General features: G+C 60.1%; 55 protein-coding genes (1 of these 55 running past the window's edge). 37 read left to right on the top strand and 18 right to left on the bottom strand.

The window, feature by feature from the left end; translation table 11 throughout:
* Window positions 1-387: the 3' end of a tryptophan synthase subunit beta gene (trpB, locus tag B2J77_RS00275; RefSeq protein WP_023532832.1), read on the top strand. The gene continues 831 nt to the left of window position 1, outside the view; 387 of the gene's 1218 nt are visible here — the last part of the coding sequence; its start codon lies beyond the left edge, outside the window; the stop codon is at window positions 385-387.
* A complete protein-coding gene (gene trpA, locus B2J77_RS00270) occupies window positions 384-1193 on the top strand; it encodes a tryptophan synthase subunit alpha (protein ID WP_078477763.1) in 810 nt (269 codons plus the stop codon). The genes trpB and trpA overlap by 4 nt, the downstream gene beginning before the upstream one ends.
* 251 nt (window positions 1194-1444) lie before the next feature.
* Here trpA and B2J77_RS00265 read toward each other — a convergent pair whose 3' ends face one another.
* Complete coding sequence (locus B2J77_RS00265; protein WP_058603643.1) at window positions 1445-1783, bottom strand: DOPA 4,5-dioxygenase family protein; 339 nt, start codon at window positions 1781-1783, stop codon at window positions 1445-1447.
* A gap of 55 nt (window positions 1784-1838) precedes the next feature.
* Entirely contained in the window at window positions 1839-2738 is a 900-nt protein-coding gene (locus B2J77_RS00260; RefSeq protein WP_058603642.1) for a choline sulfate utilization transcriptional regulator, read from the bottom strand.
* A gap of 108 nt (window positions 2739-2846) precedes the next feature.
* On the opposite strand from B2J77_RS00260, the gene betC reads away from it, so the two are divergent.
* From betC to B2J77_RS00245, 3 genes are all read left to right on the top strand, one after another.
* Window positions 2847-4364, top strand: coding sequence for a choline-sulfatase (gene betC, locus B2J77_RS00255; protein WP_058638750.1), 1518 nt, complete (start codon window positions 2847-2849; stop codon window positions 4362-4364).
* Between the two features lie 14 nt (window positions 4365-4378).
* A complete protein-coding gene (choX, locus tag B2J77_RS00250; protein WP_078477762.1) occupies window positions 4379-5308 on the top strand; it encodes a choline ABC transporter substrate-binding protein in 930 nt (309 codons plus the stop codon).
* A gap of 90 nt (window positions 5309-5398) precedes the next feature.
* On the top strand, window positions 5399-6964 hold the full coding sequence (locus B2J77_RS00245; protein WP_078477761.1) for a SulP family inorganic anion transporter: 1566 nt from the start codon (window positions 5399-5401) through the stop codon (window positions 6962-6964).
* 39 nt (window positions 6965-7003) lie between these two features.
* Here B2J77_RS00245 and aroE read toward each other — a convergent pair whose 3' ends face one another.
* Complete coding sequence (gene aroE / locus B2J77_RS00240) at window positions 7004-7828, bottom strand: shikimate dehydrogenase (RefSeq protein ID WP_058638753.1); 825 nt, start codon at window positions 7826-7828, stop codon at window positions 7004-7006.
* A 25-nt stretch (window positions 7829-7853) separates the two neighbouring features.
* Window positions 7854-8765 carry an oxygen-dependent coproporphyrinogen oxidase gene (gene hemF / locus B2J77_RS00235; RefSeq protein WP_058638754.1) on the bottom strand — a complete coding sequence of 304 codons (912 nt, stop codon included), beginning with the start codon at window positions 8763-8765 and terminating at the stop codon, window positions 7854-7856.
* Between the two features lie 134 nt (window positions 8766-8899).
* Here hemF and B2J77_RS00230 point away from each other — a divergent pair, with 134 nt between their 5' ends.
* Window positions 8900-9877, top strand: coding sequence for an NADPH:quinone reductase (locus B2J77_RS00230; protein WP_058638755.1), 978 nt, complete (start codon window positions 8900-8902; stop codon window positions 9875-9877).
* Window positions 9878-10007: 130 nt separating this feature from the next.
* Here the strand turns inward: B2J77_RS00230 and B2J77_RS00225 are convergent, their stop codons facing one another.
* The 3 genes from B2J77_RS00225 to dprA form a co-directional block, all read right to left on the bottom strand.
* Window positions 10008-10313, bottom strand: coding sequence for a hypothetical protein (locus tag B2J77_RS00225; RefSeq protein WP_058638756.1), 306 nt, complete (start codon window positions 10311-10313; stop codon window positions 10008-10010).
* Between the two features lie 375 nt (window positions 10314-10688).
* Complete coding sequence (locus B2J77_RS00220; protein WP_027913284.1) at window positions 10689-11246, bottom strand: L-threonylcarbamoyladenylate synthase; 558 nt, start codon at window positions 11244-11246, stop codon at window positions 10689-10691.
* 41 nt (window positions 11247-11287) lie between these two features.
* Window positions 11288-12385, bottom strand: a complete 1098-nt coding sequence (dprA, locus tag B2J77_RS00215; RefSeq protein ID WP_078477760.1) for a DNA-processing protein DprA — start codon at window positions 12383-12385, stop codon at window positions 11288-11290.
* Window positions 12386-12592: 207 nt separating this feature from the next.
* On the opposite strand from dprA, the gene def reads away from it, so the two are divergent.
* From def to B2J77_RS00190, 5 genes are read left to right on the top strand one after another with little or no spacing between them, the layout of a single operon-like run.
* Window positions 12593-13099: a peptide deformylase gene (gene def / locus B2J77_RS00210; RefSeq protein WP_023532616.1), complete on the top strand. Its 507-nt coding sequence runs from the start codon at window positions 12593-12595 to the stop codon at window positions 13097-13099.
* 59 nt (window positions 13100-13158) lie between these two features.
* Window positions 13159-14091: a methionyl-tRNA formyltransferase gene (gene fmt, locus B2J77_RS00205; protein ID WP_058638758.1), complete on the top strand. Its 933-nt coding sequence runs from the start codon at window positions 13159-13161 to the stop codon at window positions 14089-14091.
* Window positions 14088-15398, top strand: coding sequence for a 16S rRNA (cytosine(967)-C(5))-methyltransferase RsmB (gene rsmB, locus B2J77_RS00200; RefSeq protein WP_078477759.1), 1311 nt, complete (start codon window positions 14088-14090; stop codon window positions 15396-15398). The genes fmt and rsmB overlap by 4 nt, the downstream gene beginning before the upstream one ends.
* 19 nt (window positions 15399-15417) lie before the next feature.
* Window positions 15418-16791: a Trk system potassium transporter TrkA gene (gene trkA / locus B2J77_RS00195; protein WP_058602697.1), complete on the top strand. Its 1374-nt coding sequence runs from the start codon at window positions 15418-15420 to the stop codon at window positions 16789-16791.
* A 10-nt stretch (window positions 16792-16801) separates the two neighbouring features.
* Window positions 16802-17110, top strand: coding sequence for a tetratricopeptide repeat protein (locus B2J77_RS00190; protein ID WP_078477758.1), 309 nt, complete (start codon window positions 16802-16804; stop codon window positions 17108-17110).
* A 55-nt stretch (window positions 17111-17165) separates the two neighbouring features.
* On the opposite strand, the gene B2J77_RS00185 is transcribed toward B2J77_RS00190, so the two are convergent.
* On the bottom strand, window positions 17166-18053 hold the full coding sequence (locus B2J77_RS00185) for a lysophospholipid acyltransferase (RefSeq protein ID WP_058638761.1): 888 nt from the start codon (window positions 18051-18053) through the stop codon (window positions 17166-17168).
* 41 nt (window positions 18054-18094) lie between these two features.
* A complete protein-coding gene (locus B2J77_RS00180) occupies window positions 18095-18646 on the bottom strand; it encodes a DNA-3-methyladenine glycosylase I (RefSeq protein WP_078477757.1) in 552 nt (183 codons plus the stop codon).
* An 83-nt stretch (window positions 18647-18729) separates the two neighbouring features.
* Between B2J77_RS00180 and glyQ the strand changes: the two genes are divergently transcribed.
* The 4 genes from glyQ to B2J77_RS00160 are packed head-to-tail and all read left to right on the top strand — an operon-like array spanning window position 18730 to window position 23089.
* Window positions 18730-19677, top strand: a complete 948-nt coding sequence (glyQ, locus tag B2J77_RS00175) for a glycine--tRNA ligase subunit alpha (protein ID WP_023532379.1) — start codon at window positions 18730-18732, stop codon at window positions 19675-19677.
* Window positions 19674-21728, top strand: a complete 2055-nt coding sequence (glyS, locus tag B2J77_RS00170) for a glycine--tRNA ligase subunit beta (RefSeq protein WP_058602700.1) — start codon at window positions 19674-19676, stop codon at window positions 21726-21728. The genes glyQ and glyS overlap by 4 nt, the downstream gene beginning before the upstream one ends.
* A 3-nt stretch (window positions 21729-21731) precedes the next feature.
* Window positions 21732-22259 (top strand): D-glycero-beta-D-manno-heptose 1,7-bisphosphate 7-phosphatase, encoded by a 528-nt coding sequence (gene gmhB / locus B2J77_RS00165; protein ID WP_058638764.1) that lies wholly within the window; start codon window positions 21732-21734, stop codon window positions 22257-22259.
* A gap of 47 nt (window positions 22260-22306) precedes the next feature.
* The gene (locus B2J77_RS00160) at window positions 22307-23089 is read left to right on the top strand and encodes a lysophospholipid acyltransferase family protein (protein ID WP_058638765.1); all 783 of its coding nucleotides are present in this window, start codon (window positions 22307-22309) and stop codon (window positions 23087-23089) included.
* Between the two features lie 180 nt (window positions 23090-23269).
* Here B2J77_RS00160 and B2J77_RS00155 read toward each other — a convergent pair whose 3' ends face one another.
* Window positions 23270-24889 (bottom strand): MFS transporter, encoded by a 1620-nt coding sequence (locus B2J77_RS00155; RefSeq protein ID WP_078477756.1) that lies wholly within the window; start codon window positions 24887-24889, stop codon window positions 23270-23272.
* Between the two features lie 93 nt (window positions 24890-24982).
* Window positions 24983-26629, bottom strand: coding sequence for a GMC family oxidoreductase (locus B2J77_RS00150; protein ID WP_078477755.1), 1647 nt, complete (start codon window positions 26627-26629; stop codon window positions 24983-24985).
* 169 nt (window positions 26630-26798) lie between these two features.
* On the opposite strand from B2J77_RS00150, the gene B2J77_RS00145 reads away from it, so the two are divergent.
* Window positions 26799-27686 carry a LysR family transcriptional regulator gene (locus B2J77_RS00145; RefSeq protein WP_027913298.1) on the top strand — a complete coding sequence of 296 codons (888 nt, stop codon included), beginning with the start codon at window positions 26799-26801 and terminating at the stop codon, window positions 27684-27686.
* Here B2J77_RS00145 and B2J77_RS00140 read toward each other — a convergent pair.
* The 3 genes from B2J77_RS00140 to B2J77_RS00130 are packed head-to-tail and all read right to left on the bottom strand — an operon-like array spanning window position 27675 to window position 30683.
* Window positions 27675-28535 carry a sulfite exporter TauE/SafE family protein gene (locus B2J77_RS00140; RefSeq protein ID WP_230379292.1) on the bottom strand — a complete coding sequence of 287 codons (861 nt, stop codon included), beginning with the start codon at window positions 28533-28535 and terminating at the stop codon, window positions 27675-27677. The two genes, B2J77_RS00145 and B2J77_RS00140, sit on opposite strands and share 12 nt — an antisense overlap.
* Window positions 28490-29761, bottom strand: a complete 1272-nt coding sequence (locus B2J77_RS00135; protein WP_078477754.1) for an NAD(P)/FAD-dependent oxidoreductase — start codon at window positions 29759-29761, stop codon at window positions 28490-28492. Before B2J77_RS00135 ends, B2J77_RS00140 begins: the two co-directional genes overlap by 46 nt.
* Window positions 29762-29798: 37 nt before the next feature.
* The gene (locus tag B2J77_RS00130; RefSeq protein WP_078477753.1) at window positions 29799-30683 is read right to left on the bottom strand and encodes an MBL fold metallo-hydrolase; all 885 of its coding nucleotides are present in this window, start codon (window positions 30681-30683) and stop codon (window positions 29799-29801) included.
* A 232-nt stretch (window positions 30684-30915) separates the two neighbouring features.
* Here B2J77_RS00130 and B2J77_RS00125 point away from each other — a divergent pair, with 232 nt between their 5' ends.
* Complete coding sequence (locus tag B2J77_RS00125; protein WP_078477752.1) at window positions 30916-32214, top strand: sigma-54 interaction domain-containing protein; 1299 nt, start codon at window positions 30916-30918, stop codon at window positions 32212-32214.
* 175 nt (window positions 32215-32389) lie between these two features.
* Window positions 32390-33127, top strand: coding sequence for an SDR family oxidoreductase (locus B2J77_RS00120; protein ID WP_078477751.1), 738 nt, complete (start codon window positions 32390-32392; stop codon window positions 33125-33127).
* 136 nt (window positions 33128-33263) lie between these two features.
* Here the strand turns inward: B2J77_RS00120 and gyrB are convergent, their stop codons facing one another.
* Genes gyrB through dnaA form a run of 4 tightly spaced genes read right to left on the bottom strand, consistent with a single transcriptional unit; the run spans window position 33264 to window position 39477 of the window.
* Window positions 33264-35684: a DNA topoisomerase (ATP-hydrolyzing) subunit B gene (gyrB, locus tag B2J77_RS00115; RefSeq protein WP_058638771.1), complete on the bottom strand. Its 2421-nt coding sequence runs from the start codon at window positions 35682-35684 to the stop codon at window positions 33264-33266.
* A gap of 4 nt (window positions 35685-35688) precedes the next feature.
* Window positions 35689-36792 carry a DNA replication/repair protein RecF gene (gene recF / locus B2J77_RS00110; RefSeq protein ID WP_078477750.1) on the bottom strand — a complete coding sequence of 368 codons (1104 nt, stop codon included), beginning with the start codon at window positions 36790-36792 and terminating at the stop codon, window positions 35689-35691.
* 14 nt (window positions 36793-36806) lie between these two features.
* Window positions 36807-37910: a DNA polymerase III subunit beta gene (gene dnaN, locus B2J77_RS00105; protein WP_023532585.1), complete on the bottom strand. Its 1104-nt coding sequence runs from the start codon at window positions 37908-37910 to the stop codon at window positions 36807-36809.
* 40 nt (window positions 37911-37950) lie between these two features.
* Window positions 37951-39477 (bottom strand): chromosomal replication initiator protein DnaA, encoded by a 1527-nt coding sequence (dnaA, locus tag B2J77_RS00100; protein ID WP_058602711.1) that lies wholly within the window; start codon window positions 39475-39477, stop codon window positions 37951-37953.
* Window positions 39478-40075: 598 nt separating this feature from the next.
* On the opposite strand from dnaA, the gene rpmH reads away from it, so the two are divergent.
* The 19 genes from rpmH to glmU all read left to right on the top strand — a co-directional run bounded on the left by rpmH (window position 40076) and on the right by glmU (window position 57481).
* Window positions 40076-40210 carry a 50S ribosomal protein L34 gene (gene rpmH / locus B2J77_RS00095; protein WP_003253163.1) on the top strand — a complete coding sequence of 45 codons (135 nt, stop codon included), beginning with the start codon at window positions 40076-40078 and terminating at the stop codon, window positions 40208-40210.
* 13 nt (window positions 40211-40223) lie between these two features.
* Window positions 40224-40628, top strand: coding sequence for a ribonuclease P protein component (rnpA, locus tag B2J77_RS00090; protein ID WP_058603069.1), 405 nt, complete (start codon window positions 40224-40226; stop codon window positions 40626-40628).
* Window positions 40621-40866, top strand: a complete 246-nt coding sequence (yidD, locus tag B2J77_RS00085; RefSeq protein ID WP_078477749.1) for a membrane protein insertion efficiency factor YidD — start codon at window positions 40621-40623, stop codon at window positions 40864-40866. The genes rnpA and yidD overlap by 8 nt, the downstream gene beginning before the upstream one ends.
* A gap of 2 nt (window positions 40867-40868) precedes the next feature.
* Complete coding sequence (yidC, locus tag B2J77_RS00080; protein ID WP_058638772.1) at window positions 40869-42557, top strand: membrane protein insertase YidC; 1689 nt, start codon at window positions 40869-40871, stop codon at window positions 42555-42557.
* Window positions 42558-42643: 86 nt separating this feature from the next.
* Window positions 42644-44014 carry a tRNA uridine-5-carboxymethylaminomethyl(34) synthesis GTPase MnmE gene (gene mnmE / locus B2J77_RS00075; RefSeq protein ID WP_058638773.1) on the top strand — a complete coding sequence of 457 codons (1371 nt, stop codon included), beginning with the start codon at window positions 42644-42646 and terminating at the stop codon, window positions 44012-44014.
* A 482-nt stretch (window positions 44015-44496) separates the two neighbouring features.
* Window positions 44497-46389: a tRNA uridine-5-carboxymethylaminomethyl(34) synthesis enzyme MnmG gene (gene mnmG / locus B2J77_RS00070; protein ID WP_058603070.1), complete on the top strand. Its 1893-nt coding sequence runs from the start codon at window positions 44497-44499 to the stop codon at window positions 46387-46389.
* Entirely contained in the window at window positions 46386-47036 is a 651-nt protein-coding gene (gene rsmG, locus B2J77_RS00065; protein ID WP_058602714.1) for a 16S rRNA (guanine(527)-N(7))-methyltransferase RsmG, read from the top strand. The genes mnmG and rsmG overlap by 4 nt, the downstream gene beginning before the upstream one ends.
* Window positions 47037-47054: 18 nt before the next feature.
* Window positions 47055-47846 carry a ParA family protein gene (locus tag B2J77_RS00060; RefSeq protein ID WP_023532809.1) on the top strand — a complete coding sequence of 264 codons (792 nt, stop codon included), beginning with the start codon at window positions 47055-47057 and terminating at the stop codon, window positions 47844-47846.
* Window positions 47847-47855: 9 nt separating this feature from the next.
* Window positions 47856-48728, top strand: coding sequence for a ParB/RepB/Spo0J family partition protein (locus tag B2J77_RS00055; RefSeq protein WP_078477748.1), 873 nt, complete (start codon window positions 47856-47858; stop codon window positions 48726-48728).
* Between the two features lie 148 nt (window positions 48729-48876).
* Window positions 48877-49284 carry a F0F1 ATP synthase subunit I gene (locus B2J77_RS00050; protein ID WP_023532288.1) on the top strand — a complete coding sequence of 136 codons (408 nt, stop codon included), beginning with the start codon at window positions 48877-48879 and terminating at the stop codon, window positions 49282-49284.
* A gap of 16 nt (window positions 49285-49300) precedes the next feature.
* Complete coding sequence (gene atpB / locus B2J77_RS00045; protein ID WP_023532311.1) at window positions 49301-50170, top strand: F0F1 ATP synthase subunit A; 870 nt, start codon at window positions 49301-49303, stop codon at window positions 50168-50170.
* Window positions 50171-50315: 145 nt separating this feature from the next.
* Entirely contained in the window at window positions 50316-50573 is a 258-nt protein-coding gene (gene atpE / locus B2J77_RS00040; RefSeq protein ID WP_003097235.1) for a F0F1 ATP synthase subunit C, read from the top strand.
* A 57-nt stretch (window positions 50574-50630) separates the two neighbouring features.
* Window positions 50631-51101, top strand: coding sequence for a F0F1 ATP synthase subunit B (locus B2J77_RS00035; protein WP_011536505.1), 471 nt, complete (start codon window positions 50631-50633; stop codon window positions 51099-51101).
* Window positions 51102-51113: 12 nt separating this feature from the next.
* Window positions 51114-51650 (top strand): F0F1 ATP synthase subunit delta, encoded by a 537-nt coding sequence (locus tag B2J77_RS00030; protein WP_023532623.1) that lies wholly within the window; start codon window positions 51114-51116, stop codon window positions 51648-51650.
* A 21-nt stretch (window positions 51651-51671) separates the two neighbouring features.
* Complete coding sequence (atpA, locus tag B2J77_RS00025; protein WP_023532736.1) at window positions 51672-53216, top strand: F0F1 ATP synthase subunit alpha; 1545 nt, start codon at window positions 51672-51674, stop codon at window positions 53214-53216.
* Between the two features lie 48 nt (window positions 53217-53264).
* Window positions 53265-54125: a F0F1 ATP synthase subunit gamma gene (atpG, locus tag B2J77_RS00020; protein ID WP_058602716.1), complete on the top strand. Its 861-nt coding sequence runs from the start codon at window positions 53265-53267 to the stop codon at window positions 54123-54125.
* A gap of 27 nt (window positions 54126-54152) precedes the next feature.
* Window positions 54153-55529 carry a F0F1 ATP synthase subunit beta gene (gene atpD / locus B2J77_RS00015; protein WP_023532615.1) on the top strand — a complete coding sequence of 459 codons (1377 nt, stop codon included), beginning with the start codon at window positions 54153-54155 and terminating at the stop codon, window positions 55527-55529.
* 44 nt (window positions 55530-55573) lie between these two features.
* Window positions 55574-55993, top strand: coding sequence for a F0F1 ATP synthase subunit epsilon (locus B2J77_RS00010; protein ID WP_023532701.1), 420 nt, complete (start codon window positions 55574-55576; stop codon window positions 55991-55993).
* A gap of 120 nt (window positions 55994-56113) precedes the next feature.
* Entirely contained in the window at window positions 56114-57481 is a 1368-nt protein-coding gene (glmU, locus tag B2J77_RS00005) for a bifunctional UDP-N-acetylglucosamine diphosphorylase/glucosamine-1-phosphate N-acetyltransferase GlmU (protein ID WP_058638775.1), read from the top strand.
* Window positions 57482-57671 lie beyond the last annotated feature (190 nt).

Genomic DNA, 57671 nt, shown 5'->3' with positions numbered 1-57671 from the left:
AGCCTGAACGGCGGAGTGCCTGGGGTACTGCACGGCAACCGTACCTACTTGCTGCAGGACGCCGACGGCCAGATCACCGATGCCCATTCGATCTCAGCAGGCCTGGACTATCCGGGCATCGGCCCCGAGCACGCTTATCTACACGAAGTGAAGCGGGTCGAATACGTCAGCATCACCGATGACGAGGCCCTGGATGCCTTCCACGCATCCTGCCGGCTCGAAGGCATCATTCCCGCGCTGGAAAGCGCCCATGCGCTGGCCGAAGCCATCAAGCGCGCCCCGTCCTTGCCCAAGGACCACCTGATGGTGATCTGCCTGTCGGGGCGTGGGGACAAGGATATGCACACCGTCATGAACCACATGGCCGCCCAGGAGAAACAGGCATGAGCCGTCTTGAACAACGTTTCGCCGAGCTGAAAACCGAAGGCCGCGCAGCACTGGTCACCTTCGTCACTGCAGGTGATCCAGGCTATGACGCCTCGCTCCAGATTCTCAAGGGCCTGCCGGCGGCAGGTGCCGACGTGATCGAACTGGGCATGCCGTTCACCGACCCCATGGCCGACGGCGTGGCCATCCAGCTGGCCACCCTGCGTGCACTCGAGGCTGGCCAGACCTTGGCCAAGACGCTGCAGATGGTTCGCGAATTCCGAGTGGATGACCAGACCACGCCGATCGTGCTGATGGGTTACTACAACCCGATTCACCGCTTTGGCGTGGAAGCGTTCGTGGCCCAGGCCAACAAAGCCGGTGTCGATGGCCTGATCATCGTCGACCTGCCGCCTGAGCATGACGACGAACTGGCCAGCCCGGCCCAGGCTGCGGGTATCGACTTCATCCGCCTGACCACCCCGACTACCGACGACGCGCGCCTGCCCCGCGTGCTGGAGCGCAGCTCCGGGTTCGTCTACTACGTGTCGGTGGCCGGTGTGACCGGTGCAGGCTCGGCGACGACAGAACATGTGACCGAAGCCATTGCGCGCTTGCGTCGCCATACGGATTTGCCGATCAGCGTCGGGTTTGGCATTCGCACCCCCGAGCAGGCGGCCAACATCGCCCGTCTCGCCGACGGTGTGGTGGTAGGCTCAGCCCTGGTCGACAAAATTGCCCACGCGCAGAACCCCGGTCAGGCGGTAGACGATGTGTTGAGCCTGTGCTCGGCCTTGGCAGAAGGGGTACGTGGCGCTCGGCGCTAAGGGATGGTTGTCGCTCGGTTGCCCGAGGCTATCTTGAGCGGCAGCTCATGTTGCAACGCTGATATCCTAGGGCCGCTGCGCGGCCCATCGCGGCGCACTTGAGAGATGCGTATACCTGTAGGAGCGGCCTTGTGCCGCGATGGGCCGCATAGCGACCCCAGCAATATGAGCTGCGAAGCTGAAATCCTGGGGCTGCTTCGCAGTCATCGCGGCCGCTCCGGCAAGAACGCGCCTAAGATTGGATCGCTCAATTAACGCCCTTCGCCAAAACCCGACAAGTCCAGAGGCCGCAGCGCCCCCATCCAGATCGCATGATCGCGGTGGTCTGCCAGCTCATCCCCGGTAAGCGGGTGCAAAAAGACCACCAGCCCCCTGCGGTGCAACGCCAGCCAGGGCAGCACCACGCCAATAAGCTCAGGCTCGAACGCCAACTGACAGCTCCAGTCCGGATGCGGCCCAACAGGCCTGGTGTGCATACGCCCCATGGTGACCGGAAACAGCGCGGCTGCCTCCTCGCACAAGGCTCGCGCCTGCTCCAAGGTGGAGGCGTCGTAGTACACGTGGGCGTGATAACCCTTGATTCTCTGCACAGCTACTCCTGATGTGCGTCGATTCTGACAACATGCCACAAGCGGGCCCAGCATCTCAGAGGCAACGCTCGTGCTCAAGCCAATCCACGAAGCGTGCGATCAACGCCCCGCGACGCTTGCGCGGCGGCAATACGGCGTAATACCCACGTGCCGACCGCAAGGTGCCCTCCAACGGCCGGCACAGCAACCCTTGGTCGACCAGCCCATCCACCAGATGCCGCCAGCCGATCGCCATGCCCTGGCCCGCGATGGCGGCCTGGATCAACAACGTGTAGTTGTCGAACCGCAGCTGCCCCGCAGGCGGCGCGCTGGTCACCCCGAGCCCGCGAAAGACACCTGCCCAGTCGAACCACCGGCTCGCCTGCTCACCCTTGAGATGCAGCAGCGGCAAACGCTGCAAAGCCGCGGCAGACAAGGGTTTGCCATGGACAAGGCGAGGGCTGCATACCGGGAAAACCTCCTCATCGAACAGCCAACGGCTCTCGCCTTGATGAAAACGCCCATCGCCGAATAGCACCGCCACGTCAATGTCCGGGCGCAACATGCCTTGGCTTCGCTCACCCGTCACCAGGCTCACATCGACCTGTGGATACGCTTCATGAAAGCGCTGCAGACGGGGCATCAACCAGAACGCAGCGAATGCAAAATCCGTCGCCACCTGAAGTACTTCACGCTGATGGCGCCCGCTTGCGCGGGCCACGCCATCGTCCATGGTTTGCAACCCCTGGCTGGCGTACTCGAACAACACTTGGCCCGCCTCGGTCAGCTCGATGCCCCGGTAGATGCGATCGAACAGCCGCGCGCCCAGTTGCGCCTCCAGGCGTTTTACCTGCTGACTGATTGCCGGTTGCGTGGTGCCCAGCTCCAAGGCAGCTGCCGTAAAGCTGCGCAAGCGTGCGGCTGCCTCGAACACGCGTAGGGTATCCAACGACAATCCAGCAAGGTGTTCAAACATAAGCCTGGCTAATCCCACGCATTGCCCTACGGGGGCTTTACCCATGTTATGCACAGCCGCATCGTGGTAGGCAAGCATTGCGCATAACCTTCAACGATGGGAGCTTGCATGAAACGCCCTAATATCCTGTTCATTATGGCTGATCAGATGGCAGCACCCTTGCTGCCCATCTACGCCGACTCACCCATACAGATGCCTCATCTCACTCGTCTGGCTGCACAGGCCGTGGTGTTCGATTCGGCTTACTGCAATAGCCCGCTGTGCGCCCCCTCGCGTTTCACCCTCGTCAGTGGTCAGCTCCCTAGCCGTATTGGGGCCTATGACAACGCGGCTGACTTCCCCGCCGATATCCCCACCTACGCCCACTATCTGCGCCGCTTAGGCTATCGCACGGCGCTGTCCGGCAAGATGCATTTCTGCGGGCCCGATCAACTGCACGGCTATGAGGAACGCCTGACCAGCGATATCTACCCGGCCGACTACGGCTGGGCCGTGAATTGGGATGAGCCTGACGTGCGACCAAGCTGGTACCACAACATGTCCTCAGTGCTGCAGGCCGGGCCATGCGTACGTACGAACCAGCTGGATTTTGACGAGGAAGTGGTGTTCAAGGCGCGTCAGTATTTGTATGACCACGTCCGTGAAAACGACGGCCGCCCGTTCTGTCTGACAGTGTCCATGACCCACCCTCACGATCCCTACACCATCCCCAAACGCTACTGGGATCGCTACGACGGTGTGGATATCCCGTTACCCAAGCACACGGATAGCCAAGCCTCGCTCGATCCCCACTCCCAGCGATTGCTCAAGGTCTACGACCTTTGGGACAAACCGCTCCCTGTGGACAAAATCCGCGATGCCCGGCGGGCCTACTTCGGCGCTTGCAGCTACATCGACGACAATATCGGTCAATTGCTGCACACCCTTGAGGAATGCAACCTCGCCGACGACACCTTGATCGTGTTCTCGGGCGACCATGGCGACATGCTGGGTGAGCGCGGCCTCTGGTACAAAATGCATTGGTTCGAGATGTCAGCCCGTGTACCGCTCCTGATCCATTCCCCGCAACGCTTCGCGGCCGGCCGCGTCAGTGCGTCCGTCTCGACCTGCGACCTGCTGCCTACCCTGGTCGAGCTGGCAGGTGGGGCTGTGGATAAATCCCTTCACCTGGACGGCCGCTCACTGCTTGGCCATCTGCGAGGGCAGGGTGGTCACGACGAAGTGATTGGTGAATACATGGCCGAGGGTACCGTCGGCCCGCTCATGATGATCCGCCGCGGTTCCTACAAGTTCGTGTACAGCGAGGACGACCCCTGTCTACTCTATGACCTGAGCCGCGACCCGTACGAGCGGGAGAATCTGGCTACCAGCCCGGATCATCAGGCATTGCTGCAGGGGTTCGTCACCGAGGCGCGCCAGCGCTGGGACATACCCGGCCTGCGCAAGCAGGTGCTGGCCAGCCAGCGACGTCGCCGTCTGGTGGCCCAGTCACTGGCCATTGGCAAGTTGAGCAGCTGGGATCACCAACCTTGGGTGGACGCCAGTCAGCAGTACATGCGCAACCACATCGATCTTGACGACCTCGAGCGCAAGGCACGTTATCCACAGCCCGCCCCACTGGATTGAAAAGAGAGCCCGCCATGCATACGTTCGCTGCTACCTTGTTCGCGCTAGCCGTCAGCCTGAGTACGCTTAACGCCCAGGCCGCCGATAACAACGCGCAATGCTCAACCGTCAAGCTGGCCGACCCCGGGTGGAGTGACATCGCCACCACCAACGCAGTGGCCCGGCTGTTGCTTGAACCCCTGGGGTACCAGGTGAAGGTGGAGAGCCTGGCGGTGCCGATCATCTATGGCGGGCTCAAGGATGGCCAAGTCGATGCCTTTCTTGGGAGCTGGATGCCTGCGCACCAAGGCTTCCATGACAAGTTCGTCGCCAACGGGGATGTGCAGCAGCTCTCGCGTAACCTGCAAGGAACCGAATTCACCCTGGCGGTGCCGGACTATGTGTGGAAAGGCGGGGTACGTGATTTCGCGGACTTGAACAAGCACGCCGATCAGTTTGGCAGGAAGCTGTACGGCATTGGCTCAGGCGCGCCGGCCAATCTCTCGCTGCAAGAGATCATCAAGGGTGATGCCTTCGGCCTGAGCAAATGGAAACTGGTGGAGTCCAGCGAGCAGGCCATGCTGGCCCAGGTGGATCGAGCGGTCAAGAAACAGCAGTACATAGCCTTCCTCGGCTGGACGCCGCACCCCATGAACGTGAAGCTGAACATGCATTACTTGACCGGTGGCGAGAAGTGGTTCGGTAGCAAAGGCGACGTGTTCACGCTGACACGTAAGGGTTATCCACAAGCCTGCCCGAACGCGGCAAAGTTGCTGAGCAACCTGAGCTTCACGCTGGACATGGAAAACACCATCATGGCCGAGGTTGTGGATAAGAAGATCAGCTTCGACGAGGCGGCCAGGGCCTGGGTAAAAGCGCACCCCGAGGCACTGGATGGCTGGCTGAACGGCGTGACCACCAAAGCGGGTGCAGACGCCGTCGCGGCCGTGAAACAAACATTGTAAACAGCGAGTGGAGAGCGGATCTGTCTGCGGTTGATTCGTGAAACAGATCACCTCTCCAGAACAGACACATCCTGGGGATTTGACCACCCTATGCATCGCCTCATACGCCTGCTGCCCTTTCTAGCCTGGCTGCCGCGCCAGACGCCCCGCAGCTTGCGTCAGGACCTGCTGGTAGGTTTGAGCGGCGCCATCCTTGCGCTCCCGCAATCCATCGCCTATGCCCTGATCGCCGGCCTGCCAGCGGAATATGGGCTGTATGCAGCCATCGTCCCGGTGCTGATCGCCTGCCTGTGGGGGTCCTCCTGGCACCTGATCTGCGGACCGACGGCGGCCATTTCCATCGTGCTTTACGCCAGTGTCAGCCCGTTGGCAGTAGCAGGAAGCGATGACTACATCACCCTTGTGCTGCTGCTGACCTTTCTGGGCGGTGTCTTCCAGTTGCTGCTGGGGCTTCTGCGTTTCGGGGCCTTGGTCAATTTCGTCTCGCATTCGGTAGTGATCGGCTTCACCCTTGGGGCTGCCGTGGTCATCGCGCTGGGGCAGCTGCCCAACCTGCTCGGGCTGGATTTGCCCAGCCAGGCCACCGCCTTGAAGACGGCTCAGGACTTGGCCAGCCATGCCGGCGAAATGGATGTGCCGTCCTTGATACTGGGGGCGCTTACCGTTGCAGTGGGCATGGCGCTGAAACTATGGCGCCCCCGCTGGCCCAGCCTGTTGATAAGTCTGTTGGCCGTCAGCCTGCTGGCGTGGCTGCTGCCCGGCGTGTTCGAGCACGTGCCGCGTGTACCGGCGTTCGAGGGGCGCCTGCCACCTCTGAGTGCCGTGCCGCTGCTGGACATGGACCTGATACTGCGCCTGCTCCCCAGCGCCGTGGCCGTTGGCATGCTGGGGCTGGTGACCAGCTTGTCCATCGCCCGTTCGTTGTCTGCGCGCTCCGAGCAACTGATTGACGCCGACCAGGAGATACGTGCCCAAGGGCTCTCCAACATCGTCGGTGCGTTCTTTTCCGGCTACCTCTCGTCGGGCTCGTTCACCCGATCGGGCCTGAGCTATGACGCAGGCGCACGCTCGCCCATGGCCGGGGTGTTCTCGGCGCTGTGGGTAGCGGTGTTTGCCGTCGCCGGTGCCGGCCTGATCGCGCACCTGCCGATTCCGGCGATGGCCGGCAGCATTCTGTTGATTTGCTGGGGGCTGGTTGATCGCAAGGCCATCGGCGCATTGCTGCGTGTGAGCCGTGCCGAGTTCGTGGTCATGGCGCTGACGGCAGCGGCCACCTTGCTCCTGGAATTGCAGACGGCCATCTATGCCGGTGTGCTGGTTTCCCTGTTCTTCTACCTCAAGCGCACCTCGCGTCCGCGCATCCACCAGAGCCGCGAAGGCGATGCGGACATCTTGCGTGTAGGCGGCTCGATCTTCTTCGGTGCCGCGCATTACCTGCAAGTACGCCTGCAGCGCTGCCAGGGCCCGCAGGTGGTCATGGATGCGCGGCAGGTCAACTTCATCGACTATTCAGGGGTGGACATGCTGCACCGCGAGGCGAGGCGGCTGCAGCGAACGGGCGGCAGCCTGACCTTGCGCGGCGCCAGGCCACAGGTGATCGAAGAGTTGCACAAGCTCGAAGGCCCGGCGCGTTGCCCAATCCGGTTCGAGGACTGAGCAGCCACATGAAGCGCCGCTCAGGCGCCCAGCTTGCTGTCAGCCCCGCGCCAGCTGGCGGCGCAGTTCAGCGAGAACCGGAGCAGTGTCCGGCCGCACACCGCGCCACACATAAAAAGCTTCGGCGGCTTGTTCGGCCAGCATCCCCAGACCGTCCAGCACCTTGGCAGCGCCATGTTGGGTGGCCCACTGGCAGAACGGCGTTGGCGCCTTGCCATACATCATGTCGTAGCACACCGTGCGACCGGGTTCGATGAGGCTGCTGGCAATCGGTGGCAGCTCACCGGCCAGGCTGGCCGAGGTTGCATTGATGATCACGTCCACCGGCTCTTGCAACCAGGCGAACCCGCTGGCCACCACCGGCCCCAGCTCATCGAACGCCTCGGCCAGGCGTTCGGCCTTTTCCACCGTGCGGTTGGCGATCACCAGTGACTGCGGGTTTTGCGCTAGCAGCGGCTCCAGCACCCCGCGCACGGCGCCGCCGGCACCGAGGACAAGGATGCGTTTACCTGCCAGTTCCACACCGGCATTGACGGTCAGGTCACGGACCAGCCCCGCACCGTCGGTGTTGTCCCCCTGCAAAGTACCGTCGTGCAGCTTGCTGAGCGTGTTCACCGCGCCTGCACGACGCGCGCGCGGGGTAAGGCTGTCGCACAGGCGATAGGCTTCTTCCTTGAATGGCACGGTGACGTTGGCACCGCTGCCTTGCTTGAAGAAGCCGCGCGCGCAGTCACTGAAGTCGTCCAGCGGCGCCAGCAGCGTGGCGTACTCCAGGTCCTGGCCGGTCTGTTCGGCGAACAGGCGATGAATCAGCGGCGACTTGCTGTGGCCGATCGGGTTGCCAAAAACGACGTACTGGTCCATGACGGCTCCTTGAATGGTTACAGGCTTACTGGCCGAGCCAGTCACGGTCTTGCAGGAAGTACTCGGTCAGCCGCGCCTCTTCGCTGCCTGGCGCGGGTTTCCAGTCGTAGCCCCAGCGTACCTGCGGTGGCAGCGACATGAGGATGGACTCGGTGCGCCCGCCAGACTGCAGCCCGAATAACGTGCCACGGTCGTATACCAGGTTGAACTCGACGTAACGGCCCCGGCGAAACTCCTGGAATTCCCGTTGCTGTGGGGTATAGGGCGTACCCTTGCGGCGCTGCACGATGGGCAGGTACGCGTCGATATAGGCATCGCCGATGGCGCGGATGAAGGCGAAGCAGGTATCGAAGTCCCACTCGTTCAGGTCATCGAAGAACAGCCCGCCGATGCCACGGGGCTCACCCCGGTGCTTGAGGTGAAAATACCGGTCGCACCAGGCCTTGTAGCGTGGGTAAACATCGGCGCCAAAAGGCGAGCACGCCTGTTCCGCGATTCGATGCCAGTGCACGCAATCTTCCTCCACACCGTAATACGGCGTCAGGTCGAAGCCACCGCCGAACCACCAGACCGGCTCTTCGCCTTCCTTCTCGGCGATGAAAAACCGCACGTTGGCGTGGGAAGTAGGCACGTGGGGGTTATGCGGGTGGATCACCAGCGACACCCCGAGCGCCTGGAAACCGCGCCCAGCCAACTCCGGCCGATGGGCGCTGGCTGAAGGCGGCAACCCGGTGCCGAACACATGGGAGAAATTCACCCCGCCTTTCTCGATGACGGTGCCTTCGCCGATCACCCGCGTACGGCCCCCGCCACCCGCTTCGCGCACCCAGGCGTCCTCGACGAAGCGGGCGCCGCCGTCTTCGCGTTCCAGGGCTGAGCAGATGCGGTCTTGCAAGTCGAGCAGATAGGCTTTCACAGCCTCGGTGCGGCTAATCATCGGGTCACCAGGAGCGGGCAGGAAACAAGTGGCGCGTAGCATAACACCGCCTGCCAGCGCCCCGCAGTTGACGGCAGTCAAGCAAAGGCGTCCGATAGAGGCCCCTTTCCCGATCCCGAATCCAGGAGTACGAGATGGCCAAGCGTATCCAGTTCAGCCAGCACGGCGGCCCCGAAGTGCTGCAGTGGGTTGACTTCGAGCCCGCTGACCCTGGGCCTCAGCAAGTGCGCGTGCGCAACCACGCTGTGGGCCTGAACTTCATCGATACCTATTTCCGCAGCGGTTTGTACGCGCCGCCGTCCCTGCCTTCGGGCCTGGGTACCGAAGGGGCAGGGGTAGTCGAGGCCGTGGGCCCTGGCGTGTCCCGATTGAAGGTCGGCGACCGCGTGGCGTATGGCGGGGGCCCATTGGGCGCCTACGGCGAGGTGCACACGCTGCCTGAGGCCAACCTGGTCAAGCTGCCAGAGGCCATCAGCTTCGAGCAGGCTGCCGCCGTCATGCTCAAGGGCCTGACCGTGCAGTACCTGCTCAAGCAGACCTACGCTGTGCAGCCTGGCGATGTAATTCTGTTCCATGCGGCCGCAGGCGGTGTGGGTTCGCTGGCGTGCCAGTGGGCAAAGGCGCTGGGTGCCAAGCTCATCGGTACCGTGAGCTCTGCCGAAAAAGCCGAGCGGGCCAAGGCCTTGGGCGCCTGGGCCACCATCGACTACAGCCAGGAGGATGTCGCCAAACGGGTGCTGGAGCTGACCGACGGCAAGAAATGCCCAGTCGTGTATGACGGCGTGGGCGCCGACACCTGGCTGACGTCGCTCGATTGCCTGCAAGCGCGGGGGTTGATGGTGAGCTTCGGCAATGCCTCGGGTGCGGTGAGCGGTGTGAACCTGGGCATTCTGGCGCAGAAGGGCTCGCTGTACGTCACACGGCCGACCCTGGCGACCTATGCCAACAACGCCGAGAACACCCAGGCCATGGCTGATGACCTCTTCGCCATGATTGCCAGCGGCAAAGTGACGGTGGATATCCAGCAGCGCTACCCGCTCAGCGAAGCGGCCAAGGCCCAGAGCGAGCTGTCGGCGCGGCGGACTGTGGGGTCCACTGTGTTGTTGCCTTGATTGGCAGAAGGTCGCGTTATGGCGACCAGGTGCTTGCCTTGGTTTTGTAGTGTTGCGCAGATCGAGCGCCGCCCACGCGGCGCTCGATCTCACAGGCGCTAAAAATCTAAAGGCGAACACCTGTCAGCCCTCACACCTTCTTATGCGACGGCGGAGTCGACTCGATGCCATCCAGGATGGCCTCGACTACGCCTTCTGCCATTTCAATCGCATGCAGGTTCGACCAGAACATGCCACGGCCTTCTTCTCGCATGTAATCCAGGGCTTTGTAGCCGGTTTCGTAAGCGCTACGCAGGTACAGGGCTACATGGACCAGAGCGTCCTCGGCGGAAATGTTCGGGTTGACTGCAAACAGCGGCTCGTGACCTGCGTCGCAGCGGCCAAATGGGTGGGCGGAAGTAGAAGGAAGGGGTGGATCAGGTACGATTTTTTTCATGGCTTGCTCCAGACGATGAAGCTGGCGCCAAGCCGTTACCACACGGTTAAGGCGGCAGCTGTACGCGAGGTGGTAAACCGGGCTGGAGCGCTCCCGGCAGGCATGACGCCTCCCGCGCACAGCTGCCATAGCTGTGACGCCCCAGGTACATCCGGGTTACCACACCCGATCGCCAAGGTATTTGGCGACAGCTGAAGCCTATGGGGAGAGGTTCCTACTGAAAAGGTGATGGAAGGGGACGCGGCTCGTAGGATATTTCCCAAACCGAATATCAAACAACCGCCTTGGCAAAAATCAGAAAAAACCAAGTCGTCATGAGGGGCATGGCTCAGGCGCTCGGTCCAAGCCTGGCCAACAGCATGGCCCGCAGGTGCATCAACCCGGCCGCACCACTTCACCGGTAGCCAGATTGCGAATCAAACTCGGGTTCTTCCGCCCGCCCAACGCCCCACCCAGCACCAGATCCAGTTGTCCGTGGAAGTACTGCTCCACCCGCAGCCGGGTCTTTGCCGCAGGGCGCCCGCCAGGGTTGCACGACGTGGAGATCAGCGGCCCGACCAACGCGCACAGCTCGCGCACCACGGGGTGGTCGCTGACGCGAAGCGCTACGGTGTCGTGCTGCCCGGTCACCCATTCAGGTAACAGATCCTGATGCGGCACCAGCCAGGTGTTGGGACCAGGCCAGGTGCTGGCCATCCGGTCGATCCAGTCTTCGGGGAAGTCTTCGAACAGGAAGTCGAACTGGCGGATGTTGTCAGCGACCAGGATCAACCCCTTATCCACAGGTCGCGACTTCAGTGCCAGCAGCCGATAGACCGCGTCCTCGTTCCACGGGTCGCAGCCCAGGCCCCAGACCGCCTCCGTCGGGTAGGCGATCACTGCGCCAGCCCGGATTTCACGTGCGGCTTGTTGCACACGAAAACTGCTCACCATTGATGTTTCTCCACTGGGAATGTTGCCTGGGCGCAGTTTACTCAGCCCGAGCGGGCAAACCAACGTCCCGCTTGATTGCTGACCCGGCCAGCGAGCTCCAGATCGGTGAGCTGCGCCAGTACCTCTGCCAGCGGCTGCTCACTGCAATGGGCCAGGCTTTCGGTGCTCTGCGGTGCCGCATGCAGCAGCGCCAGCAGCGGGTGATCGAAGGTGTCTGCAGCTGCCGGAGGCAGGTTCTGCCAGCCTTGCAGGGTTTCGAGTATCTGCTCGACGCTTTCGACAAGCAGGGCGCCGTCGCGGATCAGCTGGTGACAGCCCTTGGCGCCGGGGTGATGAATGGAGCCGGGAATGGCATAGACCTCACGGCCCTGCTCGGCGGCGAGCCGGGCCGTGATCAACGAGCCACTGGCCAGGCTGGCCTCGACCACCAGCACACCCAACGAAAGACCGCTGATGATGCGGTTGCGCCGGGGAAAATTACCGGGCAGCGGCCCGGCGTCGAGCGGGTACTCCGACACCAGTGCACTGCCGTTGTCGATCATCGCCTGGGCCAACGGCTTGTGCCGCTGTGGATAAAGTTTTTCAAGCCCTGTGCCCAGTACGCCTATCGTGGCCCCGCCAGCCTGCAGCGCAGCACGGTGAGCGGCACCATCGATGCCTACCGCCAGGCCACTGGTGACGACGAAGCCCGCCTGGGCAAGGTACCTGGCAAATGCGCCAGCCGTGTCCACCGCCGGCGGCGTCGCGCGGCGGCTGCCCACGATCGCCAGTTGTGGGCGGCTGAGCAGTGAAGCGTTCCCCGCCACGAACAGCAGCGGCGGGGCATCGTCGATTTCGGCGAGCAGTGCGGGGTAGTCTGGGCTGTCCCACATCAGCAATTGCTGGCCCGGACGCTCTAGCCAGCGCATTGCAGCACTGGCCGCATCCCGCACTTGAGGGCTGCGCCTTGCATCGATGCTGGCATGGGGGATGCCCAGTGCGCGCCAGGCAGCACCGGGGGCACTGAGCGCCGATGAGGCACTTCCGAAGGCCTCGATCAGGGTAGAAAAGCGGCGCAAGCCGGTCTCAGGAAGGCAATGCAGGCGCAACCGCGCCTCCAGTTCTGCAGGCGGGCAAGTAGATAAAGAGCAATCAGACATCGGCAATCATCCTTGATGCGAAACGGTTGATTCAGGCTGCGCAACCTGTGGATAACTCTGTGAGTAACACTTTGAAAAGCTGTCCATTGGCTGGGGGCTATCACGCCAATAGTCACCCTAGACGAGGTTGCCTGGTGCCGAAGTCCGCGTTTCCCTTTATTATGTGTGTTCAGTTTTCAACCAAACGCACAGTGACTGCCTGACCTTATGGCCATTTTGAACATTCTCGAATTCCCGGACCCGCGCCTGCGCACCATCGCCAAACCGGTGACGGCGTTCGACGACGCCCTGCGCCAGCTGATCGACGACATGTTTGAAACCATGTACGAAGCCCCTGGCATCGGCCTGGCTGCGACCCAGGTCAACGTGCACCAGCAAGTCGTGGTGATGGACCTCAGCGAAGACCGCAGCGAACCTCGCGTCTTCATCAACCCGTCGGTCGAGGAACTGACCGATGACATGGGCCAGTACCAGGAAGGTTGCCTGTCAGTGCCGGGCTTCTACGAGAACGTCGATCGGCCCCTGCGCGTGAGGGTCAAGGCCCAGGATCGTGACGGCACACCGTTCGAGCTGGAATGCGAAGGCCTGCTGGCGGTGTGCGTGCAGCACGAGTTCGATCACCTCAATGGCAAGCTGTTCGTCGACTACCTGTCACAGCTCAAGCGGGATCGAATCAAGAAGAAGCTGGAAAAACAGCACCGCCAGCAAGCCTGATTCCCACCTTCCAGAAGGCTTGCTCCGGCAAGCCTTTTTCTTTTTGCAGCGAGAACACCATGCGCATCGTCTTTGCAGGCACTCCCGAGTTTGCCGCCGAACATCTCAAGGCTTTGCTCGACAGCCCGTACGAAGTCGTGGCCGTCTACACCCAGCCCGATCGCCCGGCAGGCCGCGGTCAGAAGCTGATGCCCAGCGCCGTCAAGGCGCTGGCCGTGGCCCATGACATCCCGGTGATGCAACCACCAAGCCTGCGCAATGCCGAGGCCCAGGCACAATTGGCAGCCTTGGCACCCGACCTGATGGTCGTGGTTGCCTACGGCTTGATCCTGCCTCAGGCGGTACTGGACATCCCGCGCCTTGGCTGCATCAACAGCCACGCGTCCCTGCTGCCACGCTGGCGCGGGGCGGCCCCGATTCAGCGGGCAGTGCAGGCGGGCGATGCCGAAAGCGGCGTGACCGTCATGCGCATGGAAGCGGGCCTGGACACCGGCCCCATGCTGCTCAAGGTCGTCACCCCGATCAACGCCACTGATACCGGCGGCAGCCTGCACGATCGCCTGGCGCAAATGGGGCCGGCGGCCGTCATCCAGGCCATCGCCGGGCTGGCCGATGGCACCTTGCACGGCGAGACGCAGGACGACGCCCTGGCTACCTATGCGCACAAGCTGAACAAGGACGAAGCGCGTCTGGACTGGTCCCTGCCAGCTGAACAGCTGGAGCGCCTGATTCGGGCATTCAACCCTTGGCCGATTTGCCACAGCACGCTCGACGGGGAAACCGTGAAGGTGCTGGGTGCGTGCTTGGCCACAGGGCAGGGCGCACCCGGTGAAATCCTGGCGGCAAGCAAAGACGGCCTGGTGGTTGCCTGCGGCGAGCAGGCGCTCAGCCTGACCCGCCTGCAATTGCCGGGTGGCAAAGCGCTAGCCTTCGCTGACCTGTTCAACAGCCGCAAAGAGAAATTCACGCCAGGCAAGGTGCTCGGCCAATGAACCCACGCCTGGCTGCCGCCCGTGCCCTTGCCGCTGTGCTCAGCGGCAAGGCCTCCCTCAACAGCTCCCTGCCCGCGCAACTGGACAAGGTCGAGGACCGTGACCGCGGGCTGACCCAAGACCTGGCCTTTGGTACCGCCCGTTGGCAGCCGCGCCTGGGCCTGCTGGCAGCGCAGCTGTTGCAAAAGCCCTTCAAGGCCGCCGATGCCGATGTGCAGGCGTTGTTGCTGATTGGCTTGTACCAGTTGTTCTATACCCGCATCCCGGCTCATGCCGCCATTGGTGAAACCGTGGGTTGCGCCGACAAGCTGAAAAAACCCTGGGCCAAGGGGCTGCTGAACGCGGTGCTGCGCCGTGCACAGCGCGACGGCGAAGCCATGCTGGCCGACATGGAGCGCGACCCGGTAGTGCGCACCGCCCATCCACGCTGGCTGCAAAAGGCGCTCAAGGCCTTCTGGCCGGACCAGTGGGAAGCCATCTGCGCCGCCAACAATGCGCACCCGCCGATGATCCTGCGCGTCAACCGCCGCCATCACAGCCGCGACGGCTACCTGAAGCTGCTCGCCGATGCAGGCGTCCAGGCCCAGGCCTGCGCGTATAGCCGTGACGGTATCGTGCTGGCCGAGCCGCGGGATGTTCGCGGCCTGCCAGGCTTTGCCGAGGGCTGGATCAGCGTCCAGGACGAAGCCGCGCAACTGGCCGCCGACCTGCTAGAGCTGGCGCCCGGTCAACGCGTGCTCGACGCATGCTGCGCCCCGGGAGGCAAGACCTGCCATGTGCTGGAGGCCGAAGCCGGGCTCTCTCACGTGGTGGCCATCGACCTTGAAGCCAAGCGCCTGGTGCGCGTGCGCGAAAACCTCGACCGCCTGAGGCTCGACGCCGAACTGATCGCCTGCGATGCCCGCGACACGGCCAGTTGGTGGGATGGCAAACCGTTCCAGCGCATCCTGCTGGACGCTCCTTGCTCGGCCACTGGCGTCATCCGTCGTCATCCAGACATCAAGCTCACTCGCCAGGCCGAAGACATCGCGCCGCTGGCGGCCTTACAGGGCGAGTTGCTCGATGCCCTGTGGCCAACACTGGAGGTGGGCGGCATGCTGCTGTACGCCACCTGCTCCAGCCTACCGACCGAAAATACCGAGGTGATCGGCGCCTTCCTGGCGCGCACGCCAGGCGCACGCGAGCTGGACCTGGCCACCGAAGCGGGCCTGCGCCAGACGCATGGGCGCCAGTTGTTGGCCCAGGAAGGCGGCCACGACGGTTTCTACTATGCCAAGCTGATCAAGATTGCCGCCTCGCGCGGTTGAGCACACTGGGGAGTAGCGGATGAAGATCATCATCCTGGGCGCCGGCCAGGTGGGCGGAACGCTTGCAGAGCACCTGGCCAGCGAGGCCAACGACATCACCGTGGTCGACACCGATGGCGACCGCCTGCGCGACCTGGGTGATCGCCTGGATATCCGCACTGTGCAGGGGCGTGGGTCGCTGCCTACGGTGTTGCGACAGGCAGGCGCCGAGGACGCCGACATGCTGGTTGCCGTGACCAACAGCGACGAGACCAACATGGTCGCGTGCCAGGTGGCCTACTCGCTGTTCCACACACCGACAAAAATCGCCCGGGTGCGCGAGTCGGCCTACCTGACCCGCGAAGAACTGTTCGACAACGATCACATCCCGGTCGATGTGCTGATCAGCCCAGAACAGGTCGTCACCCACTACATCAAGCGCCTGATCGAACAGCCCGGTTCGTTGCAGGTTATCGACTTCGCCCAGGGCAAGGCGCAGTTGGTGGCCGTGAAGGCGTACTACGGCGGCCCGCTGGTCGGCCAGCAGCTGCGCCAGATACGCGCGCACATGCCCCATGTGGAAACCCGGGTGGCGGCGATCTTCCGCCGTGACCGCTCGATCACACCGCGCGGTGACACGGTGATCGAGGCCGATGACGAGGTGTTCTTCATCGCCGCCAAAAAGGATATCCGGGCGGTCATGGGTGAGCTGCGCCGCATCGATGAAACCAACAAGCGTGTCGTCATCGCTGGCGGCGGGCAGATAGGCGAGCGCCTGGCCGAAGCCATCGAAAGCCGCTACCAGGTAAAAATCATCGAGATGAACCCGGCACGCTGCCGCTACCTGTCCGATACGTTGGACAGTACCGTGGTGCTGCAGGGCAGCGCATCGGACAAGGACCTGATGCTGGAAGAAAACATCGCCGACACCGATATCTTCCTGGCTCTGACCAACGATGACGAAGCCAACATCATGTCGTCCCTGCTGGCCAAGCGCCTGGGTGCACGCAAGGTCATGACGATCATCAACAACCCGGCCTATGTAGACCTGGTGCAGGGGGGTGAAATCGACATTGCCATCAGCCCGCAATTGGCCACCATCGGCACTTTGCTGGCGCATGTGCGCCGTGGCGATATCGTGAGCGTGCATTCGCTGCGTCGTGGTGCAGCCGAAGCCATCGAGGCGGTGGCCCACGGTGATGCGAAGTCGAGCAAGGTGGTGGGCAAGGCAATCGAGGACATAACCCTGCCCCCAGGCACGACCATCGGTGCCATCATTCGCCACGACAGTGTGCTCATCGCGCACGACACGACAGTCATCGAATCAGGTGACCACGTGATCCTATTCGTTGTGGACAAGAAACACATTCGGGATGTGGAAAAGCTGTTCCACGTCGGCTTGAGTTTCTTCTAGGAGGCGGGACATGCGCCAATCGTTGGAAAACATGCTGGCCAAGGGTGTGGATAACCCATTGCTGCGCTTTGGCTTGGGCAAGGCTTGGCTCGACGAAGGCAATGGCGCGCAGGCTGCAGTGCACCTGGCTCGCTGTGTCGAGCAGGACCCCAAGTACTCGGCAGCCTGGAAGTTGTTAGGCAAGGCCTACCAATTGCTGGCGGACCTGCCAGCGGCGCGCAAGGCCTGGGAAGACGGCATCGCGTCGGCGCAGGCCCATGGTGACAAGCAGGCCGAGAAAGAGATGACGGTGTTTCTCAAGAAACTCGACAAACGCTGAGCTCGCTAGCGCCGACGCATCGGCTGCCAGACAGCCGCTGCTGGCGATGCGCGCCTCAGTACCAGCGCGCCTCACCTGCCGGACGCTTCTTGAAGCGCTTCATGCTCCACATGTACTGGCTGGGATACTCGCGCACATACCGCTCGACCACCTTGCTCATCGCGGCCGCCGACTCGTGCACGTCGGTGCTATACATCGCCTCCGGCGCGGCTTCCAGAAACACCTTGAAGCCTGAGCCATCAGGCAGACGCAGGGCATGCAGGAAAACCCCGACTGCCTTGCCGCCAGCCAGCATGTTCGGCACGAACTTGCTGGTCAGCGCCTCAGTGCCCAGGAAGGGAACGAATACACCCGCCGATTCGGCCGGCTCGGGGTCGGCCGGGATGCCGACCTGGCCACCGCGCCGAACTTCCTTGATCACACTGAGGATGCCTTCCTTGGTCGAAGGTGCCACGCGGTTGCCCATCTGCACACGCTGCTCGCGCAGCAGGTCGTCCACCGCCTTGAGCTTGGGTGGGCGGTAGAAAATGATCGGCTTGCATTGGTTGCAATAGAAGTGGTTCAGCACTTCCCAGTTGCCCAAATGACTGGTGATACCCACAACCCCCTTTCCTGACGCCAGGGCCTGCTCCAGCACCTCCAGCCCATGCACCTCCTTGACCAGTTCCAGCGAACGGTGTGGGGGCCAGATCCAGGCGCAGGCGCTTTCGACGAAGGATTTGCCAATATCCCGCAGTGCCTGGCCGACCAGCTGCTCGCGGGCAACCGGGTCCATCTCGGGGAAGCATTTGGCCAGGTTGATGCGCACCACGTTGCGCGAGCCATTGGGTATTTTCCACATCAGCCAGCCGATGCCGGCCCCGACGCGTTGCACCGCACCCCAGGGCAACTTGGCGAACAGTCGCAGCACCCCGACCATCAGGGCGCCCTTGAACTTTTCCACAGGCGAGTTCCTTATTTCAGCAAGACGGGCATTGTAACCCTTCAGTGGGACAAGGCGGCGTAGCGATCACAGTCGGTGGTGTGGTCCATGACCATGCCGGTTGCCTGCATGAAGGCATAGCAGATGGTCGGGCCGACGAAGGTGAAGCCGGCCTTGCGCAACGCCTTGCTCATGGCTTGGGCTTCTTCGGTCACGGCCGGGACTTCGCTGCGCGTGTTGAAATGATTGATCTTCGGGGCGCCGCCGACGAACGACCATAGCCACTCGGCGGGGTTATCCACAGCCAGCCAGGCCTGGGCATTGCGCCTGGCAGCCTTGAGCTTGAGCCGATTGCGGATAATGCCGGCATCCTGCATCAACGCCTCGATGCGCTCGTCGCTCATCACCGCGAGTTTCGCAGGATCGAAGCCCTCCAGCACTTCACGGTAGCGCTTGCGCTTGCGCAGCACGGTGATCCAGGAAAGCCCTGCCTGGAACCCTTCGAGCAAAAGCATCTCGAACAGCAACGCCGGGTCACGCTGGGGCGTTCCCCATTCCTGGTCATGGTAGGCCTGGTACAACGGATCGTCGGTACACCAAAAGCAGCGTGGCATAAGGCTCCAATGAGTAGAGGGCGAGGCGAATCAGGTTATACTCCCGCTCTTTACATCCGCATCCCCAGATACAGGTGAATTTCGTGAGCCAGCCTACGCCAGCCGTGCGTACCTTCCAAGACCTGATCCTCGCCCTGCAGAACTACTGGGCCGAGCAAGGTTGTGTGGTGCTTCAGCCCTACGATATGGAAGTAGGCGCCGGCACTTTCCACACCGCTACCTTCCTGCGCGCAGTGGGTCCAGAAACCTGGAACGCCGCCTACGTGCAGCCAAGCCGTCGCCCTGCCGACGGGCGGTATGGCGAAAACCCCAACCGCCTGCAGCATTACTATCAATTCCAGGTGGTGCTCAAGCCCAACCCGGCCAACTTCCAGGAGCTGTACCTCGGCTCGCTGAAGGCCATCGGTCTGGACCCGTTGGTGCACGACATTCGCTTCGTCGAAGACAACTGGGAATCGCCAACCCTCGGCGCTTGGGGCCTGGGCTGGGAAATCTGGCTCAATGGCATGGAGGTGACCCAGTTCACCTACTTCCAGCAGGTCGGTGGTATCGAATGCTACCCGGTGACGGGTGAAATCACCTATGGCCTGGAGCGCCTGGCCATGTATATCCAGGGCGTGGACTCGGTCTACGACCTGGTATGGGCCGATGGTCCGTTCGGCAAGGTCAGCTACGGCGACGTGTTCCACCAGAACGAAGTGGAGCAGTCGACCTACAACTTCGAGCACGCCAACGTCGAGAAATTGTTCGAGCTGTTCGACTTCTACGAAAGCGAAGCCAACCGCCTGATCAAGCTGGAGCTGCCGTTGCCGACCTATGAAATGGTCCTCAAGGCATCCCATACGTTCAACCTGCTCGATGCCCGTCGCGCCATCTCGGTGACCGAGCGCCAGCGTTACATCCTGCGGGTGCGAACCCTGGCCCGCGACGTGGCGCAAAGCTACCTGCAGGCCCGTGCGCGCATGGGCTTCCCGATGGCGACCCCCGAACTGCGTGACGAAGTGTTGGCTAAGCTGGAGGCTGCACAATGAGTGCTCAAGATTTCCTGGTAGAACTGGGCACCGAAGAGCTGCCACCCAAGGCCCTTGCGACCCTGGGCGACGCGTTTTTGGCCGGTATCGAAAAAGGCCTGCAAGCTGCTGGCCTGAACTACACCGGCAAATCGGTCTACGCCGCGCCGCGTCGCCTGGCGGTGCTGATCCGTCAACTCGATGTGCAGCAGCCTGACCGCAGCATCAACATTGATGGCCCGCCCCTGCAAGCGGCCTTCAACGCAGAAGGCGAGCCGACCCAGGCTGCACTGGGCTTTGCCAAGAAGTGCGGTGTGGAGCTGGCCGACATCGACCGTAGCGGCCCCAAGCTGCGCTTCTCCCAGCACATCCCCGGCAAGGCGACCGCAGGCCTGCTGCCGACCATCGTCGAAGACTCGCTCAACGACCTGCCTATTCCCAAGCGCATGCGCTGGGCGGCAAGCCGTGAAGAGTTCGTGCGTCCGACCCAATGGCTGGTGATGCTGCTAGGCGATCAGGTGGTCGACTGCACCCTGTTGTCCCAGAAAGCCGGCCGCCAATCGCGCGGGCACCGCTTCCACCATCCGGAAAACGTCACCATCAGCGCCCCGGCCAACTATGTCGAAGACATGCGCAAGGCCTACGTGCTGGCCGATTTCAGTGAGCGTCGCGACCTGATCGCCAAACGCACCGCCGAGCTGGCCATGCAGCAGGAAGGCACCGCTATCGTGCCGCCCGCGTTGCTGGACGAGGTGACCGCGCTGGTCGAGTGGCCGGTACCGCTGGTGTGCTCGTTCGAAGAGCGTTTCCTGGAGGTGCCGCAAGAAGCCTTGATCACCACCATGCAGGACAACCAGAAGTACTTCTGCCTGCTCGACAGCGAAGGCAAGCTGCTGCCGCGCTTCATCACCGTGGCCAACGTCGAGAGCCGCGACCCCAAGCAGATCGTGCAGGGTAATGAAAAGGTCGTGCGTCCGCGCCTGACCGACGCCGAGTTCTTCTTCAAGCAGGACAAGAAGCAACCGCTGGAAACCTTCAACGAGCGCTTGAAGAATGTGGTATTCCAGGCCCAGCTGGGTACGGTCTATGACAAGGCCGAGCGAGTATCGAAACTGGCAGCGTTCATTGCGCCCTTGATTGGCGGCGATGCTCAACGGGCCGCGCGTGCCGGCTTGCTGTCCAAGTGCGACCTGGCCACGGAAATGGTCGGTGAGTTCCCAGAGATGCAGGGCGTAGCCGGCTACTACTACGCGCTCAACGACGATGAACCGCAGGATGTGGCGCTGGCGCTGAACGAGCAGTACATGCCACGCGGTGCTGGTGCAGAACTGCCTCAGACCTTGACCGGTGCTGCCGTCGCCATCGCCGACAAGCTCGATACCCTGGTGGGTATCTTCGGCATCGGCATGCTGCCAACCGGCAGCAAGGACCCGTACGCCCTGCGCCGCGCCGCACTGGGCGTGCTGCGTATCCTGATCGAGAAGCAGCTGGACCTGGACCTGACCGGTGCCGTGCAGTTCGCGGTCAAGCAATACGGGGCCAAGGTCAAGGCTGCCGGGCTGGCTGACCAGGTGCTGGAGTTCATCTTCGACAGGCTGCGTGCTCGATACGAAGACGAAGGCATCGACGTCGCCACCTACCTTTCGGTTCGCGCGCTTCAGCCGGGTTCTGCACTGGACTTCGATCAGCGCGTTCAGGCTGTCCAGGCCTTCCGCAAGCTGCCCGAAGCCGAGGCACTGGCCGCCGTCAACAAGCGCGTGTCGAACCTGTTGAGCAAGGCAGAAGGCGCCATCGCCGAACAGGTCGAGCCCAAGTACTTCGACAACGCCAACGAGTTCTCGCTGTACTCGGCCATCCAGCAAGCCGATCAGGCTGTGCAACCGATGGCTGCTGCACGCCAGTACAGCGAGTCGCTGGCGCGCCTTGCCGCACTGCGTGATCCGGTCGATGCCTTCTTCGAGGCCGTGATGGTCAATGCCGAGGACGCCAAGGTACGTGCCAACCGATATGCCCTGCTCAGCCGTCTGCGTGGGCTGTTCCTGGGCGTGGCCGACATTTCGCTGCTGGGGTAAGCCTTGAAACTGCTGATTCTCGATCGTGACGGGGTCATCAACCAGGACTCCGACGCCTATATCAAGTCGCTGGATGAATGGGTGCCCATCCCTGGCGCCATCGAGGCGATCGCGCAGTTGAGCAAAGCGGGCTGGACGGTGGCCGTGGCCACCAACCAGTCCGGTATCGCCCGTGGTTATTACCCAATCGCGACGCTCGAGGCCATGCATGCGCGCTTGCGCATGCTGGTGGCCGAGCAGGGCGGTGAGGTGGGGCATATCGTGTATTGCCCGCATGGCCCCGATGAAGGCTGCGACTGCCGCAAGCCCAAGCCGGGCCTGTTGCAGGCCATCGCCGAGCATTACCAGGCAAACCTTGAGGGCGTCTGGTTCGTGGGCGATAGCCAAAGTGACCTACAGGCTGCGCTGGCCGTCGATGCACAACCTGTTCTGGTAAAGACAGGCAAAGGCGAACGCACCCTTGAGAAGGGCGTTCCGGCCTCAACCCTGATCTACGACGATCTGGCTGCCATCGCCAGAGCACTTATCTAAACGGTGCGCCTTTGGGCGCACTTTTCTAAAAGCGGGCAAGTCCCGCAATGGTACGAACCACTATGTCGATCCTGCAGGCGATCAGAGTCTTTCTTTTTTACCTGCTGCTGGGTACCAGTTCGCTGCTCTGGTGCTCGCTGAGCTTCTTCGTTGCGCCATTTCTGTCGTTCCCCAAGCGCTACAGATTCATCAATGTGTACTGGTGCCGCTGCGCTATTTTCCTGGCACGCGTCATCGTAGGCATCGATTACAAGATTACCGGCGCTGAAAACGTGCCAGCCGAGCCCTGCGTGATCTTGTCGAATCACCAGAGCACCTGGGAGACGTTTTTCCTGTCCCAGTATTTCTCGCCGCTCAGCCAAGTGCTCAAGCGTGAACTGCTGTATGTGCCTTTCTTTGGCTGGGCCATGGCCATGCTGCGCCCCATTGCCATCGACCGCGACAACCCCAAGGAAGCCTTGCGCCAGGTGGCCAAGAAGGGCGATGAACTGCTCAAGCAGAAAACCTGGGTCCTGATTTTCCCGGAGGGCACACGCGTACCTTTTGGCACGGTGGGCAAGTTCTCTCGAGGCGGAACGGCGCTGGCGGTAAACGCTGGGCTACCGGTGTTACCCATTGCCCACAATGCCGGCAAGTACTGGCCGAAGAATGGCTGGGGCAAGCACGCTGGCACCATCGAAGTGGTGATCGGCGAACCCATGTACGCCAACGGCACAGGCCCTCGCGCCATCGCCGAACTCAATGACCGCGCCCAAGCCTGGAACGAAGCCACCCAACGGGGCCTGGGCTCTCTTGCGCAGGTCGAAGAAAGCACGCAGGCCCAGGCCTGAGCCGCTTGTGGATAACGTGTGAGCAAATTATGGATTAGCTGTTGCGAAAATTAGCTAAGCCTATGAATTTGCTGCATATTTGTTCTTTATTGATTTTTTGGAAAAACGTGCATAAGTTTTTTCACGGCATAAAAAAACCGGCTTTTAGAGCCGGTTTTTTTATGGCTGCGGTTTAGCGAATCACACCTTGTCGATGTCCACATCCTTGGTCTCTTTGAGACAGAAGATGCCCACTACCAGGCTGATGCCTGTGACCAGTACCGGATACCACAACCCGTAGAAAATATCCCCGGTGTAGACCACCAAAGCGAACGATACCGTGGGCAGGAAACCGCCGAACCAGCCATTGCCGATGTGATAGGGCAAGGACATGGAGGTGTACCGGATACGCGTAGGGAACAGCTCGACCATCACGGCAGCCAGCGGTCCATAGGTCATGGTGGCGATCAGGATCATGGCCACAATCAACACCACCACCATCACGCTGTTGACTTGGGCCGGATCAGCCTTAGCGGGGTACCCGGCCTGCTCGACCGCCGCACGCATGGCCGCTTCGTCATAGCCATTGATGGTCTTGTCGCCGATGCTCACGACCACGTCGCTGCCATCAACGCTTACCGAGTTGTAGGGTAAGCCCTGCTTGACCAGGAAGGTCTTTACCTTGTCGCAAGGGCTATCGAAGCGGGCTTTGCCCACAGGGTCGAACTGGAAGGTGCAACCTTTCGGGTCAGCGGTGACGACGATGGGTGCCTGGCGGCTGGCGGTGTCGATCTGCGGGTTGGCGTAGAAGCTAAGGGCCTTGAACAAGGGGAAGTAGAGCACCGTGGCCAACAGCAGGCCCAGCATCAATATCGGTTTGCGCCCAATCCGATCGGACAGCCATCCAAAGAACACGAAAAACGGCGCCCCGATCACCACGCTGATGATCAGCAGGGTGTTGGCCTGGGCCGGGTCCATCTTCAACATCTGGGTCATGAAAAACAGCACGTAGAACTGTGCCGTATAGAAGGTAACAGCCTGGCCCGCATTGATACTGAACAGCGCAGTGAGCACGACCTTCAGGTTTGGCCAGGACGTAAATGACTCACGAATTGGCGACTTGCTGACCTTGCCCTGTGCCTTCATTTTCACGAAAGCCGGTGACTCGTGCATGCTCATCCGAATCCAGGTCGAGATCCCCAGCAGCACGATGGACAGCAGGAACGGCAGCCGCCAGCCCCAGGTTTCGAACTGATCGCCACTCACGTAACGGCTGCCCAGTACCACCAGCAATGACAGCAACAGACCCAAGGTGGCGGTGGACTGAATGAACCCAGTATGGAACCCCCGCTTGCCAGGTGGCGCATGTTCGGCCACGTAGGTGGCTGCACCGCCGTACTCACCGCCCAGCGCCAGGCCTTGCAGCATGCGCAGCACGACCAGGATGATCGGCGCTGCGATGCCGATGCTGGCATAGGTGGGCAAAAGGCCAACGGCGAACGTGGACAGTCCCATCAGCACGATGGTGATGAGAAAGGTGTACTTGCGCCCGATCATGTCCCCCAGGCGGCCGAACACCAGCGCGCCAAACGGTCGCACCAGAAAGCCCGCGGCAAACGCCATCAGTGCAAAAATGAACGCGGTGGTGTCGTTGACGCCCGCGAAAAACTGCTTGCTGATCACGGCAGCCAGGGCGCCGTAGAGGAAAAAGTCGTACCACTCGAAAACCGTACCGAGCGATGACGCGAAGATGATCTTGCGTTCTTCACGACGACTGGGGCGGCTGGCGGCCGCATCCTGCTCTTGGATGTAATCCGACATCGTTGCTGTCCTCGGCCCGCAGGCCACAGTGATTATTCTTGTTGTTCCACTGCCGACAGCGTCCGACTACGCGCTGTCGTATTGCACACCCGGTCAGGGTGTTGGTACTGCATCCTGGTTGAGGAAGGTCGTAGTGGCTACTCCTTTCAAAATAAGCTGCGCCGCCTTCTCGGCGATCATCAGGGTAGGTGAACAGGTATTGCCCGACGTGATCTGGGGCATGATCGATGCGTCTGCCACGCGAAGGCCTGGGATGCCATGAACACGAAGCTGGTCATCGACCACATCCATAGGGCCATTGCCCATGCGGCAGGTCCCTACGGGATGGAAGATCGTCGTGCCTATCTTGCCCGCCGCTTCGTGCAGCTGTTCTTCGGTCTGCAGGGCAGGCCCTGGCAGATATTCCTTGGGCGCAAAGGCGGCAAGGGCAGGGGCCTGCACAATGCGCCGGGTGAGACGAATGGCGTCGGCGGCGACGCGCAGGTCCTGGGGGTCGCTGAGGTAATTGGGGTCGATCAAGGGCGCGCTGTGCATGTCTGCACTGCGAATATCGATACGTCCACGGCTCAGTGGCCGCAAATTGCACACCGAAGCCGTGAAGGCTGGAAACTGATGCAACGGCTCGCCAAAACGCTCCAGTGACAGAGGCTGCACGTGGTACTGCAAGTTCGCAGTGGCCTGGTCGGGGCTCGAGCGCACGAAGGCGCCCAGCTGGCTCGGGGCCATGGCCAGCGGACCGCTGCGATCGTACAGGTAGCGCAGGCCCATGCCCATCTTCCCCCACAGGCTATTGGCCATCTGGTTGAGGGTACGTGCGTTGCCGATCTGGTAGATCAGCCGTAGTTGCAAGTGATCCTGCAGGTTGCTACCCACACCCGGTACGGCATGGCGCACCCCGATACCCAAGCCCTCCAGCAACTGCTGTGGACCAATGCCCGAGCGTTGCAGGATGCCGGGCGAGCCTACTGCACCTGCACACAGCACAATCTCTCGTCGCGCCGAGAACTCGTGCCAGCTGCCCTGCCAATAGGCTTTAACTGCGCGAGCACGCGTGTTGCTGAGCAGCACCTGGTCCACCTGCACATCGGTCAGGACACTCAGGTTAGGACGGTGTTTGATGGGTCGCAAAAAGGCTTTGGATGCGTTCCAGCGAACACCACTGCGCTGGTTGACCTGAAAATATCCACAGCCTTCGTTGTCACCAGTATTGAAGTCATCGACCTTGGTAATACCCGTCTGCTCGGCTGCATCGCGGAAAGCGTCGAGGATCGGCCAGCTGTAGCGTTGGCGCTCTACACGCCATTCACCGCTACTACCATGGTGTTCGCTGGCACCGCCATGGTGGCTTTCGCTTTGCTTGAACAGCGGCAACACGTCTTTCCAGGCCCAGCCCCGGTTGCCTAGGCTAGCCCAGTGATCGTAGTCAGCTGCCTGGCCACGCATGTAAATCATGCCATTGATCGAAGAGCACCCGCCCAGGACCTTGCCACGAGGGTAACCCAGCGATCGACCTTGCAGCCCAGGCTGGGCCTCGGTCTTGAAGCACCAGTCCGTGCGCGGGTTACCGATGCAGTACAGGTAGCCCACTGGCACGTGAATCCAAGGGTAGTTATCCCGCCCACCGGCTTCGAGCAGCAGCACCCGGCATGACGGGTCGGCAGACAACCGGTTTGCCAGCAAGCAGCCAGCGGGGCCGGCACCCACGATCACATAGTCGTGGGCAGAATCGACTGATGACATAGAGGACCTCAGGGCCTGTTTTTGTTCTTGTCCCCAACCAGCTTAGTGAGTAATTTCGCGGAAGAAACACGCGATTTCGCGCACCCGTTGTGCGTTTAAGCACAGCGACGCCTCGTGGAGCGTCGGCACCTATCACCTGGGTGTTCGATACAGATATGCAAGGACCAGCATGTTCGATTGGAATGATTTGCGGTTTTTCCTGGAGCTGCAACGCAGCGGGCGCTTGTTGACGGCCGCCAAGCGTCTGGAGACGACCCACAGCACCGTTGCGCGTCACATCGAGCGTATCGAGCAGAGCCTGGGCACTGCGTTGTTCGTTCAGCATGCGCAGGGGTATGAGCTGACGCCGTCTGGTCAGGCACTGCTCAAACATGCCGAAGCCATGGAGAACACCGCCTTGCTGGCGCAGGAGGAAATCACCCAGGCCATCACGCCGCTGGGCAAGATCCGCCTCGGCGTCACGGAGGGGATCGGCATCATGTTCTTCACGCCACGGATGAATGAGCTGTTCGAGCGCTACCCTGGCCTGGAAGTGGAGTTGGTTGCGGTGCCGCGTTTCGTCAGCATCCTCAACCGTGAAGCGGAAATCAGCATTCACCTGGAAAGGCCAAGTGCAGACTTGCTGATCACCCGCAAGCTGACCGACTACCGGCTGGCCCTCTATGCCAGCGCAGCGTACCTGGAGCGTGCCGCGCCATTGCGCAACCGCGAAGACCTGGCGCGGCACAGTTGGATCGGCTACGTGGACGACTTGCTGTTCAGCCAGGAGCTGCTGTTTCTCAACAGCTTCTGCCGATCGCCGAACGTGGTATTTCGCAGTACCAGCGTGATTGCCCAGCAAGCGGCGGCGCGTGCTGGGCTGGGTATCGCCGTGCTACCCAACTACATGGCGCGGCACGACCCAACGCTGGTTAGGGTGCTGCCGGGGGAAACCATCCAGCGCAGTTATTGGATCTGCACCCGGCGCGAACTGCATAAATCCGTGCGCCTGCGCGTGGTATGGGATTACCTGCTGAACCTGTGTGCCGCCGAGCAGGATGCGCTGCTAGCCCCCTAGCGCTCTGCTGATCAACAACGCCGCTGCGGCCCAGCCTGCGATGGCGAACAGTTGTTGCAGGCGGGGGCCCTCCAGCCTTGCCGCCAGTGGCCGGGCTACCAGCAGGCCCAGTACCGCACCTAGCGCAAATGGCGCACCCACCTGCCAGCGCATGCTCCCTGCAAGGGTGGCGGTAGCGACACTGCCCAAGGCGACCAGCGCGATGACTGCCAGGGAGGTAGAGACGATGCTGACCATACGCAAGTTGGTGTAGCGCCGCAGGGCAGGGACGATGACAAAGCCGCCGCCCACCCCCAGCAGGCCTGACAGCAACCCCGACAGCGCCCCAGTGCCGGCAAGCGCCCGAGCGCACGGAAGCGTCCAGCGTAACCGGCCCTGCAGGGGGTTGAGTACACAGGGCTCGATGAAGCGGTGTGCACCTGAGTCTGCGCCATTCAATTGCTGACGGGCCTTCAACCAGGTGCGCATGCACGCATAGATCAGGATGCCCGCAAACATCAGCTGCAGCGGTGCGTTGGGCAAGCGGTGCGCGAGCATCAGCCCCAGGGGCGTGAACACGATGCCCACTGCTGCGATGAACAGGGCCGCACGGTAGCGCACCACGCCCTGGCGCAAGCCCAACCCGGCACCCACCGCCGCCGACAGCCCCACAGCCAGCAAACCGATCGGGGCGGCCTGCGCCATCGAAAGTCCCAGGCCGAACACCAGCAACGGAACCGCAAGGATGCCGCCACCGGCACCGGTCAGTGCCAAGACCGCGCCGATGATCGTGCCCAGGCCTGCACTGAGCCACGCCTGATCGATCACTGGGCTGCCTCGGTCGTGCTTGCCACCGGCTTGGCCAGCCATTCACGGCCCTTGAGCATGCCTTGCCAGTACAAGGGTGGTAGCAGGCGAGCTTTGAGCAGCCAGGCCAGGCGTGTGGGCTTGCGGCCGTCAAGGAGCCACTGGGGGAAGCTCGGCTTGAGCGCGCCACCATAGCCAAACTCGGCAAGCACGATCTTGCCGCGCTCGACTGTCAGCGGGCAGGAGCCATAACCATCATAGTGCGCCAGGCCCGTGTGTCGGCCCAAGGCCACCAATACATTGTTGGCCACCACCGGCGCTTGCTTGCGTGCAGCGGCTGCCGTCTTCGCGTTGCTGGCATTGATCACGTCCCCAAGGGCGTGCACATGGGCGAATGTACGATGGCGCAGGGTCGCGGGATCCACATCCACCCAGCCAGCGCCATCGGCGAGGCAGCTGTGACGAATGAAGTCGGGGGCGACCTGCGGCGGTACCACATGCAGCATGTCGAACGGCTCGGTGCGAAGGTGCTGAGTGCCATCCGCAAACGTATGGGCGAACACAGCCTGCTGCTTCGGTCCATCCACCGCGATCAGCCGATGGCCGAAGTTGAGGTCTACCGAGTACTTGTCGATATACGCCATCAATGCAGGCACATAGGCCGGCACCCCGAACAAGGCATTGCCGGCATTGAAAAAGCTGGCTCGTACGGTGCCCAGTCGGCCCTGGCGCAGCCAGTGGTCGCACGAAAGGTACAGCGCTTTTTGCGGTGCGCCAGCGCATTTGATGGGCATGGGCGGCTGGCAGAACACGGCGCGGCCTTGCCTGAGGCCTTGCACCAACTCCCAGGTATAGGGCGCCAGGTCATAGCGGTAATTGGACGTGACGCCATGCTCGCCCAGGGTATCGGCCAGCCCATCGATGGCCGTCCAATCCAGCTTCAATCCGGGGCAGACCACCAGCTGTTCATAGGTGAAAGCCCTGCCATCTGCCAGCAGGACCTTGCGACAATGTGCATCGAACCCTTGCACCTGTGACTTGATCCAGCGCACCGCGCGAGGGATGACGGACGACATCGGCCGAGCCGTGCTCGGGGCATCGAAGACCCCAGCACCGACCATGGTCCAGCCGGGTTGGTAGTAATGGACCTCGGCGGGGTCTATCAGGGCAATGTCCAGCGAGCGGTCGCGCTTGAGGAGGCTGGACGCCGTCGCAATGCCAGCAGCACCGGCGCCTATGATGATGATCTGGTGATGAAAGGCTGGGACGGAAGAGGGCACGGCGGGCATGGTTGATCCTGACTGTCTGGTTATGGGATGTGCCTGACTACAGCGAATTGAGGGGAATCTTCAGGTAGCGCACCCCATTGGCTTCAGGCGCTGGGAACTGGCCGCTGCGCATGTTCACCTGGACGGCGGGCAGGATCAGGACAGGCATGTCCAGCGTTCGATCACGCGCTTGGCGCATGGCAACGAAGCTGTCTTCGTCGATACCCTGGTGGATGTGAATGTTCTGAGTGCGCTGCTCGGCCACGGTGGTCATGTACCGCAGCTCGCGCCCTTCGGGCAGGTAGTCGTGGCACATGAACAGCCGGGTGCTATCTCCAAGGGCCAGGAGGCGGTGGATCGACCGATACAGGGTCCGAGCATCGGCGCCAGGGAAGTCGCATCGCGCAGTCCCGTAGTCCGGCATGAACAGCGTGTCGCCGACGAAGACTGCCGACTCGCCTTCATGCTCGATGAGGTAGCTCATGCAGGCAGGCGTATGCCCAGGGGTATGCAGGGCTTGAGCCTGCAGATTGCCTATCTGGAAAATGTCTCCATCGTCGAACAGGACGTCGAACTGGCTGCCATCACGGGCGAAGCCAGGTTCAGCGTTGAACAAACTGCCGAAGACTTTCTGGACCTGGGTGATGCAAGCGCCGATTGCAATGCGGCCTCCCAGCTTGTCTTTGAGGTAGGCAGCAGCGGACAGGTGATCTGCATGCACATGGGTTTCCAATATCCACTGCACCTGGGCGCCAAGCGCTTTCACGCGTTCGATCAGGCAATCTGCAGAGGCTGTGGTCACGCGCCCAGCCTTCGGGTCGTAATCCAGAACGCTGTCGATCAAGGCGCAAGCACGCGTTTCGCCATCCATGACCAGGTAGCTGATGGTTGAGGTGGCGCTGTCGAAGAACGCTTCCACGTGAAAGTTATTGCCAATGATCATTCAAGTCTCCCATTCGGCTCCCCCTCGTTGGCTGCATTTTTCCAGAGGGCGCCATACCTATCCCCATCAAGATGCATGCCACCCCACTGATACTCGCCTGGAGCCCAGAATTGGCGGAGTGACAGGCAAATGGCAGCTTCGTTGGCAGTGAACAGTGGCAGTCAGGTGTCAGTCGATGGCAGCAGCTGGCAGTCCTTGCTACCCTCGAACTCGTTATCCGACTGGTGCCGTCATGTCCGAACCTCACCCTTCCGTGCTTGCCTTGGTGTCTTTCCTGGAGCACGACGTACTGCCCGCCATCGTGCTGGACACCGACTACAACATTCTGGCCGCCAACGCCGCTTATCGACGTCAGTTCGGCCAGGACCAGCAGGCGCCGCTTGGGCAGAAATGTCACAAGGTCTCACACCATTACCACGTTCCCTGCGACCAGGCCGGCGAGGACTGCCCGATGCGCAAGGCCTGGTCCAGCAAGGTGCCCGAGCGTGTGCTGCATGTGCATCACACCCCACGCGGGCCGGAACATGTGGATGTCGAACTTCGGCCGATCCTGGATGAGCAGGGCAGGGTGATTGCTTTCGTCGAACGGCTCACCCGTATCGTCATCGCATCTGCCCAGCCTCAGGAACAGGGCCTAGTGGGCCAGGCACCTGCATTCAAGGCGGCATTGGCCAGCTTGCAACGCGCGGCGCCGGCTGACATCCCTGTCTTGCTCCAGGGTGAGTCCGGCACCGGCAAGGAACTGTTCGCGCGCGCATTGCACATGGGCAGCCCCAGAGCCGATGGGCCCTTGGTCGTGGTCGATTGCACCAGCCTGACGGAGGCGCTTTTCGAAAGCGAACTGTTCGGTTATGAGAAGGGCGCATTCACCGGTGCGCACCAGCGCAAGACCGGCCTGGCGGAAGCTGCCCATGGCGGTACGCTGTTCCTGGACGAGATAGGTGAGGTGCCCTTGGCCATGCAGGTCAAGCTGTTGCGCTTGATCGAAACCGGCAGCTTCCGGCCAGTAGGTAGCCTGCGCACCGTGCATTCGGACTTCAGACTGGTGTCGGCAACCCATAAACCCTTGAGGCAGATGGTGGCCGACGGGACGTTCAGGGAGGACCTGTACTATCGGATCAGTGGTTTCCCCATCCGCATGCCTGCACTGCGCGAGCGTAGCGAGGATTTGCCTCTGTTGATCCAAAGCCTGCTGAAAAGAATCGCAGGGCCCAGCGCGCCCACGCTCGGTGATGCAGCACTTGATCAACTGAGGATGTATCCGTTTCCGGGGAACATCCGCGAGCTACGCAACATCCTGGAGCGGGCACGTCTGTTTGCCGATGAAGGCGTCATTGAGCCGGAACACTTGCCAGAAGACGTGGTGTCGCTACCTGCCGAAGTGCGCGCCTACGCAAGTCGACCGGCAGATCTCATACAGGTGCTCAGTCATTTCAAGGGGTCGCGCAGTGAGCTGGCCAAGCAGTTGGGTATCAGCGAACGTACGTTGTATCGGCGCTTGAAAGCAGCGGGCATTGCCGACGTACATTGACGCCCTGCACGCAAGCCGAACCCGGGGTATTGCTCGCCCTCGTCGCACGTCGCTCTTGCAGAATCATGCAAGCGATTGGCAGAAATCGCATAACCCGTACCACCTCATGCCTCCTAATCTTGGGTTCACCCGCTGCCATCAAGGTGGCTTTTCCAAGCTGAAGCAGGAGCGACATATGGACGGTATTCAAGGCAAAGTCGTCGTCATCACCGGGGCCAGCAGCGGTATCGGTGAAGCAACAGCCCGCTTGCTCGCAAGCAAAGGCGCCAGCGTAGTGCTGGGTGCCCGTCGCATTGATCGCCTACATGCGGTCGCCAACGAGCTTCGCTTGGCGGGAGGTACAGCCGATGTACAGGCGCTGGATGTCACGCGCTTGGACAGCATGCAGTCCTTCGTTGATTTCGCCATGTCGCTGCACGGTCGCATTGACGTCCTCATCAATAACGCTGGGGTCATGCCGCTTTCAAAACTCGAAGCACTCAAGGTCCAAGAGTGGGACCAGATGATTGACGTGAACATTCGAGGCGTGCTGCATGGCATCGCCGCGGCGCTTCCAGTAATGCAGCGACAGCGTGCAGGGCAGATCATCAATATCGCATCCATTGGCGCCTATACGGTTAGCCCAACCGCTGCGGTGTACTGCGCCACCAAATATGCAGTACGTGCGATTTCTGAAGGTCTGCGTCAGGAAGTAGGGGGCGACATTCGGGTGACGCTGATCGCGCCAGGCGTCACCGAGTCGGAGCTGGCCGATAGCATTTCAGATGCAGGCGGCCGAGCGGAGATGCAGGCGTTTCGCAAGGTCGCAATACCTGCTTCAGCCATCGCTCAAGCGATAGCGTATGCGGTTGCGCAACCGGCAGAGGTGGATGTCAGTGAACTGGTCGTGCGGCCCACTGCAAGTCCGTTCTGAGCTTTACCCTTGAGCCGACGAGGGTGAGCTTGCCTACCCAAAGATCGGGAAAGAAAAAGCCCGCTGGCGCGGGCTTGATGATGACCGGTTAAACTCGAATTTCGAAGCTACCCGGTCATGTGACGGTCGAGGCTAATCAGAAGTCCAGGTTGGACACCGACAGTGCATTGCTTTCGATGAAGTCACGGCGCGGTTCAACGGCATCACCCATCAGGGTGTTGAAGATCTGGTCAGCCGCGATTGCATCTTCAATCGTGACCTTCAGCATCCGGCGCACTGTTGGGTCCATGGTGGTTTCCCACAGCTGATCCGGGTTCATCTCGCCCAACCCTTTATAGCGCTGGATGGTATGGCGCTTGGTGGTCTCGTTCATCAACCAGTCCAGGCCCTCCTTGAACTCGACGATGGCTTTGCGACGCTCGCCACGCTGCACATAAGCGCCTTCGCCCAACAGGCTGGACAGCTTGGCACCTACGTTGACTACGGTGCGGTAGTCGTTGCTGCCGAAGAAGTCACGGTTGAACGTGATGTAACTGGCAAGCCCGTGGGAGGTAATTTCCACCTCAGGCAGCCATACGTTACGTTCCTTGTCTTCACGCAGGCTGGCCTTGTAGACCAGGCCCGATTTCTGGGTCGAATTCAGGCGCTCATGCAACTGGTTCTTCCAGGCTTCCATCACGGCATGATCACCCAGCTGCTCGAGGGTGACTTCAGGCAGATAGATAAAGTGCTCGGTTAGCTCCTGCGGGTACAAGCGCGACAGACGCTTGAGGGTCTTCATCACACCGCGGAACTCGTTGACCAGGGCTTCCAGTTGCACGCCGGATACCGGTGGCGCGGACTCGTCCAGGTGCAGGCTGGCGTCTTCCAGGGCCGATTGGGTCATGTACTCTTCCATGGCCTCATCGTCCTTGATGTACTGCTCCTGCTTGCCGCGCTTGACCTTGTACAGCGGTGGCTGGGCGATGTAGATGTAACCGCGCTCGACCAGCTCCGGCAATTGGCGGAAGAAGAAGGTCAGCAGCAACGTACGAATGTGCGAACCGTCAACGTCAGCATCGGTCATGATGATGATGTTGTGATACCGCAGTTTTTCGATGTTGTACTCTTCCCGACCAATGCCGCAGCCCAGCGCAGTGATCAATGTCCCCACTTCCTGGGACGAGATCATCTTGTCGAACCGAGCTTTCTCCACGTTCAGGATCTTGCCTTTGAGCGGCAGAATGGCCTGGGTCCGACGGTTACGCCCCTGCTTCGCAGAGCCGCCTGCGGAGTCACCCTCGACCAGATAGAGTTCAGATAGGGCAGGGTCCTTCTCCTGGCAGTCAGCCAGCTTGCCTGGCAAGCCCGCGATATCCAGTGCACCCTTACGGCGGGTCATCTCACGCGCTTTGCGGGCAGCTTCACGAGCACGCGCAGCATCGATCATTTTCCCGACGACAGCCTTGGCTTCGTTCGGGTTTTCCAACAGGAAATCGGAGAAGTACCTGTTCATCTCCTGCTCGACAGCGGTTTTCACTTCCGACGAAACCAGCTTGTCTTTAGTCTGCGAGCTGAACTTGGGATCGGGCACCTTGACCGAAATGATTGCAGTCAGGCCTTCACGGGCGTCGTCCCCGGTGGTCGAAACCTTGTTCTTCTTTGCCAGGCCTTCTTGCTCGATGTAGCTGTTCAGGCTGCGGGTTAACGAAGAACGGAAGCCTACCAAGTGCGTACCGCCATCACGCTGCGGGATGTTGTTGGTAAAGCACAGCAGGTTCTCGTTGAAGCTGTCGTTCCACTGGAGAGCAACTTCTACGCCCACACCGTCTTCACGCTGCACGCTAAAGTGGAACACCTGAGCGTTTACCGGCGTCTTGTTGGTATTCAAGTACTCGACGAACGCCCGCAGGCCGCCTTCGTATTTGAAGAACTCTTCCTTACCACTTCGCTCGTCTTTCAGCAGAATGCCAACGCCCGAGTTCAGGAAAGACAGTTCACGAATGCGCTTGGCCAGGATGTCCCAGCTGAAGTGAATATTCTTGAATGTCTCAGCGGACGGCTTGAAGTGAATATGAGTACCGGTCGTCTCGCTCTCGCCAACGATCGCCATCGGCGCCTGAGGCACACCATGGACATACGTCTGCTCCCAGATCTTGCCGCTGCGACGTACCGTCAGTATCAGTTGCTCGGACAATGCGTTGACGACCGAAACACCTACCCCGTGCAATCCACCGGATACCTTGTAGGAGTTGTCATCGAACTTACCGCCTGCGTGCAGCACCGTCATGATGACTTCTGCTGCCGACACGCCTTCTTCTTTATGCACATCGACCGGAATGCCACGGCCGTTGTCACGCACGCTGATGGATTCATCAGGGTGGATAATTACTGTGATGTCGTCGCAATGGCCGGCCAGGGCTTCGTCGATGGAGTTGTCGACCACCTCGAATACCATGTGGTGCAGGCCGCTACCATCATCGGTGTCGCCAATGTACATGCCGGGACGCTTGCGCACGGCATCCAAACCTTTTAGCACCTTGATGCTGGAGGAGTCGTACGTCTGATTTTCGCTCATGCCTTCACTCCCGATGGTCGTGGGTCTGGGTGATACGGCCCTGTTCCACGTGGAACAAAGCAACCGGCGTTTCCGTCTGCCAGCCTTCCCTCAATAATTCATGATCTACACAGGTGATGAATACCTGGCAGCGTAATTCTTCAAGCAAGCGACACAGTGCACGGCGATGTTGCTCATCGAGCTCCGATGGCAAATCGTCCACGAGATAAATGCAGTGGCCGCGTCGCGCTTGGCCAACCAAATGACCTTGAGCTATCCGCAATGCGCATACCACCAGCTTTTGTTGGCCACGGGACAGGATGTCTGCTGCGTTGTTTGCAGCTAATCGAAGTCGCAAATCTGCCCGTTGCGGACCCGCCTGCGTGTGTCCCATCTGTTGGTCACGGAGAATAGAAGCAGCCAACACATCCTGCAGTTCACGGTCTTTGTCCCAGCCTCGGTAATAGCTCAAGGTCAGACCGTCGAGTTCAAGCAACTCGCTCAGGGTCTTTTCGAATACAGGCTTCAGGGCCTTGATATATTCGCGGCGGTACTCATCTATTTCGGCGCTGGCCAAGCACAACTCTCGGTCCCAAGCGGCTTGCGAAGCTGGGTCAAGTGTACCATGCCGCAACCATGAGTTCCGCTGCCGGAGGGCCTTCTGCAGGCGCTGCCACGCAGGCATGAAACGGGGTTCCACGTGGAACACACCCCAATCCAGGAACTGCCGCCTGATTTTTGGGGCACCTTCCAGTAGCCGAAAGCTATCTGGGTTGATGAGCTGCAATGGAAGCAATTCAGCAAGTTGTGCCGCGCTACGCGCATTCTGCCCATCGATCCTGATGGTGAAATCACCCTGACGTTCGCGAGACACCCCGAGGTTGCAGTTACCTCCTTCAGCGAGGAGCACCTCTCCGAATACCGTACAAGACGCTTGCTCATACTGGATCACCGGGTTCAAGCGCGTACTGCGAAAGGATCGAGCCAGACCGAGCAAATGAACGGCTTCGAGAAGACTTGTCTTGCCGCTCCCGTTATCGCCATAGAGCACGTTGATACGCGGGGAGGGGGAGAGCGTCACCGGGTGCAGATTTCGCACCCCGGTGACGATGATACGCCTAAGTGACATTGGGCCTGCTTTGCTTACAGCCGCATCGGCATGACAACGTACGAAGAGTCGTCATTGCCTGCCTCCTGCAGCAATGCACTGCTATTGGAGTCTGACAAAATCAGGCGTACCTGCTCAGTAGTCATCACGCCCAGCACATCCAGCAGATAACTAACGTTGAAACCAATCTCAAGCGAGCTGCCGTCGTAATCGACGCTGATTTCTTCCTCAGCCTCTTCCTGCTCGGGGTTATTGGCTTGGATCTTCAACTGGCCGGCAGCAAGCAACAAACGAATCCCGCGGTACTTTTCGTTGGACAGGATAGCGGTGCGGCTGAATGCCTCGCGCAAAGCTTGGCGATCGCCGATTACCAGTTTGTCACCACCCTTGGGCAGCACGCGCTCGTAGTCGGGGAATTTCCCGTCGACGAGCTTGGAAGTGAATGTGAATTCACCTGTCGTTGCGCGGATATGGTGCTGGCCAAGCACGATGCTAACCATGCCTTCAGGCTCGGTCAGCAAGCGAGCAAGCTCAAGAATACCTTTGCGCGGCACGATTACCTGGTGGCGGTCGTCCTGTTCGATCGGTGCACTCATCGAGCACAAGGCCAGGCGATGACCATCCGTGGAAACGGCGCGCAGGGTATTTCGCGAAACCTCCAGCAGCATACCGTTAAGGTAGTAACGGACGTCTTGCTGGGCCATGGCGAAGCTGGTGCGCTCGATCAATCGACGCAGTTTGCTCTGCTCCAGATTGCACGTGAGCGAGCCAGGGCCTTCTTCAACGGTCGGGAAATCATTGGCAGGCAATGTCGACAGTGTGAAGCGGCTACGCCCGGCCTTGACCAGGAGTTTCTGCTCATCGAGCTTGATGTCGATCAGCACGTCGCTGGGCAGGCTTTTGCAAATGTCCATCAACTTGCGGGCTGGGACAGTGATCTCGCCAGGCTCGGCAGGTTCTTCCAGTTGCACACGGCCAACCAGTTCAACCTCAAGGTCGGTACCGGTCAGCGACAGTTGCTGGCCTTGTACGACCAGCAAAACATTGGAAAGCACCGGCAACGTCTGCCGGCGCTCGACGACACCTGCCACCAGTTGCAGAGGTTTGAGCAAGGCTTCGCGTTGAATGGTGAAATGCATGGTCTTGTCCCTTGCCTTCATATGGCTGCGCTGACGCCCCTCAGGTCGTCAGCGTGCGCAGCAGGTTCTTGTAGTCCTCGCGGATATCCGCGTCGGATTCTTTCAGTTCATTGATCTTGCGGCAGGCATGCAACACAGTCGTATGGTCGCGCCCACCAAACATGTCGCCGATTTCTGGCAAGCTGTGGTTGGTCAGCTCCTTGGAGAGCGCCATCGCCACCTGGCGTGGACGTGCCACCGAACGGGAGCGGCGTTTGGACAACAGATCAGAGATCTTGATCTTGTAGTACTCGGCCACCGTACGCTGGATGTTATCCACACTCACCAGCTTGTCTTGCAATGCCAGAAGGTCCTTCAGGGATTCGCGGATCAATTCGATGGTGATGTCGCGCCCCATGAAGTGCGAATGAGCAATCACTCGTTTCAGGGCGCCCTCGAGCTCACGCACGTTCGACCGAATACGCTGAGCGATGAAGAAAGCGGCATCGTGCGGCAGTTCCACCTTGGCCTGATCGGCCTTCTTCATCAGGATCGCAACGCGCGTTTCCAGTTCCGGCGGCTCTACGGCCACCGTGAGGCCCCAGCCAAAGCGCGATTTAAGGCGTTCCTCGAGCCCTTCGATTTCCTTGGGATACCGATCGGAGGTGAGAATCACCTGCTGGCCACCTTCAAGCAATGCGTTGAAGGTGTGGAAAAACTCTTCCTGTGAACGCTCCTTGCGCGCGAAGAACTGAATGTCATCAATGAGCAACGCATCGACTGAGCGGTAGAAGCGCTTGAACTCGTTGATCGCATTGAGCTGAAGTGCCTTGACCATATCGGCGACGAAGCGCTCGGAATGCAGGTACACCACCTTGGCATTCGGGTTTTTTCTAAGCAGGTGGTTACCCACGGCATGCATGAGGTGGGTTTTACCCAGGCCCACACCGCCATAAAGGAACAATGGGTTGTAACCGTGCTTGGGGTTGTCGGCAACTTGCCAGGCGGCGGCACGGGCCAGCTGGTTCGACTTGCCTTCCACAAAGGTGTCGAACGTGAACGTGCGGTTCAGGTAGCTGGTGTGCTTGAGGGCACCCTCTACCTGTACCGTGCGCTGCTCCGTCCTACCCGTGGGGGCCTGAGCAGGTTCGGCCATGGCATCGAAGCTATCCCTCGAAGAAGGCTCGACCACATCGTTGGCGTTTGCAGGCGCGGGGTCAAGTGTCGCCGCTGGAGCAGGCTCGGACAGCGTGACGGCGGGGGCCTTGGGCGTCGTTTGAACCAGGGAGGCTGCAACAGCCGCGCTTACCGGGGCATTAGGTGCCGCACGGGGCGCAGAGCTGCGCCGGCTGCCAATAAGCAGCGACAACGCGGGGGCTATGCCCGTGCCTTTTTCTCCCAAAAGCTCAAGCAAACGCCCCAGGTACTTTTCATTGACCCAATCGAGAACGAAACGGTTAGGCGCATAGACGCGCAACTCGTCGCCTTCGGCTTCGACCTGTAACGGACGGATCCAGGTGTTGAATTGCTGGGCAGGCAGTTCATCGCGCAGAAGCTCCACGCACTGCTGCCAAAGTTCCACTGACACGGATATCCCCTGAGCTTGAAAGCCACGAAGGCTGAAACAAACGGCCATTGTACCGGGCACGCGCTCAGTTATCCACATGCAGACACGTCGGCATTCATGGCAAACCAGCCATCAAATGACCGAAACACCACTTATACACTGTGCATAAGCCTTGTGTATAACTAGACCTAAGGGCTATGCACAACCCTATGAATCGACCTGTGCATAACCTGCCTGTGTATAACAGCCCTACTTATGCACAGCTTAAATTCAAGCCTGCAACAGCTGTAGCACGGCTTTCGAACAGGGTTTAAAAATGCTGTACATCGCTTAATTCAAGGCCTGCACCAGGTTATCCACAGAAAGTTATCCACTTAAGAGTATTAAGATCTTTAAAGAAGCTTTTTATATGTCTTTCTTATTTTTCATGTTGAGCGGTGTTGTCTTGCCGAGCTTCATATAGGTGTCCGTGCCGCTAGCCCAGGCCTACGCCCGTTCATCCCACACCTAAAGGAAAGGTTGGTTGGAAATTGACCTATGGGCTTGCTTTCTCTAGAATCGCCGGTCTCTTAAAAGGGGGCCATCCCGGCCCGTCGTCGACAAACCCAGGTAACACGCCATGAAACGTACTTTCCAACCAAGCACCATCAAGCGCGCGCGCACTCACGGTTTCCGTGCCCGTATGGCTACCAAGAACGGCCGCGCTGTTCTGTCGCGTCGTCGTGCCAAAGGCCGTAAGCGTCTGGCCATTTGATTTTTCGGCACAGGTGGTGAGTCAGGACTTCAGTCGGGAAAAGCGACTGCTTACACCCCGGCATTTCAAAGCGGTCTTCGACTCCCCAACCGGCAAGGTTCCAGGGAAAAACCTGCTGATCCTTGCTCGCGAGAACGGTCTGGATCACCCGCGCCTAGGCCTGGTGATTGGCAAGAAAAGCGTCAAGCTCGCCGTTCAACGCAACCGCCTCAAGCGCTTGATGCGCGATTCCTTTCGTCTGAACCAGCATTCACTTGCCGGGTTGGATATCGTGATCGTCGCGCGCAAGGGATTGGGTGAGATAGAAAACCCGGAATTGCACCAACACTTCGGCAAACTCTGGAAACGCCTGGCGCGCAGCCGACCGGCACCAGCAGTCTCCGCCGATTGCGCAGGGGTAAGCAGCCAAGATGCGTAAACTGGCACTCGTTCCGATCCAGTTTTACCGTTATGCCATTAGTCCTCTGATGGCCAGCCACTGCCGTTTCTACCCCAGTTGCTCTTGTTACGCCTACGAAGCCATCGAAAACCACGGTCTCTGGCGTGGTGGATGGCTAGCCGTTCGTCGCCTGGGGCGTTGTCATCCGTGGAACGACGGCGGTTTCGACCCCGTTCCACCCGCTCCTTCCTCCCGAACTTCTTCGATAGCCGAGTAATCATGGATATTAAACGCACGATCCTGATCGTCGCCCTGGCAATCGTGTCCTACGTCATGGTCCTTAAATGGAACCAGGACTACGGCCAGGCTGCCCTGCCGACTCAGAATACTGCTGCCAGCACGAACAACCCTGGTTTGCCCGATGGCGTACCTGCCGGCAATGCCGGTGCTGGTGCCAGCGCCGATGTGCCAAGCGCCACTGCTGAAACCCGCACTGCCGATTTGGCACCCGTGGCTGTCAGCAAGGATCTGATCCGGGTCAAGACCGATGTGCTGGACTTGGCTATCGATCCGGTAGGTGGTGACGTCGTCCAATTGAACCTGCCGCAGTATCCACGCCGTCAGGACCATCCGGATATCCCGTTCCAACTGTTCGACAACGGTGCAGAGCGCGTCTATCTCGCACAAAGCGGGTTGACCGGTGCAAACGGTCCAGATGCCCGTTCGACCGGTCGCCCCCTCTACGCTGCTGATCAGAAGCGTTATCAGTTGGCCGATGGTCAGGACCAGTTGGTGGTAGACCTGAAGTTCAGCGACAACGGGGTCAACTACATCAAGCGCTTCAGCTTCAAGCGCGGCGAGTATGACCTGAACGTCAGCTACCTGATCGACAACCAGAGCAGCCAGGCCTGGAGCGGCAACATGTTCGCCCAGCTCAAGCGCGATGCCAGTTCCGATCCGTCGTCGAGCACTGCCACCGGCACCGCGACCTACTTGGGTGCGGCCCTGTGGACACCTTCGGAGCCCTACAAGAAGGTCTCGATGAAGGACATCGACAAAGGTAGTTTGAAAGAAAATGTGTCCGGCGGTTGGGTAGCATGGCTTCAGCACTACTTCGTGACCGCATGGATCCCGGCCAAGTCCGACAACAATGTGGTGCAAACCCGCAAGGACAGCCAGGGCAACTACATCATCGGCTACACTGGCCCGGCTATCAGCGTACCTGCGGGCGGCAAGGCCGAAACCAGCGCCATGTTGTATGCCGGTCCCAAGATCCAGTCCAAGCTCAAGGAGTTGTCCCCAGGCCTGGAGCTGACCGTCGACTACGGTTTCCTGTGGTTCATCGCCCAGCCGATCTTCTGGCTCCTGCAACATATCCACAGCCTGCTGGGTAACTGGGGCTGGTCGATCATCGTGCTGACCATGCTCATCAAGGGCCTGTTCTTCCCGCTGTCCGCTGCCAGCTACCGTTCCATGGCACGTATGCGTGCTGTTTCGCCCAAGCTCGCAGCGCTCAAGGAACGCTTCGGCGATGATCGCCAGAAGATGTCCCAGGCGATGATGGAGCTGTACAAGAAAGAGAAAATCAACCCGCTGGGCGGTTGCTTGCCAATCCTGGTCCAGATGCCAGTATTCCTGGCCCTCTACTGGGTACTGCTGGAAAGCGTCGAGATGCGTCAGGCACCTTGGATGCTGTGGATTACCGACCTGTCGATCAAGGATCCGTTCTTCATCCTGCCGATCATCATGGGCGCTACCATGTTCATTCAGCAGCGCCTGAACCCGACCCCGCCGGATCCGATGCAGGCCAAGGTGATGAAAATGATGCCGATCATCTTCACCTTCTTCTTCCTGTGGTTCCCAGCCGGTCTGGTGCTGTACTGGGTTGTGAACAACTGCCTGTCCATCACGCAGCAGTGGTACATCACGCGCAGCATCGAGGCCGCCAACAAGAAAGCGGCTGCCTGACGGGCTGCTACGCTAGCTTGTGAATAAAACGCCCCCTCGTGGGGCGTTTTTGCTATCTGTCGTATTTGTCGTAGAGGCTCCCCAGCATGAATACTGTGCGTGAAACCATTGCCGCCATCGCAACTGCCCAAGGCCGCGGCGGCGTAGGCATCGTGAGGTTGTCAGGACCACTGGCTGCCCAGGCGGGCCAGTGGATAACCGGCCGCAGCCTGCAACCGCGTCATGCTCATTACGGCCCATTCCGCGACGAGGAGGGGGTGGTACTGGATGAAGGTATCGCGCTGTTCTTTCCGGGGCCCAACTCATTCACCGGTGAAGATGTACTTGAGTTGCAAGGCCATGGCGGCCCCGTGGTCCTGGATATGCTGCTACAGCGCTGTGTACAACTGGGGTGTCGCCTGGCCAGGCCAGGGGAGTTCAGCGAGCGGGCATTTCTCAATGACAAGCTTGACCTGGCTCAAGCCGAGGCCATCGCCGACTTGATCGAAGCCAGCTCCAGCCAGGCAGCGCGAAATGCACTGCGATCGCTGCAGGGCGAATTTTCCAGACATGTCCACAGCCTCACCGAAGCGTTGATCGCGCTGCGCATCTACGTGGAGGCCGCCATTGATTTTCCCGAGGAAGAAATCGACTTCCTGGCCGATGGCCACGTGCTGTCGATGCTCGATGCCGTGAGGGATCATTTATCCACAGTGCTGCGTGAGGCGGGCCAAGGGGCTTTGCTGCGTGATGGCATGACAGTGGTCATCGCTGGGCGACCCAATGCAGGCAAGTCGAGTCTGCTCAACCAGCTAGCGGGACGTGAAGCGGCGATCGTAACGGATATCGCCGGCACGACCCGGGACACCCTGCGCGAACATATCCACATCGACGGCATGCCGCTTCACGTGGTGGACACAGCTGGGCTACGTTCAACAGATGATCATGTGGAAAAGATCGGTGTCGAGCGAGCGCTACAAGCGATAGGCGAGGCAGACCGGATATTGCTGGTTGTGGACTCCACAGCCCCTGAAGCTGACGATCCCTTTGCTTTATGGCCCGAGTTTCTGGACCAGCGTCCGGATCCAGCACGGGTAACCCTGATACGCAATAAAGCGGATCTGAGTGGGGAGCCAGTAGCGCTGCACCAGGGTGAAGATGGACAAGCCACCATCACGCTGAGCGCCAAAGGAGAGGGTGGGGGGCTGCAGCTGTTGCGCGACCATCTCAAGGCCTGCATGGGCTATGAACAAACCGCCGAGAGTGGTTTCAGCGCCCGTCGACGGCACCTGGATGCCTTGCGCCAGGCCAGTGAGCACCTTGAGCACGGTCGTGCGCAGCTGACCCTCGCAGGTGCAGGTGAATTACTGGCAGAGGACTTGCGTCAGGCGCAGCAGGTGCTTGGGGAAATCACCGGGGCCTTCAGTTCCGACGACTTGTTGGGGCGGATTTTCTCGAGTTTCTGCATCGGCAAGTAACAAACAACCTGGTCCCGGACCAGCCAACCGCCCTTTAGGGGCGGTTTTTTTTGGCTTGAAATAAGCCTCCAGCGAAGGGACAGCCAGGAACGGTAGCCGCTAAGCCCTGTGGAAAACCCTATCTGAGCTCCGTTGATAAGCGCTAATTTTTCTTGAGGATAAATCGCCCTGTGGGTAAACCTGCATTTCATCCACAGGCTATTCCCTGTTATCCAGAAGGCTCAGCGGGGTTAAAGCACAGGGTTCAGGATCTCTGTACAACACGCGTTTCCTGGTCTTGAAGACCTTATCCACAGATATCGCTGTGCATAAGAATAAACATAAAAACAAAGCTTTTATAAATCTATCTTCGTTGATTTCTGTTGTGTGCCATTCATCCACAGCCTGATCAAAATTTGCTCAGACGGTTTCAATGAGGGGGGTGATGTCCCTATACTTGCCGGCTTACCTTTTCTATTTGCACAACAGGCACGAGGTGCGTGGTGGATTTCCCTTCCCGTTTTGAAGTGATCGTCATCGGCGGCGGCCATGCCGGTACCGAGGCTGCGCTTGCGTCTGCACGCATGGGTGTCAAAACCCTGCTGCTGACCCACAACGTGGAAACCCTCGGGCACATGAGTTGCAACCCTGCCATTGGTGGCATCGGCAAAAGCCATCTGGTCAAGGAAATCGATGCCCTGGGCGGCGCCATGGCGCTGGCCACCGACAAGAGTGGCATTCAGTTTCGCGTGTTGAATAACCGCAAGGGCCCAGCCGTTCGCGCCACGCGTGCACAGGCTGACCGCGCCATCTACAAAGCGGTTGTGCGTGAGATTTTGGAAAACCAGCCCAACCTGTGGATATTTCAGCAGTCCTGTGACGACCTGATCGTTGAACAGGATGAAGTCAAAGGCGTGGTCACCCAGATGGGGCTGCGGTTCTTTGCAAACTCGGTCGTGCTCACCACCGGCACCTTCCTGGGCGGCCTGATCCATATTGGTATGCAGAACCACTCGGGAGGACGCGCAGGGGATCCGCCCTCCATCGCGTTGGCGCATCGCATGCGTGAATTGCCGCTACGCGTCGGCCGCCTGAAGACAGGTACGCCGCCTCGTATCGACGGTCGCTCCGTGGATTTCTCGGTCATGACCGAGCAGCCCGGCGATACGCCTATCCCGGTGATGTCGTTCATGGGCAATGCGGGCATGCATCCGCGCCAGGTAAGCTGCTACATCACTCACACCAACGCCCGGACACATGACATCATCGCTTCGAACCTTGACCGTTCGCCCATGTACTCGGGGGTCATCGAAGGGGTAGGGCCACGTTACTGCCCGTCGATCGAAGACAAGATCCATCGCTTTGCGGACAAGGAAAGCCACCAGGTATTCATCGAGCCTGAAGGCCTGACCACTCACGAGCTCTACCCCAACGGTATTTCCACTTCGCTGCCCTTCGATGTGCAGCTGGAGTTGGTGCGCTCGATCCGGGGCATGGAAAACGCGCATATCGTCCGCCCAGGCTACGCCATCGAATATGACTACTTCGATCCGCGCGACTTGAAGTACAGCCTGGAAACCAAAGTCATTGGTGGTCTTTTCTTCGCTGGCCAGATCAACGGCACCACCGGTTACGAAGAAGCCGGTGCGCAAGGCCTGTTGGCCGGGACCAACGCCGCACTGCGCGCTCAGGGCCGCGAGGCCTGGTGTCCGCGGCGCGATGAAGCCTACATCGGCGTGCTGGTCGACGACTTGATCACCTTGGGCACTCAAGAACCGTATCGCATGTTCACATCCCGGGCCGAATACCGGTTGATCCTGCGGGAGGACAACGCCGACCTGCGTCTCACAGAAAAAGGGCGAGCGCTGGGGTTGATCGACGACGAGCGCTGGGCCGCCTTCTGCACCAAGCGCGACGGTATCGAAAAAGAAGAGCAGCGGCTGAAATCGACCTGGATAAGGCCCAACACCGAGCAAGGCCAAGCCGTTGTGGACAAGTTTGGTACGCCATTGAGCCACGAGTACAGCCTGCTGAACCTGCTGGCACGACCCGAAATCGACTATGCAGGGTTAATGGCGGCTACCGGCGGTGAGTCGATCGATCCACAGGTCGCCGAGCAGGTCGAGATTCGTACCAAATACGCGGGTTACATCGACCGTCAGCAGGACGAAATCGCGCGGCTGCGCGCCAGTGAGGACACGCGCCTGCCTGTGGATATCGAGTACGCCACGATTTCGGGGCTGTCCAAAGAGATTCAGGGCAAGCTCAGCCAGACCCGTCCCGAAACCCTGGGGCAGGCCTCGCGCATTCCAGGCGTGACGCCGGCGGCCATTTCCCTGTTGCTCATCCACCTGAAAAAACGCGGTGCAGGCCGCGAGCTGGAGCAAAGCGTTTGAGTTCCCTGGTTACCTCCCAACATGCCGAAGAGTTGTCCACAGGTGCCCGCCAGTTGGCTGTGCCCCTGAGCCCTGAACACCATGAAAAGCTGCTGGGCTACCTGGCCCTGTTGATCAAGTGGAACAAGGCCTACAACCTCACCGCCGTCCGGGATCCGGATGAAATGGTTTCGCGTCACCTGCTCGACAGCCTCAGCGTGATGCCGTTTATCCACAGCGAGCGCAGTAACTGGCTGGATGTCGGCAGCGGCGGAGGCATGCCAGGTGTGCCCATGGCTATCCTGCATCCCCACAAGCGGATCACCGTACTGGATGCCAATGGCAAGAAGACGCGCTTTCTGACCCAGGTGAAAATGGAGCTCAAGCTGGACAACCTTACGGTTATCCACAGCAGGGTCGAGGGGTACACGCCGGCCCAGCCGTTCGACGGCATCATCTCCCGCGCTTTCAGCAGCATGGAGAATTTCACCAACTGGACCCGCCACCTGGGCGACACCGGGACGCAGTGGCTTGCAATGAAGGGGCTGCATCCTGCCGATGAACTGGTAGCATTGCCCGCAGACTTCACAGTGGAAAGCGAGCAGGCCCTGACCGTTCCGGGTTGCCAGGGCCAACGTCATCTGCTGATACTGCGCCGCAAGGCTTGATTGGGAACAGACGCATCAATGGCTAAGGTATTCGCAATCGCGAACCAGAAAGGTGGTGTGGGCAAGACCACCACCTGTATCAATCTCGCTGCCTCGCTGGTGGCGACCAAGCGTCGTGTGCTGCTGATCGACCTCGATCCGCAGGGCAATGCCACCATGGGCAGCGGCGTGGACAAGCACGAGCTCGAGCACTCTGTGTACGACCTGCTGATCGGAGAGTGTGACCTGGCCCAGGCCATGCACTATTCCGAGCATGGTGGGTTCCAGCTGTTGCCGGCCAACCGTGACCTGACCGCTGCAGAAGTCGTGCTGCTGGAGATGCAGGTCAAGGAAAGCCGCCTGCGTAATGCGCTGGCGCCCATTCGTGATAACTACGATTTCATCCTCATCGACTGCCCGCCTTCATTGTCGATGCTGACGCTCAATGCCTTGGTGGCTTCCGATGGCGTGATCATCCCCATGCAGTGCGAGTATTACGCGCTGGAAGGGCTGAGCGACCTTGTGGACAACATCAAGCGGATCGCTGCCAAGTTGAACCCCGCGCTCAAGATCGAGGGGTTGCTGCGAACCATGTATGATCCGCGGCTGAGCCTGAACAACGATGTATCGGCGCAGCTCAAGGAGCATTTCGGTTCGCAGTTGTACGATACCGTCATTCCGCGAAACATCCGCCTGGCCGAAGCACCCAGCTTCGGTATGCCGGCATTGGCCTACGACAAGCAATCGCGCGGCGCACAGGCCTACCTTGCCCTGGCCGGAGAACTGGTTCGTCGTCAACGCCGCCAGTCCCGCACTGCACAAGCAACTTAAGGAATCCGCATGGCCGTCAAGAAACGGGGTCTCGGACGTGGGTTGGATGCGCTGCTCAGCGGTCCATCCGTGAGCGCGCTCGAAGAGCAGGCTGTAAAGATCGACCTCAAGGAGCTTCAGCACCTGCCCGTCGAGTTGATTCAACGGGGCAAGTACCAGCCACGTCGCGACATGGACCCGCAGGCGCTCGAAGAACTGGCTCACTCGATCCGCAGCCACGGCGTGATGCAACCGATCGTGGTGCGCCCGGTTGGCGATGAGCGCTATGAGATCATCGCCGGTGAGCGGCGCTGGCGCGCGACTCAACAAGCCGGTCTGGACACCATTCCGGCCATGGTCCGCGAGGTCTCTGACGAAGCGGCCATTGCCATGGCCCTGATCGAAAACATCCAGCGCGAGGACTTGAACCCTCTGGAAGAAGCGCTGGCCCTGCAGCGGTTGCAGCAGGAGTTCGAGCTGACCCAGCAGCAAGTGGCCGATGCCGTGGGCAAGTCGCGGGTGACCGTGGCCAACCTGCTGCGGTTGATCACGTTGCCTGAAGCGATCAAAACGATGCTCGCCCATGGTGACCTGGAGATGGGTCACGCACGGGCTTTGCTAGGCCTGGAAGAGAATCGCCAGGAGGAAGGGGCGCGTCATGTTGTCGCACGTGGGCTGACCGTACGTCAGACCGAGGCGCTGGTGCGCCAATGGCTGAGCGACAAGCCTGATCCGGTAGAACCCGGCAAACCTGATCCGGACATTGCACGCCTGGAACAGCGGCTTGCAGAGCGTTTAGGCTCGGCTGTACAGATTCGCCACGGCGCTAAAGGCAAGGGCCAACTGGTGATTCGCTATAACTCGCTCGATGAGTTGCAGGGCGTACTCACACACATTCGCTGAAACAATTCCTGTTGTAGCGCGCAATCGGAAATCACTACGAATAGTTGAATAGGGGTTAATCCACCCCTATACTCTGCGCGCATTTTGTCGGCACAAATTATGCCAAGTCATCGCTGACTGGCAGGCCGATTCACGGGGAGCAGTTGTGATGGAAATCCGCACGCCAAACCGGTTGCCTTTCCATCGCTGGGCGGTTTTTCCGGTATTGCTGACGCAATTCGTCGTGCTGCTGCTGGCAACCTTGGTGTTGTGGCAGTTGGCTGGGACGGTCAGCGGATATTCAGGGCTCTGCGGAGGCCTGATTGCCTGGCTGCCCAATGTTTATTTCGCCTGGAAGGCTTTTCGCTTTAGCGGAGCTCGGGCGGCGCAGGCCATCGTCAAGTCGTTCTACGCTGGCGAGGCAGGCAAGATGATTTTGACGGCAGTGCTCTTCGCACTGACCTTCGCAGGAGTGAAGCCACTGGCGCCGCTGGCAGTATTCGGCGTCTTCGTGTTGACCCTTTTGGTCAGCTGGTTCGCGCCCCTGCTGATGAATAAAAGACTTTCGAGACCTTAGGGCGTTTGAGGCAACCATGGCAGCAGAAACCGCTTCGGGCTATATCCAGCACCACTTGCAGAACCTGACTTACGGTCAACTACCAGACGGCAGCTGGGGCTTCGCCCATTCGGCTGCAGAAGCCAAGGCTATGGGCTTCTGGGCATTCCACGTGGATACCCTGGGTTGGTCCGTCGCACTGGGTCTGATCTTCCTGTTCATCTTCCGCATGGCGGCCAAGAAGGCGACTTCTGGCCAACCGAGCGGCCTGCAGAACTTCGTCGAAGTGCTGGTGGACTTCGTCAACGGCAGCGTGAAGGACTCCTTCCACGGCCGTAGCCCGGTGATCGCGCCGCTGGCGCTGACCATCTTCGTCTGGGTATTCCTGATGAACGCCATCGACCTGGTACCGGTCGACTGGATTCCTCAGCTGGCCATCCTGATCTCGGGTGATCCGCACATTCCGTTCCGCGCCGTGTCGACCACCGACCCGAACGCGACCCTGGCCATGGCCTTCTGCGTGTTTGCGCTGATCATCTTCTACAGCATCAAGGTCAAGGGCCTGGGTGGCTTCATCGGTGAGCTGACCCTGCACCCGTTCGGCAGCAAGAATATCTTCCTGCAGATCCTGCTGATCCCGGTCAACTTCCTGCTGGAATTCGTGACCCTGATCGCCAAGCCGATCTCGCTGGCACTGCGTCTGTTCGGCAACATGTACGCCGGCGAGCTGGTGTTCATCCTGATTGCCGTGATGTTCGGCGCCGGCATCCTGTGGCTCAGCGGCCTGGGTATCGTGCTGCAATGGGCGTGGGCTGTGTTCCACATCCTGATCATCACCCTGCAAGCCTTCATCTTCATGATGCTTACCATCGTCTACTTGTCGATGGCTCACGAAGATAACCATTAAGACCGCCTGGCGTGTCTGATAGCCTTCCCCGCTCGTTTGGGGGGAGGGCTTAAAAAGTCCGCAAGGGCATGCTGTACCAAACGATTCGTTTTACCGCTTCAAACTAAAAAACCTAACCAATACGACGTAAAAGTCGGGAGGAAAGATGGAAACTGTAGTTGGTCTGACCGCTATCGCTGTTGCTCTGCTGATCGGCCTGGGTGCTCTGGGTACCGCCATTGGTTTCGGCCTGCTGGGCGGCAAATTCCTGGAAGGCGCTGCTCGTCAGCCTGAGATGGTTCCGATGCTGCAGGTCAAAATGTTCATCGTTGCCGGTCTGCTCGACGCCGTCACCATGATCGGTGTTGGTATCGCTCTGTTCTTCACCTTCGCGAATCCCTTCGTTGGTCAAATCGCCGGCTAATCACTCGTTTCGACGAGTTGATGGGTGTGATGGACAAAGACCGAGCGAGGTGTTGGCGTGAACATTAATGCAACCCTGATTGGCCAATCCGTTGCTTTTCTGATTTTTGTACTCTTCTGCATGAAGTACGTATGGCCTCCGGTCATCACTGCTCTGCAAGAGCGTCAAAAGAAGATTGCAGACGGCTTGGACGCTGCCAACCGCGCAGCTCGCGACCTGGAGCTGGCCCAAGAGAAAGTGGGTCAGCAACTGCGTGAAGCAAAGGCACAGGCAGCTGAAATCATTGAGCAAAGCAAGAAACGCGCTGCTCAGCTAGTAGACGAAGCCCGTGAACAGGCTCGTGTCGAAGCTGACCGTGTGAAGGCTCAGGCTCAGGCCGAGATCGAACAGGAACTGAACAGCGTCAAAGACGCCCTGCGTGCCCAAGTGGGTGCCCTGGCTGTTGGCGGTGCTGAAAAGATCCTTGGCGCCACAATCGATCAAAACGCGCATGCAGAGCTGGTTAACAAACTGGCCGCTGAAATTTAAGCGAGGGCGATCATGGCAGAACTGACCACGTTGGCCCGACCTTACGCTAAGGCTGCCTTTGAGCATGCCCAGGCCCATCAGCAACTGGCCAATTGGTCAGCCATGCTCGGCCTGGCTGCTGCAGTGTCCGAAGACGACACCATGCAGCGCCTGCTCAAGGCCCCGCGACTGACAAGCGCAGAAAAGGCCGCCGCATTCATTGACGTTTGCGGTGACAAGTTCGATGCATCGGCACAGAATTTCATTCATGTTGCCGCGGAAAACGACCGTCTCCTGCTTCTGCCGGAGATTGCCGCTCTGTTCGACCTGTACAAGGCAGAACAAGAGAAATCCGTGGACGTGGAAGTCACCAGTGCTTTTGCGTTGAACCAAGAACAGCAAGACAAACTCGCCAAGGTTCTCAGTGCACGGCTCAGCCGGGAAGTGCGCCTGCACGCGTCGGAGGATGCCAGCCTGATCGGCGGCGTCGTCATCCGCGCCGGCGACCTGGTAATCGATGGCTCTGTTCGCGGCAAGATCGCGAAACTGGCCGAAGCATTGAAATCTTGAGTTTGAAGGGGCAGCAGAGCAATGCAGCAACTCAATCCTTCCGAAATTAGTGAAATCATCAAGGGCCGCATCGAGAAGCTCGATGTCGGCTCCCAAGCCCGTAACGAAGGTACCGTCGTAAGCGTTTCCGACGGTATCGTACGGATCCACGGTCTGGCCGACGCTATGTACGGCGAAATGATCGAGTTCCCGGGCGGCGTATACGGTATGGCACTGAACCTGGAGCAAGACTCCGTAGGTGCAGTGGTACTGGGTGCGTACACCTCCCTCGCCGAGGGCATGAGCGCCAAGTGCACCGGTCGCATCCTGGAAGTTCCGGTTGGTAAGGAACTGCTGGGTCGCGTCGTGGACGCACTGGGTAACCCGATCGACGGCAAAGGTCCGCTGAACAACACCGAGACCGACGCGGTCGAGAAAGTTGCTCCAGGCGTGATCTGGCGTAAGTCGGTAGACCAGCCTGTACAGACTGGCTACAAGTCGGTCGACGCCATGATCCCGGTTGGCCGTGGCCAGCGTGAGCTGATCATCGGTGACCGTCAGATCGGTAAGACTGCCATGGCGGTCGATGCGATCATCAACCAGAAAAACAGCGGTATCTTCTGCGTATACGTGGCCGTCGGCCAGAAGCAGTCGACCATCGCCAACGTCGTGCGCAAGCTCGAAGAAGCCGGTGCCCTGGCCAACACCATCGTTGTTGCCGCCAGCGCCTCGGAATCGGCTGCACTGCAGTTCCTGGCGCCGTACTCCGGCTGCACCATGGGCGAGTACTTCCGTGACCGCGGTGAAGATGCCCTGATCGTCTACGATGACCTGTCCAAGCAGGCTGTTGCCTACCGCCAGATCTCCCTGCTGCTGCGTCGTCCACCAGGACGTGAAGCGTACCCAGGCGACGTGTTCTATCTCCACTCCCGTCTGCTGGAGCGTGCATCGCGCGTTTCGGAAGAATACGTCGAGAAGTTCACCAACGGCGCAGTCACTGGCAAGACCGGTTCCCTGACCGCTCTGCCGATCATCGAAACCCAGGCTGGCGACGTTTCGGCGTTCGTTCCGACCAACGTGATTTCCATCACCGACGGTCAGATCTTCCTGGAATCGGCCATGTTCAACTCGGGCATCCGCCCTGCAGTGAACGCCGGTGTTTCGGTATCGCGTGTAGGTGGTGCCGCTCAGACCAAGATCATCAAGAAGCTGTCCGGTGGTATTCGTACCGCACTGGCTCAGTACCGTGAACTGGCGGCATTCGCCCAGTTCGCGTCCGATCTGGACGAAGCGACCCGCAAGCAGCTGGAGCATGGTCAGCGCGTTACCGAGCTGATGAAGCAGAAGCAGTACGCGCCGATGTCCATCGCGGACATGGCCCTGTCGCTGTACGCCGCTGAGCGTGGCTTCCTGACCGACGTAGAAGTCTCCAAGGTCGGCAGCTTCGAGCAAGCACTGATCGCCTTCTTCCACCGTGATCACGCCGAACTGATGGCGAAGATCAACGTGAAGGGTGACTTCAACGACGAAATCGATGCAGGCATGAAAGCCGGTATCGAGAAGTTCAAGGCCACCCAGACCTGGTAAGCCGCAGCGGGGGCCCAGGCCCCCGCTTGCTAACCTGATAGGTGATACATGGCAGGCGCAAAAGAGATTCGCAGTAAGATTGCGAGCATCAAAAGCACGCAAAAAATTACCAGCGCCATGGAAAAAGTGGCGGTCAGCAAAATGCGCAAGGCACAACAGCGCATGGCTGCTAGCCGTCCTTATGCGGAGCGTATCCGCCAGGTGATCGGTCATCTGGCCAACGCCAACCCGGAATACCGCCACCCGTTCATGATCGAGCGCCCTGTAAAGCGCGCCGGTTACATCGTGGTGAGCAGTGACCGTGGTCTGTGCGGTGGCTTGAATACCAACCTGTTCAAGGCCTTGGTCAAGGACATGAACGAAAACCGCGAACAGGGCGTGGAAATCGACCTGTGCGTGATCGGCAGCAAGGGTGCGACTTTCTTCCGTATCTTTGGCGGCAACGTAGTAGCCGCGATCAGCCACCTGGGCGAAGAGCCATCGATCAATGACTTGATCGGCTCCGTCAAGGTCATGCTGGACGCCTACCTCGATGGCCGTATCGATCGCCTCTCGGTGGTTTCGAACAAGTTCATCAACACCATGACCCAAAAGCCGACGGTCGAGCAGTTGGTACCGTTGGTGGCAACCCCGGATCAGGATCTCAAGCATCACTGGGACTACCTGTACGAACCCGACGCAAAAGAGCTGCTGGACGGCTTGATGGTGCGTTACGTGGAGTCGCAGGTGTACCAGGCGGTGGTCGAGAACAATGCTGCTGAACAAGCAGCCCGGATGATCGCCATGAAGAACGCCACAGACAACGCCGGTGACCTGATCAGCGAACTCCAGCTGATCTACAACAAGGCGCGTCAGGCTGCGATCACCCAGGAGATCTCGGAAATCGTCGGCGGCGCTGCCGCGGTTTAACGGTTCAAAAATTCAGAGGATCCAGCTATGAGTAGCGGACGTATCGTTCAAATCATCGGCGCCGTCATCGACGTGGAATTCCCACGTGACGTCGTGCCGAGTGTTTACAACGCGCTGAAAGTACAAGGCGCGGAAACCACCCTGGAAGTTCAGCAGCAGCTGGGCGACGGCGTGGTTCGTACCATTGCGATGGGCTCGACCGAAGGTCTGAAGCGCGGTCTGGACGTCGTCGATACCGGCGCGGCCATCTCCGTTCCTGTCGGTAAGGCTACCCTGGGCCGCATCATGGACGTCCTGGGTAACCCAATCGACGAAGCCGGTCCGATCGGTGAAGAAGAGCGTCGTGGTATCCACCAGAAGGCGCCTTCGTTCGCGGACCAGGCCGGCGGCAACGATCTGCTGGAAACCGGCATCAAGGTTATCGACCTGGTTTGCCCGTTCGCCAAGGGTGGTAAAGTTGGTCTGTTCGGTGGTGCCGGTGTCGGCAAGACCGTGAACATGATGGAACTGATCCGTAACATCGCCATCGAGCACAGCGGTTATTCCGTGTTCGCCGGTGTGGGTGAGCGTACTCGTGAGGGTAACGACTTCTACCACGAGATGAAGGACTCCAACGTTCTCGACAAAGTAGCGCTGGTCTACGGTCAGATGAACGAGCCACCAGGAAACCGTCTGCGCGTTGCGCTGACTGGCCTGACCATGGCTGAGAAATTCCGTGACGAAGGTAACGACGTTCTGCTGTTCGTCGACAACATCTATCGTTACACCCTGGCCGGTACCGAAGTGTCCGCACTGCTGGGCCGTATGCCTTCGGCAGTAGGTTACCAGCCGACCCTGGCCGAAGAGATGGGCGTTCTGCAAGAGCGTATCACTTCGACCAAGGAAGGTTCGATCACTTCCATCCAGGCCGTTTACGTGCCTGCGGATGACTTGACCGACCCGTCGCCAGCGACCACCTTCGCCCACTTGGACGCCACCGTCGTTCTGTCCCGTGACATCGCCTCCCTGGGTATCTACCCAGCGGTTGACCCACTGGACTCGACTTCGCGCCAGCTGGACCCGAACGTGATCGGTACCGAGCACTACGAAACTGCCCGTCAGGTTCAGTATGTTCTGCAGCGCTACAAAGAGCTGAAGGACATCATCGCGATCCTGGGTATGGACGAGCTGTCCGAGACCGACAAGCAACTGGTAGCGCGCGCTCGTAAGATCCAGCGCTTCCTGTCGCAGCCGTTCTTCGTGGCCGAGGTCTTCACCGGTTCGCCAGGCAAGTACGTTTCCCTGAAAGACACCATCGCTGGCTTCAGCGGCATCCTCAAAGGTGACTACGACCACCTGCCAGAACAAGCGTTCTACATGGTCGGCAGCATCGACGAAGCGATCGAGAAAGCCAAGAAACTGTAATCCCGGCGCCCCGCAAGGGGCGCTAATCAGGTTGAGGCAAGCAGATGGCTATGACAGTCCATTGCGATATCGTCAGCGCGGAAGGAGAAATCTTCTCCGGTCTGGTCGAGATGGTAGTAGCGCACGGCAACTTGGGCGATCTGGGTATCGCTCCAGGCCACGCCCCGCTGATCACCAATCTCAAGCCGGGTCCGATCACGCTGACCAAGCAGGGTGGCACTCAAGAGGTGTACTACATCTCCGGTGGCTTCCTCGAAGTGCAGCCGAACATGGTGAAGGTTCTTGCCGACACCGTGCAACGTGCTGCCGACCTGGACGAAGCTCAGGCTCAGGAAGCCCTCAAGGCTGCCGAGAACGCGCTGAACACCAAAGGCTCGGACTTCGACTACGGCGCTGCTGCCGCACGTCTGGCCGAGGCTGCGGCTCAGCTGCGTACTGTCCAGCAAATGCGCAGAGGCAAGTGATCGGCTGCGGCCATCATTTGTGTAGCGATTGAGTAAAAGGGTAGCCTCGGCTACCCTTTTTCTTTTTTCGATTTTCCCCTTTCGGTCAAGCAACTGACCGCCCAGGATTGGTAGCCAGTCATGTCCCTCGATATCGTTATTCTTGCCGCCGGCCAAGGCACCCGCATGCGCTCGTCGCTGCCCAAGGTATTGCACCCGGTAGCGGGCAACTCCATGCTCGGTCATGTTATCCACAGCGCTCGCCAGCTTCAGCCGCAGGGCATCCACGTGGTGATAGGCCATGGGGCAGAGTTGGTTCAAGCGAGACTGGCAGGTGACGACCTCAACTTTGTCATGCAGGACAAGCAACTGGGTACGGGGCATGCCTTGGCGCAAGCTTTGCCGGCACTGTCCGCGGACACCGTGCTGGTGCTGTATGGCGACGTGCCGCTCATCGAGGTGCCGACCTTGCAGCGCTTGTTGGCCAAAGCCAGCGAGCAGCAACTGGGTTTGCTCACGGTTACGCTCGAGGATCCGACGGGCTATGGCCGCATTGTGCGTGATGCGCATGGGCAGGTAACGGCAATCGTCGAGCACAAGGACGCTAACGAGGCACAGAAGTCCATTCGCGAAGGCAACACCGGCATCCTGGCGCTTCCTGGCGCTCGCCTGGCAGATTGGATGGGCCGCTTGTCGAACAACAATGCCCAGGGCGAGTACTACCTGACTGATGTGATCGCCATGGCAGTCGCTGATGGCCTGTTGGTCGCCACCGAGCAACCTGACGATCCCATGGAAGTGCAGGGTGCCAATGACCGCCGTCAGCTTGCCGAACTGGAGCGTCACTACCAGTTGCGTGAGGCCCGCCGCCTGATGGCGCAGGGTGTGACCTTGCGTGACCCTGCGCGTTTCGATGTCCGGGGCGAAGTGACGGTCGGCCGGGATGTGCTGATCGACATCAACGTCATTTTGGAAGGCAAGGTTGTCATCGAAGACGACGTGCAGATTGGCCCTAACTGTGTGATCAAGGATTGCACGCTGCGCAAAGGTGCCGTGATCAAGGCCAACAGTCACCTAGAGGGTGCCGTCATGGGCGAGGGGAGTGATGCAGGTCCATTTGCACGCTTGCGTCCGGGGACCGTACTCGATGCAAAGGCCCATGTGGGTAACTTCGTCGAGCTGAAGAATGCCCATCTTGGTGAAGGCGCCAAAGCTGGGCATCTGTCGTATTTGGGTGATGCCGAAATCGGCGCCCGCACTAATATTGGTGCGGGCACCATCACCTGTAATTACGATGGGGCCAACAAGTTCAAGACGGTCATGGGCGAAGACGTCTTCATCGGCTCCAACAGCGCCCTCGTCGCGCCTGTGGAAATCAAGGCCGGGGCCACGACTGCTGCGGGCTCGACGATTACTCAGTGTGTAGAAGCAGGTGAATTGGCGGTAGCACGCTCTCGCCAGCGCAACGTTTCGGGGTGGAAGCGTCCAGAGAAGATCAAGAAGCCCTGATTATCCACAGCTCTTTCGAGGCCGGCCTTGTGCATAACAAGCCGGCCTTTTTATTTCCCAGGCATTAGCTGGCTAACGCTGGCCATACGGCTGGGTATGGTTATCCACAGCGAGACGACGGGGTTGACGGATCCGCGCATTTAGGTTTTGATTGCGATCATTATCTTTCGAAACGAAACTTAAAGCGCCG

The organism is Pseudomonas parafulva, from assembly GCF_002021815.1.
Lineage (GTDB): Bacteria > Pseudomonadota > Gammaproteobacteria > Pseudomonadales > Pseudomonadaceae > Aquipseudomonas > Aquipseudomonas parafulva_B.
This window is presented reverse-complemented; position numbering and strand designations above follow the sequence as displayed.

Coding starts and splice junctions, on each gene's coding strand:
- trpA (WP_078477763.1), top strand. CDS start 384: ATGAGCCGTCTTGAACAACGTTTCGCCGAGCTGAAAACCGAAGGCCGC.
- B2J77_RS00260 (WP_058603642.1), bottom strand. CDS start 2,738: ATGTTTGAACACCTTGCTGGATTGTCGTTGGATACCCTACGCGTGTTC.
- betC (WP_058638750.1), top strand. CDS start 2,847: ATGAAACGCCCTAATATCCTGTTCATTATGGCTGATCAGATGGCAGCA.
- choX (WP_078477762.1), top strand. CDS start 4,379: ATGCATACGTTCGCTGCTACCTTGTTCGCGCTAGCCGTCAGCCTGAGT.
- B2J77_RS00245 (WP_078477761.1), top strand. CDS start 5,399: ATGCATCGCCTCATACGCCTGCTGCCCTTTCTAGCCTGGCTGCCGCGC.
- aroE (WP_058638753.1), bottom strand. CDS start 7,828: ATGGACCAGTACGTCGTTTTTGGCAACCCGATCGGCCACAGCAAGTCG.
- hemF (WP_058638754.1), bottom strand. CDS start 8,765: ATGATTAGCCGCACCGAGGCTGTGAAAGCCTATCTGCTCGACTTGCAA.
- B2J77_RS00230 (WP_058638755.1), top strand. CDS start 8,900: ATGGCCAAGCGTATCCAGTTCAGCCAGCACGGCGGCCCCGAAGTGCTG.
- B2J77_RS00225 (WP_058638756.1), bottom strand. CDS start 10,313: ATGAAAAAAATCGTACCTGATCCACCCCTTCCTTCTACTTCCGCCCAC.
- B2J77_RS00220 (WP_027913284.1), bottom strand. CDS start 11,246: ATGGTGAGCAGTTTTCGTGTGCAACAAGCCGCACGTGAAATCCGGGCT.
- dprA (WP_078477760.1), bottom strand. CDS start 12,385: ATGTCTGATTGCTCTTTATCTACTTGCCCGCCTGCAGAACTGGAGGCG.
- def (WP_023532616.1), top strand. CDS start 12,593: ATGGCCATTTTGAACATTCTCGAATTCCCGGACCCGCGCCTGCGCACC.
- fmt (WP_058638758.1), top strand. CDS start 13,159: ATGCGCATCGTCTTTGCAGGCACTCCCGAGTTTGCCGCCGAACATCTC.
- rsmB (WP_078477759.1), top strand. CDS start 14,088: ATGAACCCACGCCTGGCTGCCGCCCGTGCCCTTGCCGCTGTGCTCAGC.
- trkA (WP_058602697.1), top strand. CDS start 15,418: ATGAAGATCATCATCCTGGGCGCCGGCCAGGTGGGCGGAACGCTTGCA.
- B2J77_RS00190 (WP_078477758.1), top strand. CDS start 16,802: ATGCGCCAATCGTTGGAAAACATGCTGGCCAAGGGTGTGGATAACCCA.
- B2J77_RS00180 (WP_078477757.1), bottom strand. CDS start 18,646: ATGCCACGCTGCTTTTGGTGTACCGACGATCCGTTGTACCAGGCCTAC.
- glyS (WP_058602700.1), top strand. CDS start 19,674: ATGAGTGCTCAAGATTTCCTGGTAGAACTGGGCACCGAAGAGCTGCCA.
- B2J77_RS00160 (WP_058638765.1), top strand. CDS start 22,307: ATGGTACGAACCACTATGTCGATCCTGCAGGCGATCAGAGTCTTTCTT.
- B2J77_RS00155 (WP_078477756.1), bottom strand. CDS start 24,889: ATGTCGGATTACATCCAAGAGCAGGATGCGGCCGCCAGCCGCCCCAGT.
- B2J77_RS00150 (WP_078477755.1), bottom strand. CDS start 26,629: ATGTCATCAGTCGATTCTGCCCACGACTATGTGATCGTGGGTGCCGGC.
- B2J77_RS00145 (WP_027913298.1), top strand. CDS start 26,799: ATGTTCGATTGGAATGATTTGCGGTTTTTCCTGGAGCTGCAACGCAGC.
- B2J77_RS00140 (WP_230379292.1), bottom strand. CDS start 28,535: ATGGCTGGCCAAGCCGGTGGCAAGCACGACCGAGGCAGCCCAGTGATC.
- B2J77_RS00135 (WP_078477754.1), bottom strand. CDS start 29,761: ATGCCCGCCGTGCCCTCTTCCGTCCCAGCCTTTCATCACCAGATCATC.
- B2J77_RS00130 (WP_078477753.1), bottom strand. CDS start 30,683: ATGATCATTGGCAATAACTTTCACGTGGAAGCGTTCTTCGACAGCGCC.
- B2J77_RS00125 (WP_078477752.1), top strand. CDS start 30,916: ATGTCCGAACCTCACCCTTCCGTGCTTGCCTTGGTGTCTTTCCTGGAG.
- B2J77_RS00120 (WP_078477751.1), top strand. CDS start 32,390: ATGGACGGTATTCAAGGCAAAGTCGTCGTCATCACCGGGGCCAGCAGC.
- gyrB (WP_058638771.1), bottom strand. CDS start 35,684: ATGAGCGAAAATCAGACGTACGACTCCTCCAGCATCAAGGTGCTAAAA.
- recF (WP_078477750.1), bottom strand. CDS start 36,792: ATGTCACTTAGGCGTATCATCGTCACCGGGGTGCGAAATCTGCACCCG.
- dnaN (WP_023532585.1), bottom strand. CDS start 37,910: ATGCATTTCACCATTCAACGCGAAGCCTTGCTCAAACCTCTGCAACTG.
- rpmH (WP_003253163.1), top strand. CDS start 40,076: ATGAAACGTACTTTCCAACCAAGCACCATCAAGCGCGCGCGCACTCAC.
- yidD (WP_078477749.1), top strand. CDS start 40,621: ATGCGTAAACTGGCACTCGTTCCGATCCAGTTTTACCGTTATGCCATT.
- yidC (WP_058638772.1), top strand. CDS start 40,869: ATGGATATTAAACGCACGATCCTGATCGTCGCCCTGGCAATCGTGTCC.
- mnmE (WP_058638773.1), top strand. CDS start 42,644: ATGAATACTGTGCGTGAAACCATTGCCGCCATCGCAACTGCCCAAGGC.
- B2J77_RS00060 (WP_023532809.1), top strand. CDS start 47,055: ATGGCTAAGGTATTCGCAATCGCGAACCAGAAAGGTGGTGTGGGCAAG.
- B2J77_RS00055 (WP_078477748.1), top strand. CDS start 47,856: ATGGCCGTCAAGAAACGGGGTCTCGGACGTGGGTTGGATGCGCTGCTC.
- B2J77_RS00050 (WP_023532288.1), top strand. CDS start 48,877: ATGGAAATCCGCACGCCAAACCGGTTGCCTTTCCATCGCTGGGCGGTT.
- atpB (WP_023532311.1), top strand. CDS start 49,301: ATGGCAGCAGAAACCGCTTCGGGCTATATCCAGCACCACTTGCAGAAC.
- atpE (WP_003097235.1), top strand. CDS start 50,316: ATGGAAACTGTAGTTGGTCTGACCGCTATCGCTGTTGCTCTGCTGATC.
- B2J77_RS00030 (WP_023532623.1), top strand. CDS start 51,114: ATGGCAGAACTGACCACGTTGGCCCGACCTTACGCTAAGGCTGCCTTT.
- atpA (WP_023532736.1), top strand. CDS start 51,672: ATGCAGCAACTCAATCCTTCCGAAATTAGTGAAATCATCAAGGGCCGC.
- atpG (WP_058602716.1), top strand. CDS start 53,265: ATGGCAGGCGCAAAAGAGATTCGCAGTAAGATTGCGAGCATCAAAAGC.
- atpD (WP_023532615.1), top strand. CDS start 54,153: ATGAGTAGCGGACGTATCGTTCAAATCATCGGCGCCGTCATCGACGTG.
- B2J77_RS00010 (WP_023532701.1), top strand. CDS start 55,574: ATGGCTATGACAGTCCATTGCGATATCGTCAGCGCGGAAGGAGAAATC.
- glmU (WP_058638775.1), top strand. CDS start 56,114: ATGTCCCTCGATATCGTTATTCTTGCCGCCGGCCAAGGCACCCGCATG.